The 57671-nt window shown below is 40.2% G+C and carries 58 protein-coding genes and 2 tRNA genes (2 of these 60 cut by a window edge); 28 read left to right on the plus strand and 32 right to left on the minus strand.

Annotated features, from left to right (window positions below; translation table 11 throughout):
* The 8 genes from nhaC to AN390_RS07915 all read right to left on the minus strand — a co-directional run.
* On the minus strand, nt 1-1264 hold the 5' portion of the coding sequence (nhaC, locus tag AN390_RS07880; RefSeq protein ID WP_173644030.1) for a Na+/H+ antiporter NhaC. It extends 197 nt beyond the left edge of the window; 1264 of the gene's 1461 nt are visible here — the first part of the coding sequence; its start codon is at nt 1262-1264; its stop codon lies beyond the left edge, outside the window.
* A gap of 181 nt (nt 1265-1445) precedes the next feature.
* Complete coding sequence (gene prc / locus AN390_RS07885) at nt 1446-3470, minus strand: carboxy terminal-processing peptidase (protein WP_055253727.1); 2025 nt, start codon at nt 3468-3470, stop codon at nt 1446-1448.
* 26 nt (nt 3471-3496) lie between these two features.
* Nucleotides 3497-4135 (minus strand): RNA chaperone ProQ, encoded by a 639-nt coding sequence (gene proQ / locus AN390_RS07890; protein WP_004586712.1) that lies wholly within the window; start codon nt 4133-4135, stop codon nt 3497-3499.
* A gap of 15 nt (nt 4136-4150) precedes the next feature.
* Nucleotides 4151-4429, minus strand: a complete 279-nt coding sequence (locus tag AN390_RS07895; RefSeq protein WP_004586713.1) for a hypothetical protein — start codon at nt 4427-4429, stop codon at nt 4151-4153.
* Nucleotides 4429-4887, minus strand: a complete 459-nt coding sequence (locus AN390_RS07900; RefSeq protein WP_004586714.1) for a GAF domain-containing protein — start codon at nt 4885-4887, stop codon at nt 4429-4431. Before AN390_RS07900 ends, AN390_RS07895 begins: the two co-directional genes overlap by 1 nt.
* Nucleotides 4888-5015: 128 nt before the next feature.
* Nucleotides 5016-5396, minus strand: a complete 381-nt coding sequence (locus AN390_RS07905; protein WP_004586715.1) for a hypothetical protein — start codon at nt 5394-5396, stop codon at nt 5016-5018.
* 721 nt (nt 5397-6117) lie between these two features.
* Nucleotides 6118-6208: transfer RNA gene (locus tag AN390_RS07910), tRNA-Ser, on the minus strand.
* 52 nt (nt 6209-6260) lie between these two features.
* Nucleotides 6261-6330: transfer RNA gene (locus AN390_RS07915), tRNA-OTHER, on the minus strand.
* A 251-nt stretch (nt 6331-6581) separates the two neighbouring features.
* On the opposite strand from AN390_RS07915, the gene AN390_RS07920 reads away from it, so the two are divergent.
* Genes AN390_RS07920 through AN390_RS07950 form a run of 7 tightly spaced genes read left to right on the plus strand, consistent with a single transcriptional unit; the run spans nt 6582 to nt 9727 of the window.
* Nucleotides 6582-7247, plus strand: a complete 666-nt coding sequence (locus tag AN390_RS07920) for a Bax inhibitor-1/YccA family protein (RefSeq protein ID WP_004586716.1) — start codon at nt 6582-6584, stop codon at nt 7245-7247.
* Nucleotides 7248-7302: 55 nt separating this feature from the next.
* Complete coding sequence (gene tusD, locus AN390_RS07925) at nt 7303-7656, plus strand: sulfurtransferase complex subunit TusD (RefSeq protein WP_004586717.1); 354 nt, start codon at nt 7303-7305, stop codon at nt 7654-7656.
* Nucleotides 7653-8009: a sulfurtransferase complex subunit TusC gene (gene tusC / locus AN390_RS07930; protein ID WP_055253730.1), complete on the plus strand. Its 357-nt coding sequence runs from the start codon at nt 7653-7655 to the stop codon at nt 8007-8009. The genes tusD and tusC overlap by 4 nt, the downstream gene beginning before the upstream one ends.
* Complete coding sequence (locus AN390_RS07935; RefSeq protein WP_055253732.1) at nt 8006-8272, plus strand: DsrH/TusB family sulfur metabolism protein; 267 nt, start codon at nt 8006-8008, stop codon at nt 8270-8272. The genes tusC and AN390_RS07935 overlap by 4 nt, the downstream gene beginning before the upstream one ends.
* A gap of 3 nt (nt 8273-8275) precedes the next feature.
* Entirely contained in the window at nt 8276-8605 is a 330-nt protein-coding gene (locus AN390_RS07940; protein WP_004586720.1) for a TusE/DsrC/DsvC family sulfur relay protein, read from the plus strand.
* Entirely contained in the window at nt 8605-9291 is a 687-nt protein-coding gene (locus AN390_RS07945; protein ID WP_055253734.1) for a pseudouridine synthase, read from the plus strand. The genes AN390_RS07940 and AN390_RS07945 overlap by 1 nt, the downstream gene beginning before the upstream one ends.
* Nucleotides 9284-9727, plus strand: a complete 444-nt coding sequence (locus AN390_RS07950; RefSeq protein WP_055253736.1) for an NUDIX domain-containing protein — start codon at nt 9284-9286, stop codon at nt 9725-9727. The genes AN390_RS07945 and AN390_RS07950 overlap by 8 nt, the downstream gene beginning before the upstream one ends.
* Nucleotides 9728-9781: 54 nt before the next feature.
* On the opposite strand, the gene AN390_RS07955 is transcribed toward AN390_RS07950, so the two are convergent.
* Nucleotides 9782-11050 carry a sensor domain-containing diguanylate cyclase gene (locus AN390_RS07955; RefSeq protein ID WP_055253737.1) on the minus strand — a complete coding sequence of 423 codons (1269 nt, stop codon included), beginning with the start codon at nt 11048-11050 and terminating at the stop codon, nt 9782-9784.
* Between the two features lie 339 nt (nt 11051-11389).
* Here AN390_RS07955 and mnmA point away from each other — a divergent pair, with 339 nt between their 5' ends.
* The 5 genes from mnmA to AN390_RS07980 all read left to right on the plus strand — a co-directional run bounded on the left by mnmA (nt 11390) and on the right by AN390_RS07980 (nt 16186).
* Nucleotides 11390-12490 carry a tRNA 2-thiouridine(34) synthase MnmA gene (gene mnmA, locus AN390_RS07960; protein WP_055253739.1) on the plus strand — a complete coding sequence of 367 codons (1101 nt, stop codon included), beginning with the start codon at nt 11390-11392 and terminating at the stop codon, nt 12488-12490.
* A complete protein-coding gene (hflD, locus tag AN390_RS07965; protein ID WP_055253741.1) occupies nt 12490-13092 on the plus strand; it encodes a high frequency lysogenization protein HflD in 603 nt (200 codons plus the stop codon). Before mnmA ends, hflD begins: the two co-directional genes overlap by 1 nt.
* Nucleotides 13093-13124: 32 nt before the next feature.
* The gene (gene purB / locus AN390_RS07970; RefSeq protein ID WP_024033516.1) at nt 13125-14495 is read left to right on the plus strand and encodes an adenylosuccinate lyase; all 1371 of its coding nucleotides are present in this window, start codon (nt 13125-13127) and stop codon (nt 14493-14495) included.
* A gap of 77 nt (nt 14496-14572) precedes the next feature.
* Nucleotides 14573-15718 carry a cupin domain-containing protein gene (locus tag AN390_RS07975; RefSeq protein WP_055253743.1) on the plus strand — a complete coding sequence of 382 codons (1146 nt, stop codon included), beginning with the start codon at nt 14573-14575 and terminating at the stop codon, nt 15716-15718.
* Nucleotides 15719-15727: 9 nt separating this feature from the next.
* A complete protein-coding gene (locus AN390_RS07980) occupies nt 15728-16186 on the plus strand; it encodes a GNAT family N-acetyltransferase (protein ID WP_055253747.1) in 459 nt (152 codons plus the stop codon).
* Between the two features lie 46 nt (nt 16187-16232).
* Here AN390_RS07980 and AN390_RS07985 read toward each other — a convergent pair whose 3' ends face one another.
* Both AN390_RS07985 and AN390_RS07990 read right to left on the minus strand, forming a co-directional pair.
* Complete coding sequence (locus tag AN390_RS07985) at nt 16233-16679, minus strand: DUF4826 family protein (RefSeq protein WP_029772653.1); 447 nt, start codon at nt 16677-16679, stop codon at nt 16233-16235.
* A gap of 143 nt (nt 16680-16822) precedes the next feature.
* Nucleotides 16823-18226, minus strand: a complete 1404-nt coding sequence (locus tag AN390_RS07990) for a M28 family peptidase (RefSeq protein WP_055253749.1) — start codon at nt 18224-18226, stop codon at nt 16823-16825.
* A gap of 228 nt (nt 18227-18454) precedes the next feature.
* On the opposite strand from AN390_RS07990, the gene AN390_RS07995 reads away from it, so the two are divergent.
* A complete protein-coding gene (locus AN390_RS07995) occupies nt 18455-19252 on the plus strand; it encodes a hypothetical protein (protein ID WP_055253751.1) in 798 nt (265 codons plus the stop codon).
* 1 nt (nt 19253) lies between these two features.
* On the opposite strand, the gene AN390_RS08000 is transcribed toward AN390_RS07995, so the two are convergent.
* Nucleotides 19254-19658, minus strand: a complete 405-nt coding sequence (locus tag AN390_RS08000) for a GFA family protein (RefSeq protein WP_055253754.1) — start codon at nt 19656-19658, stop codon at nt 19254-19256.
* A gap of 204 nt (nt 19659-19862) precedes the next feature.
* On the opposite strand from AN390_RS08000, the gene AN390_RS08005 reads away from it, so the two are divergent.
* Both AN390_RS08005 and AN390_RS08010 read left to right on the plus strand, forming a co-directional pair.
* On the plus strand, nt 19863-20702 hold the full coding sequence (locus AN390_RS08005; protein WP_055253756.1) for a hypothetical protein: 840 nt from the start codon (nt 19863-19865) through the stop codon (nt 20700-20702).
* Nucleotides 20703-20793: 91 nt separating this feature from the next.
* Nucleotides 20794-22641: an ABC transporter ATP-binding protein gene (locus tag AN390_RS08010; protein WP_055253758.1), complete on the plus strand. Its 1848-nt coding sequence runs from the start codon at nt 20794-20796 to the stop codon at nt 22639-22641.
* 77 nt (nt 22642-22718) lie between these two features.
* On the opposite strand, the gene AN390_RS08015 is transcribed toward AN390_RS08010, so the two are convergent.
* Both AN390_RS08015 and AN390_RS08020 read right to left on the minus strand, forming a co-directional pair.
* Nucleotides 22719-23138, minus strand: a complete 420-nt coding sequence (locus AN390_RS08015) for an MAPEG family protein (RefSeq protein WP_029772660.1) — start codon at nt 23136-23138, stop codon at nt 22719-22721.
* 144 nt (nt 23139-23282) lie between these two features.
* Complete coding sequence (locus tag AN390_RS08020) at nt 23283-24377, minus strand: endonuclease/exonuclease/phosphatase family protein (RefSeq protein WP_055253760.1); 1095 nt, start codon at nt 24375-24377, stop codon at nt 23283-23285.
* Between the two features lie 239 nt (nt 24378-24616).
* Here AN390_RS08020 and AN390_RS08025 point away from each other — a divergent pair, with 239 nt between their 5' ends.
* Nucleotides 24617-25879 carry a valine--pyruvate transaminase gene (locus AN390_RS08025; RefSeq protein WP_055253823.1) on the plus strand — a complete coding sequence of 421 codons (1263 nt, stop codon included), beginning with the start codon at nt 24617-24619 and terminating at the stop codon, nt 25877-25879.
* Between the two features lie 83 nt (nt 25880-25962).
* Here AN390_RS08025 and AN390_RS08030 read toward each other — a convergent pair whose 3' ends face one another.
* Nucleotides 25963-26418 carry a hypothetical protein gene (locus tag AN390_RS08030; RefSeq protein WP_055253762.1) on the minus strand — a complete coding sequence of 152 codons (456 nt, stop codon included), beginning with the start codon at nt 26416-26418 and terminating at the stop codon, nt 25963-25965.
* Between AN390_RS08030 and AN390_RS08035 the strand changes: the two genes are divergently transcribed.
* Nucleotides 26403-27590 (plus strand): PQQ-dependent sugar dehydrogenase, encoded by a 1188-nt coding sequence (locus tag AN390_RS08035; RefSeq protein ID WP_055253763.1) that lies wholly within the window; start codon nt 26403-26405, stop codon nt 27588-27590. The genes AN390_RS08030 and AN390_RS08035 overlap by 16 nt on opposite strands.
* Before the next feature lie 58 nt (nt 27591-27648).
* On the opposite strand, the gene AN390_RS08040 is transcribed toward AN390_RS08035, so the two are convergent.
* From AN390_RS08040 to lrp, 9 genes are all read right to left on the minus strand, one after another.
* Nucleotides 27649-28077, minus strand: a complete 429-nt coding sequence (locus AN390_RS08040; protein WP_055253765.1) for a retropepsin-like aspartic protease — start codon at nt 28075-28077, stop codon at nt 27649-27651.
* Between the two features lie 414 nt (nt 28078-28491).
* The gene (locus AN390_RS08045; protein WP_055253767.1) at nt 28492-30045 is read right to left on the minus strand and encodes a hypothetical protein; all 1554 of its coding nucleotides are present in this window, start codon (nt 30043-30045) and stop codon (nt 28492-28494) included.
* A 130-nt stretch (nt 30046-30175) separates the two neighbouring features.
* Nucleotides 30176-30886, minus strand: coding sequence for a hypothetical protein (locus AN390_RS08050; RefSeq protein WP_055253768.1), 711 nt, complete (start codon nt 30884-30886; stop codon nt 30176-30178).
* A gap of 352 nt (nt 30887-31238) precedes the next feature.
* The gene (gene serS, locus AN390_RS08055) at nt 31239-32543 is read right to left on the minus strand and encodes a serine--tRNA ligase (protein WP_055018482.1); all 1305 of its coding nucleotides are present in this window, start codon (nt 32541-32543) and stop codon (nt 31239-31241) included.
* Nucleotides 32544-32552: 9 nt separating this feature from the next.
* Nucleotides 32553-32933 (minus strand): fluoride efflux transporter CrcB, encoded by a 381-nt coding sequence (gene crcB / locus AN390_RS08060; protein ID WP_004586743.1) that lies wholly within the window; start codon nt 32931-32933, stop codon nt 32553-32555.
* A complete protein-coding gene (locus tag AN390_RS08065) occupies nt 32926-34269 on the minus strand; it encodes a replication-associated recombination protein A (protein ID WP_055253770.1) in 1344 nt (447 codons plus the stop codon). The genes crcB and AN390_RS08065 overlap by 8 nt, the downstream gene beginning before the upstream one ends.
* The gene (gene lolA, locus AN390_RS08070) at nt 34262-34888 is read right to left on the minus strand and encodes an outer membrane lipoprotein chaperone LolA (protein ID WP_004586745.1); all 627 of its coding nucleotides are present in this window, start codon (nt 34886-34888) and stop codon (nt 34262-34264) included. The genes AN390_RS08065 and lolA overlap by 8 nt, the downstream gene beginning before the upstream one ends.
* The gene (locus tag AN390_RS08075) at nt 34888-37416 is read right to left on the minus strand and encodes a DNA translocase FtsK (protein ID WP_055253772.1); all 2529 of its coding nucleotides are present in this window, start codon (nt 37414-37416) and stop codon (nt 34888-34890) included. Before AN390_RS08075 ends, lolA begins: the two co-directional genes overlap by 1 nt.
* A gap of 154 nt (nt 37417-37570) precedes the next feature.
* Nucleotides 37571-38050, minus strand: coding sequence for a leucine-responsive transcriptional regulator Lrp (gene lrp / locus AN390_RS08080; protein ID WP_004586747.1), 480 nt, complete (start codon nt 38048-38050; stop codon nt 37571-37573).
* Between the two features lie 142 nt (nt 38051-38192).
* On the opposite strand from lrp, the gene ald reads away from it, so the two are divergent.
* Nucleotides 38193-39314, plus strand: a complete 1122-nt coding sequence (ald, locus tag AN390_RS08085; protein ID WP_004586748.1) for an alanine dehydrogenase — start codon at nt 38193-38195, stop codon at nt 39312-39314.
* 115 nt (nt 39315-39429) lie between these two features.
* Here the strand turns inward: ald and pssA are convergent, their stop codons facing one another.
* On the minus strand, nt 39430-40755 hold the full coding sequence (pssA, locus tag AN390_RS08090) for a CDP-diacylglycerol--serine O-phosphatidyltransferase (protein ID WP_055253774.1): 1326 nt from the start codon (nt 40753-40755) through the stop codon (nt 39430-39432).
* Nucleotides 40756-41042: 287 nt separating this feature from the next.
* On the opposite strand from pssA, the gene trxB reads away from it, so the two are divergent.
* The 4 genes from trxB (at nt 41043) to infA (ending at nt 43809) form a co-directional block, all read left to right on the plus strand.
* Nucleotides 41043-41993, plus strand: coding sequence for a thioredoxin-disulfide reductase (gene trxB / locus AN390_RS08095; protein WP_055253776.1), 951 nt, complete (start codon nt 41043-41045; stop codon nt 41991-41993).
* Between the two features lie 93 nt (nt 41994-42086).
* On the plus strand, nt 42087-42803 hold the full coding sequence (gene aat / locus AN390_RS08100) for a leucyl/phenylalanyl-tRNA--protein transferase (RefSeq protein ID WP_055253778.1): 717 nt from the start codon (nt 42087-42089) through the stop codon (nt 42801-42803).
* Nucleotides 42796-43500 (plus strand): arginyltransferase, encoded by a 705-nt coding sequence (locus AN390_RS08105; RefSeq protein ID WP_055253779.1) that lies wholly within the window; start codon nt 42796-42798, stop codon nt 43498-43500. The genes aat and AN390_RS08105 overlap by 8 nt, the downstream gene beginning before the upstream one ends.
* A gap of 90 nt (nt 43501-43590) precedes the next feature.
* Entirely contained in the window at nt 43591-43809 is a 219-nt protein-coding gene (gene infA, locus AN390_RS08110) for a translation initiation factor IF-1 (protein ID WP_002962494.1), read from the plus strand.
* A 231-nt stretch (nt 43810-44040) separates the two neighbouring features.
* Here infA and clpA read toward each other — a convergent pair whose 3' ends face one another.
* Nucleotides 44041-46302, minus strand: a complete 2262-nt coding sequence (gene clpA, locus AN390_RS08115; RefSeq protein WP_004586753.1) for an ATP-dependent Clp protease ATP-binding subunit ClpA — start codon at nt 46300-46302, stop codon at nt 44041-44043.
* 68 nt (nt 46303-46370) lie between these two features.
* The gene (gene clpS, locus AN390_RS08120) at nt 46371-46679 is read right to left on the minus strand and encodes an ATP-dependent Clp protease adapter ClpS (RefSeq protein WP_004586754.1); all 309 of its coding nucleotides are present in this window, start codon (nt 46677-46679) and stop codon (nt 46371-46373) included.
* A 209-nt stretch (nt 46680-46888) separates the two neighbouring features.
* On the opposite strand from clpS, the gene cspD reads away from it, so the two are divergent.
* Together cspD and AN390_RS08130 are read left to right on the plus strand one after the other, a co-directional pair.
* A complete protein-coding gene (cspD, locus tag AN390_RS08125; protein ID WP_004586755.1) occupies nt 46889-47107 on the plus strand; it encodes a cold shock domain-containing protein CspD in 219 nt (72 codons plus the stop codon).
* A gap of 449 nt (nt 47108-47556) precedes the next feature.
* Nucleotides 47557-49779, plus strand: coding sequence for an NADP-dependent isocitrate dehydrogenase (locus tag AN390_RS08130; protein ID WP_055253781.1), 2223 nt, complete (start codon nt 47557-47559; stop codon nt 49777-49779).
* Between the two features lie 145 nt (nt 49780-49924).
* On the opposite strand, the gene AN390_RS08135 is transcribed toward AN390_RS08130, so the two are convergent.
* The 3 genes from AN390_RS08135 to AN390_RS08145 all read right to left on the minus strand — a co-directional run bounded on the left by AN390_RS08135 (nt 49925) and on the right by AN390_RS08145 (nt 53448).
* Nucleotides 49925-51169 (minus strand): amidohydrolase family protein, encoded by a 1245-nt coding sequence (locus AN390_RS08135; protein ID WP_055253783.1) that lies wholly within the window; start codon nt 51167-51169, stop codon nt 49925-49927.
* A 10-nt stretch (nt 51170-51179) separates the two neighbouring features.
* Nucleotides 51180-52562, minus strand: coding sequence for an amidohydrolase (locus AN390_RS08140; protein ID WP_054982614.1), 1383 nt, complete (start codon nt 52560-52562; stop codon nt 51180-51182).
* 100 nt (nt 52563-52662) lie between these two features.
* On the minus strand, nt 52663-53448 hold the full coding sequence (locus AN390_RS08145; RefSeq protein WP_055253785.1) for a hypothetical protein: 786 nt from the start codon (nt 53446-53448) through the stop codon (nt 52663-52665).
* Between the two features lie 250 nt (nt 53449-53698).
* Here AN390_RS08145 and AN390_RS08150 point away from each other — a divergent pair, with 250 nt between their 5' ends.
* Nucleotides 53699-54064, plus strand: a complete 366-nt coding sequence (locus AN390_RS08150) for a DUF3718 domain-containing protein (RefSeq protein WP_054982616.1) — start codon at nt 53699-53701, stop codon at nt 54062-54064.
* A gap of 49 nt (nt 54065-54113) precedes the next feature.
* Here the strand turns inward: AN390_RS08150 and AN390_RS08155 are convergent, their stop codons facing one another.
* Nucleotides 54114-54806, minus strand: coding sequence for a hypothetical protein (locus tag AN390_RS08155; RefSeq protein ID WP_055253787.1), 693 nt, complete (start codon nt 54804-54806; stop codon nt 54114-54116).
* A gap of 109 nt (nt 54807-54915) precedes the next feature.
* Here AN390_RS08155 and AN390_RS08160 point away from each other — a divergent pair, with 109 nt between their 5' ends.
* Nucleotides 54916-55779 carry a fructosamine kinase family protein gene (locus AN390_RS08160; RefSeq protein WP_004586762.1) on the plus strand — a complete coding sequence of 288 codons (864 nt, stop codon included), beginning with the start codon at nt 54916-54918 and terminating at the stop codon, nt 55777-55779.
* Nucleotides 55780-55976: 197 nt separating this feature from the next.
* The gene (locus AN390_RS08165) at nt 55977-56180 is read left to right on the plus strand and encodes a CPXCG motif-containing cysteine-rich protein (RefSeq protein WP_004586763.1); all 204 of its coding nucleotides are present in this window, start codon (nt 55977-55979) and stop codon (nt 56178-56180) included.
* Here the strand turns inward: AN390_RS08165 and AN390_RS08170 are convergent.
* A complete protein-coding gene (locus tag AN390_RS08170) occupies nt 56177-56803 on the minus strand; it encodes a riboflavin synthase (protein ID WP_055253788.1) in 627 nt (208 codons plus the stop codon). The genes AN390_RS08165 and AN390_RS08170 overlap by 4 nt on opposite strands.
* Nucleotides 56804-56931: 128 nt before the next feature.
* Here AN390_RS08170 and AN390_RS08175 point away from each other — a divergent pair, with 128 nt between their 5' ends.
* Nucleotides 56932-57671: the 5' portion of an MATE family efflux transporter gene (locus AN390_RS08175; RefSeq protein ID WP_055253790.1), read on the plus strand. Its footprint extends 610 nt past the window's final position; only the first 740 of its 1350 coding nucleotides appear in the window; its start codon is at nt 56932-56934; its stop codon lies off the right edge, out of view.

Raw genomic sequence — 57671 nt, forward strand, 5'->3', positions numbered from 1 at the left:
AAGTACGCGATAAATTAACGGGCTTTAAGCCACGCTTTTTATATTCTTCTTTAAACATACGACCTGGCACTACAATAGCAATGTATTGATCAGCCGCTATTAAGTTTGTGCCCACACAAGTAGCAATGGTTGATGTAATAAGCGAGCCTGTGCTTTTTGCAATTTTTAAAATGCTCTTAACAAAAATATCTAATAAACCGGTTTTTTCCATAATGGCACCAAACATAAGAGCCGTCATGATCAGCCATGTTGTAGTTAACATACCTGCCATTCCGCCACCACTGAGTAGTGAATCCATTTTGTCATCACCTGTATCGATGCTAAAACCATCGAAAAAAGTCGTCCAAATAATTTTAAAATAACCAACCAACTCACCCTGAGAAAGGTCGATTTGTGTCGCAATTAAATCAGACTGAAACAACATTGCCCACACAGCACCAATTACAGCGCCAATTGAAATTGCCGGAAACGCTGGCATTTTTTTAATAGCTAAAACTAGCAGCACAATTAATGGAATTAACATTTCAAAGCCAATATTAAAGTTTTGCTCTAAAATCGCTGTTATTTCGTCAATCCTGCCGGCTTCATTCGAGGCAGTTGCATTAAAGCCCATAAATATAAAAATGATTAATGCAATGACAAAGCTAGGAACAGTAGTCCATAACATGTGGTGAATATGTTCAAATAAATCAGCTCCTACAACAGCCGGTGCTAAGTTAGTAGTTTCAGAAAGCGGACTGAGTTTGTCACCAAAGTAAGCACCCGAAATAACCGCCCCTGCCGTCACAGTTTGATCAAGCCCTAACCCGGTGGCCACCCCTAAAAGCGCCACACCTATGGTGGCAGCTGTGGTCCAAGAGCTACCTATACTCATTGCAACAATGCCACAAATTAAGCAGCTTGCGGCGTAAAACCAGCTTGGGTTAATAACCTGTAAGCCATAATAAATGAGCGTTGGCACGGTGCCCGACAACAGCCAAGTACCAATTAAGGCACCCACCATTAATAAAATTAAAATAGCCCCCAATGATAAGGTAATACCTTCAATCATGGCTTCTTCAAGCTTTTTCCACGTGTAGCCATTTTTTAGCCCTATTAGTGCCGCAGCAAAGGTGGCAAATAATAACGCTATTTGGTTAGGACCTGATGACGAATTATCGCCAAATAAATATACCGCTGCGCCTAAAAGGCAAATTAAAACAGAGATAGGAACAAGTGCATCAAAAAACGAGGCGGGTTTAATCGGTTTTTCTAAAGGCTTCAAAATAGTGACTCCTGCACACCACATATCGTGGCGTGGTTATTTATTATTTTTAGCGTATCAATGCTTTTTTTAAGCCACAGTAATGTAACTCAATTTAGTAATTCGCGATTATAGCAATTTAGCGAAATTTAGGTAACAAAAAAGGCGCAAAAAGCGCCTTTTAAACGGGGTAAACACGTGTTTATTTTTTAGCGATACGGCCAAAGTTAATGTAATCTTGAGTGATCAGTGCTGCCTCTTCTAAGAAAGGGTCAAGCTCTTCAATTACCTCAGGTACATCATCTAGGTTTTCTATTGGCTCTTTACCTAAACGCTTTAAACGCTCATTAGTGCGCGCTAGAGTACGTGCTTCATTTTCATCTTTTTCTTTAATACGGTCTGCTTCAACTAAAGAAATAGTTTTGCGGTCTTTCTCTTCATTGTAACGGGCAATATCATCAAATACGTAACCAAACTCTGGCTCTGACTTAATACGTACTTCGTGCTGTTTTTCAAGATAAGTGATTACAGGCGTTAAATTACCCTGCCTATTATACTTAGCTCGTACTATGCTATCCCACGGCAATGCATTATCTTGCTTGCTCTCGCCCCACTCTGCTGGGTCTATCGCAGAAGGAAATGAAATATCAGGAATAACCCCTTTATGTTGAGTACTGCCGCCGTTTATACGGTAAAACTTAGCAATAGTGTATTGTACGCTACCTAAGTCGTTGTCGTATAAATCGTACGCACGACCTAAGCCTTTGTGCTGCTGAACCGTTCCCTTACCAAAGGTTTGCTCGCCTATAATTACTGCGCGGCCATAGTCTTGCATTGCGGCGGCAAAAATTTCAGAGGCTGAAGCACTGTAACGGTCAACTAAAACAGTTAATGGGCCGTCGTAGTAGGTAATTCCGTCACGGTCTTTTTGCTCTTCGATACGGTTATTTAATGTATGAATTTGTACAACCGGACCTTGGTCAAAAAACAAGCCTGATAGCTGTGTAGCTTCATATAATGATCCACCGCCATTTTGGCGCAAATCAATAATAATACCGTCTACGTTTTCTTCTTTAAGTTTAGCTAATTCAACTTTAACGTCTTTTGAAAGATTGTTGTAAAAGCCTGGGATCTCAATAACACCAATTTTTGAAGTTAAATTTGAATAACTGGCTTCAAATACTTCAGATTTAGCTGCCCTATCTTCTAAGCGAATTTTATCACGGGTGATTTCAACTACTTTAGGCGTGCCATGTGCATCAGAGCCTTTAAGATACTGTAAACGTACCTTAGTGCCTTTAGGGCCTTTGATTAAATCAACTACATCATCTAAACGCCAGCCAATAACATCAACAAACTCTTTCTGATCTTGGGCAACACCAATAATTTTATCGTCAGCTTTAAGCTGCTCTGTTTTATCGGCAGGACCACCTGGAACTAAGCTACGAATAACGGTGTAATCTTCATCTGGGCTTAAAACGGCGCCAATGCCTTCAAGCTCTAAGTCCATATCCATTTTAAATTGTTCTGCGCGGCGCGGCGATAAGTACGACGTATGCGCTTCAATGCTTCGCGCTAGCGAGTTCATTACAATTTGAAATGCATCTTCTGAATTTGTTTGAACTAAACGTTTTTGTGCATTTTTATAACGCTTGGTAAGGACCTCTTTGATCCCTTCCCAATCTTTGCCTGTCATTTTTAAACGCAAGGCATCGTATTTAACGCGTTCACGCCAAATTTCATCAAGCTCAGCTTGCGATGCAGGCCATGCTGAATCTTCACGGTCAAAAAAGTATTCATCGTCTTTATCAAACGTCATTTTTTTATCTAGTAGTGATAAAGAATAATCATAACGTTCAAAACGGCGCTTTAAGCTTAAGTTAAAGATATCAAACGTAAAGCCAAGCTTACCGGTGGTAATCGCATTATCAAAATCGTTGCGGTATTTTTCAAACGCAGCAATGTCGCTTGCTAAAAACACACTTTTATTAAAATCAAGGGATTCGATATAACGATCGTACACTTTGCTAGAAAGCGCATCGTTAAATCGAACCGGTGTATAGTGTGAACGAGCAAATAAGTTAGCCACTCGTTTGCTGGCAGTGCCATGTTGACTTTCTTGTTTAAGTACAGGCAAGTCTTCAAGTTTTGCCGCTTCTACTGAAGCGAATAAAGAACCCGAAAACAGGGCAGCAACTAACGGAATGAGCGTAAACTTTTTACTCATACACAACTCCTTAATTTATTTACAACTTAAATAATGTATAAGCTGTCAGCTTTGGTTTTAACTTGCATGCCTGTTACTAATTCAACATGAACTTCGTCTTTGTTTACTTCAGTAATTACCGCATTTACAAGTGCTTGGCCAAGTTTAACCTTAACCTTGTTATTAACCTTGACCTCACTTGCAGGTAAAGGTTCAACTTTTCCTGAACGTTTAGCAGGGGCTGCTTTAGCTGGTTTGTTAGCTTGTGCATTGTTTTTGCTAGCGTGGGCTGGTTTTTTCTTGAAAGATTTAGAATCTGAATCTTGCCGTGGACGCTGTTGTTTTTTGCGTTTTGCCATTTTAGCACGGCTTTCTTCTAGTGCTTTTTGAGCGTGGTCAATGTGCTCTTGCTCAACTTTTTCACCTTGATTGCCATCAAGATCAATACGAAACTCTGACTTAGTCACAGCTTCTAAATAACGCCAGTTAGACGTGTATTTTCTAAGCGCTTGACGTACTTGAGTCTTACTTACTTTTTCAGACCCTTCGATACGCTCGGCAATATCTTTAAAAATACCGACTTTAAGCGGTTTAATACCGTCTTTTTGTTTAAAACATTGTGGAAATTCTTGATAAAGAAATTCCAGCACTTCATTAATATCTTTTAGCTTGTTTGTGGTTTCCATTTTAGAACCTATTTTTCACATCTTTTCATCAAGGGACGAGTCAACGTAGTGTATTACCCAGTCGATTAACTCTTCGAAGTCGGCTTCAAGTACAGCCAAATCACCTCGAAGGTGTTCCCAAATACCATTTATTATTTCATCGATTGATTCACAATCTAAATCATCTGGAAGTTTATCCCAGGCTATGTGAATCAAATCATTGAGCGTTTCCGCTACATGTTCTTCTTCCCCTTCCCAATCGCCTACATCTTGTACTGCGAATAGGTAGTCTTGAACATTTAGCAAGTCTTTCATTATAAGCTTGCCTCTAAGCATTTAACTAATGCTTCAAGACCTGCTTGGTCATCAGTATCAAATCGACCAATAGTTGGGCTATCGATATCAAGAACAGCAACTATTTTATCATTTTTCATGATAGGTACAACAATCTCAGAGTTAGACGCTGCATCACAGGCTATATGGCCATCAAACGCATGCACATCTTCAATTAGTTGAGTTTCTAACGTTGCTGCAGCCGTACCACACACCCCTTTACCAACAGGGATACGAATACACGCTGGATTACCTTGAAAAGGCCCAAGCACTAATTCACTTGGCGAATCCATAAAGTAAAAGCCCGCCCAATTTACATCTTCTAATGAGGTAAATAATAGCGCACTTACGTTAGCCATATTAGCAATGACATTAGATTCACCAGCAATTAGTGATTCAGTTTGCTTAACTAATGACTGGTAAAAATCGTGCTTTTGCATACCAAACTACTTCTTATTAAACAGACAGTAGCTAAAGGTACTCTTTGTCGTGAAAAATTGAAACCTTTTACAGGCAAAAAAACAGAAATAGCGCCGTTTTTCAGCACGCTTGATTAATATTTCTGCAATTATTTTTTTGATGTTTTACGCAGGCCAAATAAAAATAGTCCTGCGGCAAAAGCGGCCATTACACTATTAATTAAAAATATCTCGCCTGTTGTAGCACTGAGTAAATAACTAAATATTGCGCCACCGAGCAGCCCAAGAGTCAGTACACCTGAATAATTCACTTTTGCATACTTAAACATAAGCAAATAACCCGGTACGACAAAAGCGGCCATAGTCAGTCCAACAATATGTGCGTTCGCGATTGCACTCATCAGTAGTTGTAAGAAAATGGTAGCCGCATCGCCATTCATAGTGAGCCCATAATAAAGGCCAAGTAAACTACCAACAATCACAGGGGATAATAAAGAAAGCGCGACACTTTTGGCTAGTTGATGTTTCATATAAGTTCCTAAATACACACTACAAACATTATCTTAAGCATGCACCAAGTTCTTAAGGTTAGAAACAGAGACTATGGTCGTAATTTATGATGGGAAAACAAGCACTCTTTAAACTGCTGTAACTAGGCATTTTAATTTTATAAAAATATACCTTAGCGTTTATAGCAAAGGTATTTAACCCCCTTTGAAAGGTGTGATAATTTGAAGATTTAATTTATGTTGGGCTGTTTAGTGAATGGTTTAATAAATGGTTTTGCTAACAAAAAACAAACACGCATTGTGCTGCCAGCCCACACTTACTTTGCGCTGCTTAGTCGCCTATAAGACTAAGTTCACTACCTTATAGGCGCTATCGTCAATAAAACCTAACCTTTAGATTGCAATATTAAATACGTCGTAGGTATACAGCACAGCAAAGCTGCAAAAGTGATGATGTATCGTTAATTGTGCCAAAAGGTTGGAATACAAATAAAACAAACAACGTTATCAATGAGAATCATTGCACGATAAACAATAAGTTTTCTTGAAGGTAAATTAGCCTTGAGCCACAACATACTATTTTAATTACCAATTTTAAAATCTAAAAAATAAAAGTAGTACATCGATATGTTAATAGCGGTTAATAGCAAACCGAAATGGGCAAATAAGCGAGGAAGCCTAAGGTGGCCTGATAATAAAGCGTAAAAACAAAAAAGCCCGCTAAAAGCGGGCTTTAATATAATGGTGGAGAGATAGGGATTTGAACCCTAGATGGGCTACAAACCCATGCCGGTTTTCAAGACCGGTGCATTCGACCACTCTGCCATCTCTCCGAAAGTGCTATAAATTACAAGTAAGAGTGTACTCATAATTATTGTAATAAGGTGGTGGAGAGATAGGGATTTGAACCCTAGATAGGCTACAAACCTATGTTCGACCACTCTGCCATCTCTCCGCACGGCCTGCATAATAGGGAAACCCATTGGCTTTGTGAAGCTTTTTTTTAAAATAATTGTTTAAGTGCTTAAAAAACAATTAATTTGTTTAAAGATGAAACAAATAATTTCTTTTTGATGCTTTAATGAACTTTAATTAAAAAATAACACTCTATTGATCTACAAAGGTTTGCCCAAACATATAAGAGTTGGTAATCTAATTTTAGTTAAATTATCGAAACAAACATGTTTCACTTAAAGGAGCTCTACAATGGCATTTAATCATTCGTACAATACCGCTAAACCGGTAATGTCGACCATTGAAACAAACAAGGTACTTAAAAACACCTATTTCTTACTGGCCATGACATTAGCATTTAGTGCTGTTACGGCGGGTATTTCAATGGCATTACAATTACCTTACTTTATGGGAATTGTGTTCACACTGGTTTCGTTTGGTTTATTATTTGTTGTAAACAAAAAAGCAGACTCAGCCTCAGGCGTGTTTTGGGTGTTTGCTTTTACAGGCTGTATGGGCGCAGGCCTTGGCCCACTACTTAACTATTATGCAGCTATGCCTAATGGCCCTATGCTTATTATGCAGGCGCTTGGTTCTACTGCATTAATATTTTTTGGTCTATCGGCTTATGCATTAAACACTAAAAAAGACTTCTCATTTATGGGTGGTTTTTTAACAGTAGGCTTACTAGTGGTTATTGTTGCAAGCATAGTTAACATCTTCATTGGCAGCTCGCTAATGTTTATGGTGCTTAACGCTGCTGTTGTGTTAATTATGTCTGGCTTAATCTTATTTGATACAAGCCGTATTATTAATGGCGGCGAAACTAACTACATTCGCGCGACGGTCGCTCTATACTTAAACGTATATAACCTATTTACCTCTTTACTGCACCTTCTTGGCGCAAGTGATGACTAATTAAATAGTTCTGTTAAAATAGCCCCTTTATTGGGGCTTTTTTATTGGAATTGTTTTGGCGCGATTTGTTCTTTCTTTACATACTCCTCCTTCAGATCATGACTCAACGCAACGTATTATAAAGTTTGCGAATGCATGTTTAGCACAAGGCCACACCATAGATGCGATATTTTTGTATCAAAATGGGATTTATCACGCATCAGCTCACTTTGAGCTAGCCTCTGACGAACTGCAAATTCCTACGCAATGGCAACAACTTGCAGATAAAAACGTTAACTTAATGCTATGTATTACCGCAGCAGAAAAACGCGGCTTAAACACAAGCCAAACAGGTGTTTTTACTGTAGCCGGGCTTGCAGAATTTGCCATGCTAGCGAGTGATGCAGATAAATGGATACAGTTTAAATGAAAAACGTTTTAGTAATGAGCCAATCCAGCCCCTTTGATGAGCTTAATACCCGCGATGCCCTAGACATGGCACTAATATTTGCCGCAGTTGATCAAAATATTAGCTGGCTATTTAGCGGCCCTGCAGTGCTTGCTTTAAAACATAATCAATCAACACAGCAACTTGGTGTAAAAGATTTTTTTAAAAACATCAAAACGCTTGAAATCTATGAAGTAGAAAACATATATGTATGTGAAAAATCGTTACTCGATTATAACTTAAGCAAATCTCAATTAATTATTGATTCAACCAGCCTCAATTACACTGAGCAACAGCAGCTGATCGGCCAGCAAGACTTTGTGGTGAACCTATGAGTACATTACATATTTTTTCAAAGCCACTGGCTTATTACGACTCTACTCAGCTTGAAAACTTAATTAAAGGCACCGATAAAGTACTCCTTGTTGGTGATGCCTGTTATGCCGCTAAGCAGTATTTTCAATTAAACGATTCGCTATTGTTGCTTTTAGAGGATGCGCAGGCACGCGCAGTTAAACTAAGCCCAGCCCAAACACTTATTAATTACGATGAGTTTGTTGCCCTTACTCTATCTACTAACCAATCTATTACCTGGTAATCCATGCTTGAATTTAATAATCAACAAATCGACACTGATAAACAAGGCTACTTGCTAGATTACACCTTGTGGACAAAAGAGTTAGCCCCCATTATCGCCGAGCAAGAAAACATTATCTTGAGTGAACAACACTGGGAAGTGATTAATTTTGTGCGCAATTTTTACTTAGAATATAACACCAGCCCAGCAATAAGAATGCTTGTTAAAGCTATGGCTAAAGCGCTTGGCGAGGACAAAGGCAATAGTATTTATTTGTATAAATTATTTCCCAAGGGGCCTGCAAAACAAGCCACAAAAATTGCCGGCTTACCCAAGCCCGCTAGGTGTATTTAATGGCGAACAAACCAATGCATAATCGCGCAAGTAAAAGTACCACTAAACGCACTACGGGTAGAACTTACTCACGCAGCGCGCTCACTAAAAAAAGCACAACTTCGCGTGAAATTAAACCCGCTATAGCGCCTAAAGATAGAAAAATTGTTTTATTTAACAAGCCTTACGATGTGCTTTGCCAATTTACAGACGATGCCAATAGAAAAACCTTGGCTGAATTTATTCCCATTAAAGATGTATACGCTGCAGGCAGACTCGACCGAGACAGTGAAGGCTTGTTACTTTTAACAAACTGCGGAAAGCTTCAAAATACCCTTACCGCACCGAATAAAAAAACCAATAAAACCTATTGGGTGCAAGTTGAAGGCGAGCCTAGTGAAGAGGCCATTAATGCCCTGTGTAAAGGTGTTGAACTAAAAGATGGGATGACCTTACCCGCAAACGTAAAAATTATTGACGAGCCAAAACTTTGGCCTCGCGTACCGCCGGTAAGAGAGCGAAAGTCGATTCCTACAACGTGGTTAAGTATTACAATTAATGAAGGGCGTAATAGGCAAGTTCGCCGTATGACCGCCCACGTTGGGCACCCTACATTAAGGCTTATTCGCTACAGTATTGGCAATTACACGCTAGATGGCATAAACAGCGCACAGTACAGTGTTATAAAAGGTAAGGTAAATGCATAAACCCCATGTAACGGTGGCTGCTGTAGTAAAAAAAGGAGAGCGTTTTTTACTGGTAAAAGAGCGAGATAAATTTACTTCTAATATTTGTTATAACCAACCTGCTGGCCATTTAGAAGTAAACGAAACACTGGCTCAAGCAGCCAGCAGAGAGCTTTTTGAAGAAACAGGTTTGTCCCTAACGCCCACGGGCTTAATCGGTGTTTATAACTTACATGCGGCTAATGGGGTGCATTACTTACGCTTTTGTTTTATGTTTGATGGCACTCAAGTCACCACTGAGCCCTGCCCAAAAGATGCAGATATAATTAGTGCCAACTGGCACAGTTTAGAAGACATAAAAGCACTGCCTCTAAGAAGCCATTTAGTTTTAAAATGTATTGAAGACAGCCTAAACCGCCCTATTCAACACGTAGACTTTATTTACGAGGATAATTAAACATCTACGCTTTATATAATTCTCAAAGCTATATAAATAGTCCAAGGCTATAAATTAACTTAATGCTAAACAATTTCGTCCTTGCCTTTTTGAATAATAAAGTGCGCTGTCGGCGGCCTTAATAAACTCTTTTTGATCGCAACTATCCTCCTTATTAATTGCGTGAATACCCATGCTAAGGGTTAAGTAGCCGGTAAAGCTGTCTTCATGAGGGATGTGCAGCTCTTCAATTGCCTTTTGAATATGCTCAGCAATAAATAAGGCCCCTTGTTTATCGGTTTGAGGCAGCAATACAACAAATTCTTCTCCGCCATAACGCGCCACAAAGTCCTCGGTGCGGCTTACCGTACACGCTATTGCTTGCGCCACGTTATACAAACATAAATCACCTTCAACATGCCCGTAGCGGTCGTTAAAGAGTTTAAAGTGATCAATATCGATTAATATAATCGCCAAATCGTCACCACACTCAACGGCTTTTTCAAACTCTTTACTTAGCTTTTCATCAAAACGACGTCTATTTGCTATTTGTGTTAGCGAATCTAAAAATGCCATGTCGCGTAAAATATTTTGATCTTCTAAACGCTTGGTCGCATCATTAAATACAGCAATATATTCATCACCCAAATTGATTCCAGATACTTCCATGGTAATTGTATTACCGTTTTTACAAGTAACATGGTAATCATGCGCGGGGATGTCTTGCCCTGTTTCATTGCCAATTTCTAACGCCGATTGCCACGTTTTTTTCACGGACTCTCGATAGTGAGGATCTGAGTATGCATTAACCCACCACTGCTCTAAGTTAGGTAAGTCATCAACGGTATAACCAAATACATCTATAAAGCGCTGATTAACTCTAATAATATCACCGGTTTTAGCACACACATTAGAGATAGGCATAGGCAAAATAGTAAATAAATGGGCGTAGTGGCTCATCTCGTGGCGCTTCATAGGATGATGCATTTTTTTAGAAAGGAAACTGTATGGCGCATCTTCTTTTTCATTAGAAAGCGAATTATCCATACTTAATGCAAAATACCATTCATCCCACCAGCGTTTCATAATCTCAAACAAGGCAGTTTCTGACTCGTCAACTAATTCAAAAGAACTTGAGACAGCATTGAAAATCTCATCAATAGGACTGTTTTGCTTGGCATCTGAGGGTAAAGTGTGCTCAAAAACTTCATGAAAAAGCGTATACGTATCACGTTTTAAGTCGCTTGTAGGCATTATGAGCAACTCATTTAGTTCATCGCGTGAGTTTGCAGCATAATATTGTATTAACGTTGAAAGCTTTTTTACCTGGAAGGCGTAATTCATATATTCATTCCGTTGAAAATATTTTTATAATAAAAAGTGAGTCTAATAAGCTAAATCTTACTGGCAGCTGAATTTACAAGCAAGAACAAGGTAATAAAAGCATTATTATCATTTAATAGAGTAAGAATGGCACCGAAAAATCTTTTTACAATGACTTATTTAAATTTTTCATCATTTTTTATGTTAAATGCGATTCAGTCTTATTTGCTATTTATTATATGAATAAAATAACTACAAAATCGTGTGTTTGCGCCACTCCTCCCTTTAAGCAAAAACAAAATGCGTGCTATAATCGCGGCCTTTCCAAGTTAACAGCAATCTGTATAAGCGAAATTATTCATGAGCGAAAATAGTCACATTAAAGTCATCGTTGGTATGTCCGGCGGTGTTGATTCTTCTGTATCTGCATATTTATTACAACAACAGGGCTACCAAGTAGAAGGCCTGTTTATGAAAAACTGGGAAGAAGACGACAATGACGAATACTGTGCAGCCGCTGAAGATTTAAAAGATGCACAAGCAGTGTGTGACAAATTAGGCATCGAGCTTCATACCGTTAACTTTGCAGCCGAATACTGGGATAACGTTTTTGAGTACTTTTTAGAAGAGTACAAAGCGGGCCGTACGCCAAACCCAGATATTATGTGTAACAAAGAAATTAAATTTAAAGCTTTTTTAGAATTTGCAGCACAAGCACTTGGCGCCGATTATATTGCAACAGGCCATTATGTTCGTCGTGAACTACGAGACGACAAATACGTTATGTGCCGAGGCTTAGACGATAACAAAGATCAAAGCTATTTCTTATATACCTTAAGCCATGAACACATAGGCCAAACGCTTTTCCCAGTAGGCGATATAGCTAAACCAGACGTACGCCGTATTGCAGAAGAGCAAGACTTAATCACCCACGATAAAAAAGACAGCACCGGTATTTGTTTTATTGGGGAGCGTAAATTTAAAGACTTTTTACAAAAGTTTTTACCTGCTCAACCTGGTGTGATTGAAGATACTGACGGCAACAACGTAGGTGAGCACGAAGGGCTTATGTATCATACACTTGGCCAGCGTAAAGGCTTGTTAATTGGTGGCATGAAAGAAGGCTCTGGCGAGCCATGGTACGTTGTAGATAAAGACGTTGAGCGCAATGTGCTCGTTGTCGGACAAGGTAAAGACCACCCTCAGCTCTACAGTAATGGCTTAAACGCCAATCAATTACATTGGGTAGACCGTGTTGGTCCTCAAGGTACAACGCGCTGCACCGTTAAAACCCGTTACCGCCAAGAAGATATTAATTGTACTCTTCTCGTTGGGGAAGATGGTATGGCACGTGTATTGTTTGATGAACCACAAAAAGCCGTTACACCAGGTCAATCAGCTGTTTTTTATGCCGATGATGTGTGTTTAGGTGGCGGTATTATAGATTCGGTGATTAAGTAATGAATCAACACCAAGTCATGGCGCTTGCCGCCATGTGCCAAGTGGCTAAACAAGTACAAAAAATTGCGCAATACGGCAGCGCAAACGATTCAGACTTAGACGTGCTATTTACAAGTATTGTACAAACATCACCCGCATCGCCGGTTGATGTTTATCAAGGTACGCATAACTTGCGCGACGGCTATAAAACATTAATGGCGCAGCTTACTGCTGGCGCTCAAAAAGATGTTGAAATAGTTAAGTACGTAGGTGGTTTAATGCAGCTTGAACGTATTTTAAATAACCAGCCAAAAAGCTTAGCTGAACTTGGCCGTCGTATCGACGACATTCATCGTCGCTTAGATCACTTTGCCATAACCGATGACACCGTAGTTGCCGGTTTAGCAGATATATACTCGTCGGTGCTGAGCCCCCTTGGGCACCGAATTCAGGTTTATGGTAAACCCGAGTTATTAAAACAGCAGCAAACGCAAAATAAAATTCGTGCCCTTTTATTAGCAGGAATTCGCAGTGCTGTATTATGGCGACAAATGGGCGGTAAACGCCGTCACTTTTTCTTTGCAAAAAGAAAAATTCTCGCTACTGCAAAAACAAACATTTAATTATCGTTCAAAACTAAAATTTAGGAGTTATTATGGAGCTTTCAGCGTTAACCGCTATCTCTCCAGTGGATGGTCGCTACGGCAGCAAAACCACTGAACTACGCAGTATTTTCAGCGAATTTGGCTTAATCAAATACCGCGTAACCGTTGAAGTGCGTTGGTTGCAAGCCTTAGCTGCAGCAAGCGATATTAAAGAAGTACCTGCATTTAGCGAACAAGCCAATGCACTTTTAAATGCCATTGTTGATAACTTCAGCGAAGCAGACGCACAGCGTGTTAAAGACATTGAACGCACCACTAACCACGATGTTAAAGCGGTAGAATATTTACTAAAAGAAAAAGTAGCCGATAACAGCGAAATTAACGCTATTAACGAGTTCATCCATTTTGCCTGTACATCAGAAGATATTAATAACCTATCTCATGGTTTAATGCTAAGCGAAGCTCGTGATAATGTGCTCCTTCCATACTGCGACCAACTACTTAACGCTATAAAAGAAAAAGCCATTGAGTACAAAGCAGTACCTATGATGACGCGTACCCACGGCCAACCAGCTACGCCTTCAACAATGGGTAAAGAGTTTGCTAACGTATACATGCGTTTAAAACGCCAACGCGACCAAATCGCACAGGTAGAAATGCTAGGTAAAATTAACGGTGCTGTAGGTAACTACAATGCTCATCTGAGTGCTTACCCAGATTACGATTGGCATACCCACGCAAGCAACTTTGTAACTAGCCTTGGTTTAACCTTTAACCCGTTCACTACACAAATAGAGCCGCATGACTACATTGCCGAGCTATTTGATGCTATTGCTCGCTTTAACACTATTTTACTTGATTTTGATCGTGACGTTTGGGGTTACATTGCCCTTAACCACTTTAAGCAAAAAACCATTGCTGGCGAAATCGGTTCTTCAACAATGCCGCATAAAGTAAACCCTATCGACTTTGAAAACTCAGAAGGTAACCTAGGTTTAGCAAATGCTATATTTGCTCACCTTGCACAAAAACTGCCTGTTTCTCGTTGGCAGCGTGACCTTACCGACTCAACCGTTTTACGTAACTTAGGTGTGGGTATGGGCTACACGCTTATTGCGTATCAATCTACACTTAAAGGCGTAAGCAAGCTTGAAGTAAATGAGCAACGTTTACTTGATGAGCTTGATCAAAACTGGGAATTACTTGCTGAGCCAATTCAAACGGTTATGCGTAAATACGGTATTGAAAAACCATACGAAAAACTTAAAGATTTAACGCGTGGTAAACGTGTAAATCAAGAGATTATGGCCGACTTTATCGATGGTTTAGACCTGCCAGAGCACGCTAAAGTAGAAATGAAAAAACTAACACCAGCCAACTACATTGGCCGCGCTGTTGAGTTTATTGACGATTTAGTTTAAATACTAAATTGCGCATATAAAAAGCGAAAGGATAATCCCTTTCGCTTTTTTTGTACTAAAAATTATAGGCCAACTCTATGTACCAATTAAAAATAAACAACCTCTGTGAGCAAGAATTTTTAAACCAATACTGGCAAAAAAAACCGCTATTAATTAAACAAGGCTTTACAGCCTTTCAAGACCCAATAGAGGCAGAAGAGCTTGCCGGTCTTGCTATGGAAGAAAGTATAGAGTCGCGAATTGTTACCAACCACAATAACGATTGGCAAGCATACCAAGGCCCATTTGAAGACTTTGAAAAATTAACTGAGCAACACGCTACTTTATTGGTACAAGCGGTTGATCATTGGCATAGCGATGCAGCACAACTGCTTCAACCATTTAGGTTTATACCTAACTGGCGAATAGATGATTTAATGATCAGCTACTCAACCCCTAAAGGTGGCGTTGGTCCGCACCTAGATCAGTACGATGTATTTATTATTCAAGGCCAGGGTAAGCGTCATTGGCGTGTTGGCCTGCCTGATCCAACACTTAAACAATTTGCGCAAAATAAAAAACTACTACAAGTTGAGCAATTTGAAGCCGTTATAGATTGTATTTTAGAGCCCGGCGATATTTTATATATACCACCTGGGTGCCCTCACGAAGGTTATGCAATAGAAAACGCCCTTAACTACTCGGTTGGATTTAGAGCACCTAATCAACAAGACTTATTTTCTAGTTTTGCCGATCATGTTATTGATACCGACAGCGGCCAAAAACGCTATACCGATCACACTTTAGCCCTTAGGGACTCTAAAGGTGAGCTTTTACAGAGCGAAACCGATAAAGTTAAAACCCTTATGCAAGCGCTACTTAATAACGATGAGCTATTTAAGCATTGGCTTGGTAATACCTTAAGCCAAGCCAAGCACGAAATGGACTTAGCACCGCTTGAAGAGCCTATAACCTGCGAGCAAATGAGTGATTTTATAGCAAACAATGCAGAAGAATTTGAGCGTTTAGGCGGCGTACGTGCTATCTATCAGCAGCTAGAAGACACCCTATTATTAAGTATTAATGGCGAAAACTACCCGTTACCACTTTGCGACTTAAATGCCGTTAAACTATTAACAGATCATGATTATGTTAATACCGATGATTTAAACACAGCGCAGCCCAGCCTAGTTTTTATTCAAACCTTTACTACACTAGTTAATGAGGGGTTGTGGTTTAATTAGAGGTGCGCTATGGGCTATCAAATTAATAAGGTCGAGTGGGATAGGCAAAAAGACCAGCTACAACAAATACGTGAAAAAGTATTTGTGTATGAGTTACACATACCCAAACGAATAGAATTTGATAGCCAAGACAAACTAGCACACCATGTGCTAGTTACTCACAACAGTAACGCCCCCGTAGCCACAGGTAGGCTGTGTACAGATGGTTTAATAGGCCGAATAGCCGTTTTACCCGCACACCGTAATCGCCAGGTTTATACTTCATTACTTACTTTTATTGTTAATCTTGCCGCTAACGATGGGCACCAAGTTATTAGTATTAATTGTATTTTAAACGAAGTTGAACGCTTTAAACGAAACGGCTTTATACAACAAGGCGGTGTTTTTATGGAAGCAGGTATACCTAGGCAGCGAATGCAATGCCAAGTGTCTGAGTTTGTCACTAAACCATTTACATTAGTACATTAAAAAAGGGCCATTAATAGCCCTTTTTTACGTTTATACAAGCGATACCTTATTTTGGTTCATTAGCCCAAAGTTGCTCGTTTTCATGCATTTCGTATAAGCCGTGAGCACGGTTTATAAGTAAGTTAGCAAAGTCGACCTGGGTTTTATCACGCGCGCCAACACTCATTATTTGATCTGCTTTTAACTGCCATTGTAATGAAAAATAACGCATAGCATCGCGCGCATCTTTTGCTGCACTTACTTCTGCATGATCAGTGGGTAAGCGCCCTGTTATTACCCAGTAACTCTTGCCGTTTTGCGCTTTAAATTTCCACATAGCACACAATGGCGCTAAAAAGCGGCTATCTTTGTCTATTACTGATTTAGGCATAATGCCTTTTTCTGCTAAGTATTTTTGGGCGTTTTGAAAACACTCGCGTTGCCAAGCAACCCGTTGTTGCTCTATTTGTGCTTGCTCTTGCGCTGTTAATGGTTTTTTTTCTTCTTGCTGCATTTTATTAACCTTTACTGCTTTTTTTTCTACACTCTAAGTGCATAACAAATAAGGTGCAAGCATAAAACACCTGCTTTGCACCTTAAATACACCATTTGATTTGTTTTTAATCACAATTGCACTTAAGCAATAATAAATCGCTGTTATTTTATATTGTGATCAAACGAGCCTACATCACCTGGGAACACCACTGGCGATTCAATCCCGTCTTTGCTTATCGCTGCAACACCAAAATAGTAATTATCTATAACAACGTTTTTAAGTGTAGCTTTACTTACATTGCCCACATCTTGACTAAATTGCCATTGTGGCTCACTGGTATAGCGCCAATAAATACGATAACCGGCTATATTATCATCATCTGAACTTTGCCACGACAGCGTAGTATCGGCCTTAACTGCGCCTTCAATTTTTACCTGCTTAGGGGGAGCTGGCGCCCAAGCCATTGAAGCCATTGTTACTGCGTTCAGTGATGTAAGCTTTGCTGTGTAGTCAAAATCAACGCCATCTATGGTATCGCCATAAACCACCCCATTTTCTGTACGTAAATCTTGATGTTGTCGGTCGTAATGCTCATTAGTTTCCATAATTCTGACTGCTGCAAAACCTGCATCGTTAAACGGTCTATGGTGCCCGCCCCGGCCAAATCTATCTAACCTGTAAACTAACATCGTATCTAAATTTGGAATATACCTATCGGCAATTGTATCTATATAGCGCGCTAAATTACGGCTCGCCGAATCGACTTCGCCACCTGTAAAACGGCGCGTTCTTGCTTGTTGTTTCGTTTCTACTACACGCGTGCCTTCTGAGAAAATACGCGCCGTTGTATTGTCGGTAACGCCATTAATACCGGTAATATTGCCAATCATGTCGTTATTTAAAACGCCATGTACTTGCCAATTGTGCTCTTGTGCATACGCTGTGAGTATTTTACCGCCAAATAAACCCTGCTCTTCGCCAGACAACGCTGCATATACAACTGAGCCATTAAATTTATGCTTGCTTAGTACACGTGCAGCTTCAATAACCCCTGCCACGCCTGAAGCGTTATCATTAGCACCCGGTGAATCACTGGTAAAGTCCATTACATCGCTCACCCGCGAATCAATATCGCCCGACATAATAACCATTCGGTTTGGCTCAGTACTACCACGCTGAATGGCCACTATATTTACCACTTCAACAGGATTAGGAATTCGTTTTTCACCTGATATAGTGTCTTTAACTTCAATAACTTCTAGGCAACCACCACATTGCGCTGATATTTTTTCAAACTCTTTTTTGATCCAACGCCGTGCAGCACCTATGCCCCGTGTATCTGACTTAATTTCAGAAAGCGTATGGCGGGTACCAAAATCCACCAGCGTTTGTATGTCGCTCCCAATACGCTTAGCTGATACCTGCGCTGCAATATCATGTAGCTTTTGTTGTTCTTCATATTTTATGCTGGCATGAGCGTGTGCTGATAATCCTGCCGTACAAGCAAAGGCTAACGTACTCAATTTAATAAGTTTAGTTGTAATAGAAAAAGGGGTTTTGCGCATTATAAGCTCCTTATTTTTTACCTTACCATTACTCAACAACCTATTTAGTGCAACTATTTTGAGTTAAAGCTTTATACAAGTAAGCTCAACTGTAAAATTTAGCCACACATAAGTACTCCCCTCTTTTAAGTAACCAAGCGTATTACAAACCTTGTTACATAAATACGCTATATACATAGCGTGTTTTCGTGGCAAACTAATGGGGTGTTTTATTTGTATTTGTAACCTATGCGCCAGCTTAAAGCCGACACTGTCTCTGCTAATTTAATTGCCACTAGTAACAACCAATATGGGCCTATTTGTGTTTATCAAAATACGGCCTATCGCTGGTTAACACTTGCCCAAAATGCACAAAGCGATATCACTATTCAAGGGGTGATGAGCCTTAATAAGAATGAGCAATTACTGATTGCGGTTAATCAATGTATGCTGTTATTTTTACTTAAAACAGCTGAGCCACTACGGGTTTTAAATTTAGGCTTAGGTACTGCGGGCATTGAGCGAGCCATTCATTATTTACATAACAAAACGGCTTATATAAATAACTTAGCTGTGTTTGACAGTGTAGAAATAAACCCCGCGATGATAAGCGTTGCTAAGCACCATTTTAACTTGCCCGCTAATCATACAGTGCACTTACAAAATGCAGAGCTGTTTGTTGCAACGTGCACGCGCACATACAATGTCATTACAATTGATATTTTTAGTGGCGATGTACATCAAGACTTTTTATCTAACAGCGTATTTTGGCAAAACATACGTTGCTGCAGCGGGCTAAATGCGCAAATTATTATAAATTTAAACCCTAAAACAGGAAAAGAGCTCCAAGCTTTACTCGTCCTGTTTAGGCAACATTTTAGCTGTATTGCCCTTATAGAGTTTAACGAATACAAAAATATTGTCGTGATGCTTTCTCAGCAAAGCTTAGTGCACATTAATAAAGAAGAAATAGCCCATTCGCCATTATTTAAAACGTGGGCGCCCACCCTTCACAGCGACATAAACAGCATTTATCACATAGAGTAATTTAGCGACCTGGTTCGTGTTTTTCATAGCACGGCAAATGTGTTTCCAATTGCTCCCAATTGGCTTTAGAGGTAACAAAATTATGCGATATTACCTGTTCAGTAATATCGTCATCTATCAACCCTAGGCGTATTCGCAAGCGAGATTTATCCTCTGCATTAGCACTGTAAATAGGTGAGCCACATGTTTTACAAAAAAAGCGCGCACGCCCAGGTTTGAAATTAAATTCAGTTAAATTATCTTCACCTTTGGTAAGTGTAAATTCGTGAGTGTTTACAAAACCATTCGTGGCAAAAGCAGTTCCGCTGTTTTTTCTGCATAGTGAGCAGTGACAATGAATAATTTGAGAAATAGCCCCTTTAATTTCAACACTTACCGCTTTACATAAGCACGTTCCAGTATACATATAATCCCTTTTATTATTTTTAATTGCGTGTTGTTAGGTATTTTACGCGTTTAAAATATAAACGTCAGTAGAATAGATAAAACACAATATTGGTTGACTAATTTACATCAAATTGGTTATATAAATTTTAAGTTTGAAAAATTAAAAGTCATATATTGGTTTACCAATTTATATACTTATACTTACATTAGTAAAAGAGGGATTATGCGCGTTAAATACAGCTTACTGTTAGTGGCCTGCTCAGGATTATTAGCCTGTAGCCAAAACAATCAAAATGCCCCCTCTGCAAAATGGCTATTAGTAGATAACTTTGAACAGCCGCTAAAAGGCTGGACAAAGGTTGACACAGACAATCAAACTCAACCTTATGTCGCTAACCCACAAGTAACTAAAATAGAAGCTGAAGACACAGCCAAAGGGATTAACCATTTTTTAATTAAAAAGCCTGCCGAAAATGGTATTGTCGGCAATCGCAAGGCCCTCAGCTATAAAAAGCTTCCAAAAACAGTGCCCGTTGGCGAAACCTACACTTTTTTTACCCGTATTAACGTCGCCTCTTTTCCAAATAACCATGCTTTTGGATTAAGTAACTTAGAGCCAGAGCAAATAAACGTTCATGGCTACGACGCCTTTGAAGCCACTTTACGAGTCACCGATAAAACCGAATCAAATGGGTTAGTTAATACCGGGGCGCTAATGGTCAAAACTGATAAGGGCTATAGTAATATCCAAAACTATGCACAAGCGCAATCGGCTAAACCACTTGATACAAACAGTTGGTACAACATTTGGTACGTTGTTAATAATGCATCGGTAAAAATGCAAGGCCAGCAATATAATGTATATGTACAAGGCGGCGAATTTAAAAACCAAACCTTAGTGTATAAAAATGCCACCTTTAGAATGAAACGCGAACGCCCACTTAGCTATTTTTTAGCTAACTGTAATACGGGCCCACATAAAAAGCCCTACGGAAATGGCGGTTTACGCTATGACGACATTTACATGATTAAAGGCGTAAACCTCACAAACCCTATTCGATAAAAGTAGCAGTGTAAATTAGTCGCTAAAAATCTACAGCGCGCCACTTAAATGGTATGATCCTTTTCTATTATTTGTCATTTAAGTTTATAAAATGTATCGATTATTCGAAAAAATGACCAACGCATTTCCTGAGCAAAAGCCAATGCAGCCGCCCTCTACCTTATTTGCGTTTTGTCGTCATTACACTAAAGGTATGGAGCTGTCGTTAGTTTTAATGTCTGTTAGTGCTGCCCTGCTTGCCATTTTAGAAGTATCGTTATTTAGCTATATGGGCCAACTGGTTGATTGGTTGGGCACCTACACACCGCAAACCCTATTTCAAGAGCAAAAAGCCGAACTTATAAAAATGGCGATAGTGCTTTTAGTGATATTGCCTATAGTGGTGTTTTTTCACTCGGCTATTTTGCACCAAGCATTACTGGGTAATTACCCTATGTCGATTCGTTGGTCGGCGCATAGATACTTACTACGCCAAAGTGTTAGCTTTTATCAAAACGAGTTTGCAGGGCGTATTGCCACAAAAGTAATGCAAACATCACTGGCCGTACGAGAAGCCGTAATGAAACTGCTCGATGTACTAATGTATATTGTGGTTTATTTTGGCGCTATGGTGTTTTTAGTTGCAGAAGCTGACTGGCGTTTAATGCTACCGCTTTTAGTGTGGGTAATTATTTATGCCGCTATTCAAATGTACTTTGTGCCAAAACTTAAAAAAATTGCCAGCTCGCAGGCCGATGCGCGCTCTGAAATGACCGGCCGTATAGTTGACAGCTATACAAATATATCGACCATTAAGCTTTTTTCTTACACACAACGTGAAGAGCAATACGCTAAACAAAGTATGGATGTATTTTTACAGCCTGTTTATAAGCAAATGCGCTTAGTAACCAGCCTTAACTTTGCCATTAATAGCCTAAATTACTTATTAGTATTTAGTGTGGCCGCACTATCCCTTTATTTATGGTCGTTAAGTGCAATTAGCGCAGGCGCCATTGCTGTTGCGGTTAGTTTATCGCTTAGATTAAATGGCATGGCGCAGTGGATCATGTGGGAAATAAGCAGCTTGTTTGAAAACATTGGTACCGCAACCGATGGCATGAAAACCTTATCTACGCCCATTAAAGTAGATGACAAACCCGATGCAAAAACGCTTGCCGTTTCTAAGGGCGATATAGCGTTTTCAAATGTTCACTTTAACTACGGCAAAGCCGCTAACGAAACCAATCGCGGACCGGTAATGAACGGCCTAAACCTACATATCAAACCCGGTGAAAAAATTGGCTTAGTGGGTCGCTCTGGCGCTGGTAAATCAACATTAGTTAATTTACTCCTGCGCTTTTACGATACCGATTCGGGGACGATTAAAATTGATGGCCAAAACATTACCGATGTAAGCCAAGAAAGCCTTCGCCGCTATATAGCCATGGTTACGCAAGACACTTCCCTGCTTCACCGCTCTGTAAAAGATAATATTTTATACGGCCGGCCCGATGCCTCAGAAGCCGAAATGCTCAGCGCTGCCAAGCAAGCTAAAGCACTCGAGTTTATAAGCGATTTAGAAGATAGCAAAGGCAATAAAGGGTTTGATGCTCAAGTAGGCGAGCGCGGTGTAACCCTCTCTGGTGGGCAACGCCAGCGTATCGCTATAGCGCGGGTATTACTGAAAAATGCACCTATTTTAATACTCGATGAAGCCACCAGCGCGCTCGACTCAGAAGTAGAAGCCGCAATACAAGCAAGCCTAGATGATTTAATGACAGGTAAAACTGTAATTGCCATTGCTCACAGGCTATCGACCATTGCACAAATGGACAGACTTATTGTACTTGATGAAGGACGCGTTGTAGAGCAAGGCAGCCACGAAGCGCTCATTGCACTAAATGGTATTTATGCTGGCCTTTGGGCGCATCAAACCGGTGGGTTTATTGGTGTAGATTAAACTAAAAAGCAAAAGGGCTAATTACAGCCCTTTCGCTTTTTTATACTAACGGTTTAATAGCCTTTAACCGCATGATATTAAGCCATTAATCTTAAACCAATTAAAATTAGCATGACAATATTGGCTATAAAACTGATTAAAAAGAAGTACGTGCGTGGGCTTGGGTTTTTCTCTGTGGCTATAACGTAATACAGCGCCATATGAATTAATCGCGCTATTACATACACCCAAACGCACATGGCAAATATAGGGCTTTGGTAATTTATAACAAATGCAAACAACACAGTACCAATAAACAACGCGCTGTTTTCTAGTGTGTTATGAAAAGTACGGTGGGCTCTAAATATAAAACTGTCGTGCGATAAATCATCGCTAATTTTACCCGGTACAGCATTAGGTTGTTTAGCTTTGCTAAAGGTAGCTACCGACCACTGTACCACTAACATTATTAAATAAACGTAAAACGCCATATAGGCAGAAAGCGCAACTTCAGTCATTTTTATGTCCTTAAAATTGTTTTAACTCAGTAGTTACAACAAGTTTTAAGCCTAAAATAAGTTCATTATAATTAATGACTTGTAATTTATAAGTTCAATAATAATGTAAAAGCTGCAAAGCTATTTATAAATGTTACCCACTTATTAACTCCTTAACGTTAGGGTAATTGATACCACTGCGTGATCGGTTGTTAAATCGTCTCGTTCGTATTCTGGGTTTATTAAATGCCTGTCGTATGTATGATAATCACTCACTTCATAAAAGCTATCATCGTAACTTGGGTCAAATTCACACGAGAGTAAAATATAATCAAGTACCGTACTACTCGTTCCATAGTAATGGGTAGGGCTGCGATTTAATAACGGCGCCGAGGGGCCATTACTTTGTTGAGCATCTGCATGGCTGCCAGCGTTTTGCTGTGTGTTGTGCGCCGTAAATTGGCTCATTTTTAGTGTTTTAAATAACTGCCATGCGTCATTTAAGCAATATTTAGCAAGGTATGTTTTAACATCAAACGCTGGGGCAAATCGCAATGTATTCGTTAGTAAATGGCTCAACACGCCATCGGCTAGGTCGTTATTAAAATCGCCCATTAACACCATAGGCTGTTGTGTAGCTTCGCGTCGGGCAATCATTTCTATCATTAGTAAAGTGGCTTCACTTCCGCGCTGAATGGTTGAGCCCCACGAGCCGGCCACATTTGCTTTGAGAGTGTCTATTATGTTTTTTTCGCTTGAGAGCGGCTCGGTTTTGGCTGAGCTAGTAGTACTTTCATCACTTTCAATCATGGCTCGTTTTGACTTAAAATGCACTACATAACAGTCGGTATTACCTACATGGGGTAATTTAATGGTGGCTCTTAACACCTTACGGCTAAACGTAAAATTACTATTAAGGCCAAGCATTTCAACAAGCTCGGTATTGTGCTTAACCGCAGCCACATCAACAATCTCAAATTTAGACGCTATTGCCACGACCGGGCGTTTAAAAATAAAATCATCAATCACCTCTGGTGTATCAACCACAGCAAAATATGTATAGCCTTTCTGCGCCATTAACGCCTTTAGCGATTCAATACTAAATACTTCTTGAAAACCTACTACATCAGGCGCGTACTCATTTAAATAATCTACAATCCAACGCTGTTTGCGCGCCCATTGCTCTGCGGTATAAATTTTTTCAAAATCGTAATACGCATTAGGCGGCTCAAGGTAGTTAAATAAATTAAACGTGGCTATTTTAAATTGCGTGTCTTTGACTACAGGCGCGTTTAAATCAGCGGCAGGTTCAGTCTCAAGCGTAATGTGATGTAAAGTCGATTCAAAATTACTGATAACAATAGCCTAGCGAATAAAAGTGCGTTAATTATACCCTAAAGGGTTTAAAGTTCTAAACCGTGAATTATTCTCAACATGCAAATAAAGCCCTTTATTTACGCTATACTGCCCTCCTCGTTATTAGCGCACACATAGGTATTATGAACTACTCAAATTTTGGTACTAAATTTACACAACCCAACGGAATAACGCAGCTTATGGAAGATTTAGGCAGCGCTAACGCAAGCAATAATCCAAATATTGTTATGCTAGGTGGCGGTAACCCTGCACACGTACCACAGGTTAATGCTGTATTTTTAGATGAATTACAAAAGCTAGTAGCCAGTAATAAAGTATCGCAAGTATTTGGTTTGTACGACGGGCCAACTGGCAATGACGAATTTAGAGCGGCTCTTGCTAAACAGCTCAATAGCGAGTTTGACTGGGGCTTAACACCACAAAACATAGCACTGGGTAACGGCAGCCAAGCTAACTTTTTTGTATTGTTTAATATGCTTGCGGGCAAAATGAGCGATGGCACTAATAAGCGTATATTGTTTCCGCTTGCGCCTGAATACGTAGGTTACGCCGACCAAGGTTTATCTGATGATATGTTTGTGGCAATAAAGCCCGACATCGAAATTTTAAATACACCCAGTGGCTCTAAGCAGTTTAAATATGTCATTGATTTTGACGCGGTAGAAAACGTATTAGCCAACGATACCAGTATTAGTGCACTGTGCGTATCGCGCCCTACCAACCCAACTGGTAATGTCATTACCGATGAGGAAGTACGCCACCTAGATGCCCTTGCACACAAGTACAATATTCCCCTAATTATTGATAACGCCTACGGCGACCCTTTCCCGGGCTGTATTTACACCGATGCAAACCTTACGTGGAACTCAAACATTATATTGTGTATGTCGCTTTCAAAATTGGGCTTGCCAGGCCTGCGCACTGGTATTGTGGTTGCCAATAACGAAATAATTAAAGCCATTGGCCGTGTTAACGGCTCTATGGTGTTATCGCCTAACGCTATTGGCCCAAGCTTAGTAACCCGCTTAATTAACGAAGGCGAATTACTGCCTTTGTGTAAAAATACGGTATTGCCTTTTTATAAAAATAAAGCAGAGATAGCCATAAACCTGTTTGATGAAATTTTTGCAGACTTACCTGTCTATTTACATAAACTCGAAGGCGCGTTTTTTATGTGGCTATGGTTTAAAGACTCAAAAATAACCAGCGAAATGCTTTATCAAAAACTAAAAGAGCAAGATGTATATATAATTCCTGGGCATAACTTTTTTATTGGCATTGAAGATAGCTGGGAGCACAAACACCAGTGCGTACGCATTAACTACGCTAACGATGAAGCTACTCTCAGAAAAGGCTTAGAGGCTATTAAGGCGCTTATTATGTAGCGCTTATTGTGTAGCGCTTTAATTAACGTTTTACATCGTATTTTAACGTGGTGGTTAACGCTTAGCATTAGCCACTGATTTTTTTATTTAATGTACTGTTTAGGGGCTAACGCCTTGGTTAACAAGGCAAACAACAAGCCACCAAAAGCACCTGCTAGTAATTGCAAATAAAATCCCCATCCACGTGCGCCCGCTATAATATGAATATTCATAATCGACTCAATGGCCACTAACACCACGGCAAAAGCAGTGATACCCGATGCCACAAATAACACCATGCTGTATTTTTCAAACTTTTTAACAAGTAACACAACAGCAAAAAAAGCGATAGCTAAAGCAATGGCAATAATAGCGCCATAGGTAGGTAATAGCCCTAACCAATCATCTAGCGTTAAATTAATACGGTCGCTTAAGCTGAGCATCACGCCCACATCAACTAATTGATTGACAACGTATTGGCTATGAAACAAGCTAGCAAGCGTAAAGGTAAATAACCAAGAAACTAAAAATATAGGGAGTAAACGTGTTAAAAATGGCATGGTTATCTCAACTTAAAATAAAGCTTTTTTCTTACAGTAGCAAAGGCTTGCAATGTAAACAACGACTCTCTCAATTAGCGCTATGGCTGTTTGTAGGGCTTTTTGCGTCTACCGCCAGTGCAGCTACATTACCTAAAGAGCAGTACAGTACCCACACAGTTGCTACAAAATTAAATTCGCCGTGGAGCATGGTTAAACTGCCAAACGGGTCATGGCTAATTACAGAGCGCGACGGCCACGTTGTTATTGTAAAAAACAATCAGCAAACTAGAGTAAATTTAAACCTTGAAGGTTTATACGTTGCAGGCCAAGGCGGCTTACTCGATATAGTGCTCTCGCCTAATTTTAACACCAGCAAAGAAGTTATATTTACCTACGCACAAGGCACAGCTGAGGCTAATCGCCTAGTAATTGCAAAAGCTACCTTTAATGGCATCGGCTTTTCAACGCCTGTTATTATTTACACAGTACCGACTGATAAAAATACCCCACAACACTACGCTGGCCGCGCCCTCTTTTTACCCGACAACACTCTACTGTTTTCAACTGGTGATGGCTTTGATTTTAGAGAGCAAGCACAAGTTGTAACCAGCCAACTCGGCAAACTATTACGCATAAACCTAGATGGCACTATTCCAAAAGATAACCCATTTATTAATCACAAAAACCCCAATGCACACGCTGTTTACTCGCTCGGTCACCGAAACCCACAGGGCTTAGTGTATGATTACGATACCGAGCAAATTATTAGCCACGAGCACGGCCCCGCAGGCGGCGATGAGCTAAATTACTTATCGCCAGCTACCAACTACGGCTGGCCGGTGATCACCTACGGTGACGATTACTCGCAAGCGCGCATATCTCCTTTTAGAGATTACCCCGGCATGCAAAAGCCAAGCGTAGATTGGACGCCATCAATTGCCCCGTCAGGCATGGCGTATTACGGCTCTAAACACGCCGCATTCCCTTCACTTGCACAACATGTGCTCATCACGACGCTTGTAGATAAAAAGCTCTACAGCGTTAATCTGGCTAATGGCGAATTCACCCAGTCACACATATTTCCAGAAGCAACAGGCCGATTAAGGGATGTGTATGTCACCACTGAGGGTAATGTAGCGATATTAATGGATGGGAAATATGCTGAGCTGATGTTGGTAAAGCCAGAGTAGTTCACAAAGGGGATTAGAGGCGCTTCGCTATAATAGCGGCTTAAGGGGGCCGCTTTAATCACTCACAATCAGACAATGGTTCACTAATTGTCAGTGTATTAGTACCAAAATCTAATATAGCTTGGTATTTTCTAAAAAATGGAGAGCCTAATAACCCATGTATTGTATCGCCACCACCAGCGGCCTGAACAGGGTCTAGGTTGAGTGATACAAACTCTGTACTTTCATACAATTGGCCTGCCAATTCAAATTTTAAAACGTCTATTAAGCCCATTTCGTGTTTGGCTGTACCTAAACCTGCGGCATTTTCCTCGCTTAGTTCTTCTTGTATTCCAAGCTTGTTAATACATGCTCTATCTAAAACAGATGCACCCGCCGCTGTATCTAAAATTAAATTTACTTTATGTCCGTTTATTTTAGCTTGTATTATTTGATGACCTGTTTCTGTTACATCAAATTTCAAACTTGTGGTTTTGACTAATTCCATGAATGTTCCTTATTCTATATTTAGGTTGATTAATAGACACTATATTACAAACACTTATGAAAACAACCCACCTTATAAATAAGTAAACAAGTGGCGTTTCACTAACGCCTATATCGTAATTAAATATGCTGCAAATAACTCCCCCCAAACGCACAAAACTTATGTTAACAAAGCAAAATTAATTCACAAAGAGGATAACAGGCGCTGCGCTTTTAGAGGGAAATAGCGGCTTGAATTAAGCCACTTTGAGGAATTTAAGTTCTGATGTCTGAAGTCAAGATTTGACCCCTTTTGGTTCTAATGGGTGGCCCCTTTATCTGACCCCTTTATCTGACCCCTTTATCTAGACCCCTTTATCGAGCACTAATACTGCCATCAACTGCGTGACAGGTTGCATAGCCTTGTTATGCCTATTCACCTCTTAGTATGCCTTTTTACCGCAATTATTATTTGCCATATTAAGCTAGCGAAAACTAGATAGAAAAATAAACTTACAAACTCCATACCTTCATTTAAAAACCTTTTAAATGGAAGAATGTTGGAAGCAATCTTATTTAATGCCTGCATAACAAAAGAGATATATGCATTAGCTGGCGGGTATATTTTATATAATGTGTTGCTTTCATACCCAAGAACTAACAAGGAATATATGAAAGATGCAAGGATTGCCCAATATAAAGGTTTCAAGAAACTTTCACCAAAATTTGAGACTATAGAGTTAACGTGAAATATAAACTTTTCTTGGCTCAATGGCTTATTTGACAACTCTTCTTTGTACTTCTTCATTTCAAAAACAAAGAATTTATTTGCCTCAATATGATTTCCGATACTATCGAATGAATCTTTAATTATTCTATATGTTTCTCTGTTAGTTGAACTGAAATCGATTGATACATCCAAAAAGTTTGGAGATTCTTTGAGGTTTGTATTTTTAAGATCCAAGCCAGATCTAAACTTCGTGTTCCTGAAGTTGGTAAAGTTTAAAAAAGTTACATAAGTGAATTTCGACAAGAACTTTTTATCAGAGACACCATTCGATCCAAACTCGCATCTCTCAAATCCCACGAAATCATCAAAGATACTTTTAAATATTGAAAATTCAACAAACTTTGTTCTATATGCATCAAAGAGTCCTTTGAAGTTTGAATTGTTTATTTCGAATTCTGAAACAATATTTTCTTTAAACTCAAATTTTTCATTAATTTCTGTATCTAGAATTAATACCTTACTTAAAACTGTATTATTTAGTGAAAACTTCTCTTCAACTATACAGTCTATTAATTCCAGTATATGACAGCTTAAGTTAGCCCTTTTCGTATTATTAAAGATTTTTGAATTTAAAGTCGACTTTGTAAATGTTAGCTTTTTTGCGAATTGACAATCATTGAAAAGATTGATGGATAGTGTCGCAGTCCCATTGTCATCAGTGTAGGAACTGACATCGTCATGAAATGTGCACATTTGGTATAAAACATCATTCACGTTAGGAAGTAAATTTGATTTTGTAATGTTCCACCACTGGTAAAATTCACAATCCTGATAAAATAGCTCGCTCTTATTAATTTCTAAACTATGAGCTGTAAATTTACAGAAATTAAAATGTATTTTGCCTAATTTATTTAATACTTTTAAATAATCGAAACTATCTCTACTATCCCTACATGGAAAATAAACATTTGAAAATACAACAGTCTGCTCTTTCATTGCCTTCTTGAAGATTGAACTCTCGGTATCTTCTCTTAGATACGCCTCAATTTTTTCTTTTGATAGAAAACCTAAATCATCAGATGATTTATATTTAATGATAAAATCACTGATATAATTTATAACTTCATTATAAAAATCGAACAATATTCCATTGTTGTTAAAATCTTCTGAATAATCACCCTTTTTACAATGCAAAACACATTCATCGTGTTCAGGGAATATCTTCAAGGTGCATTCGTTTGAATTACATTTTGTAGTCAATTTAATATTCCATTTCTACTTCAAGGCATAACGCCCCACTAACGGGCATAAAATGGTTGGCTATAATAGCGACGAAGGAGCAAAAGCCAACTGTTTTTTGTCCCTGTTTAATGGCTTGTTAAGGTACTAATTACTCTACTACCTGACCTTTAATAACTTTAACTGCATTATCTGACTCATAAAGTGATACGGGAATTTTCTGTCCTGTATTTGTCGCCATATATGGTTCTGAAGCAGCCATTAATATAGGGAATACGCGCCTAAGATCACCACTTGATCCAGTACTACTAATAGTAGTTTTCCATATTTGAACTTCTTTTTTTGAATCCTTAAATGCAGTGTAATCGTAACCAGTAATTAATGCGTATCTAAAAAACGTAGTTCGAGTACCTGTATGAGTCGTAGATCCTGTAACACCGTATGTGGGAGTATAAGTTGTTGTGGCATTAACTGAAGTTCTATTTCCATATGTTGTTGCTGTGCCATATGTATTAGCGGAAGAAACGCCTGTTTGTCCCCATGTTGGTAAAGAATAGGAGTACTGATGAGTTTGTGGATCACCTATACCATAAGATAAAACTATTGCTACATCAGCTTCATCTCGTGAGCTAGCAGCAATATAACCTTTACCGTTAAGTACGCGCTTGAGGTAGTTTTCATACTCTTGAAACTGCAAGTCGTTTCGGGAAACACCTTCGTTACCAGGAATTAATAAATATGTTTTTTTAGTTGACGCAACAGATGCAGCTAGTGAATCAACGGATACATAAAAAGTTGGCTGCCCTGTAGCTGCACAACCAGCTAACAAAGTGATAAAAATAATTACGATGAGATTGTGCATAAACTTTCCTTAGTGCTTTAACAACTTTGTATCCGACATTTGTCGCTTTACAAACCGACAAATGTCCAAATATTACGAAGCATATAACTTAACCAACGAATAGACTCATGTAAACAACTAGTTAGCTAAAATCTAAATATACTAGACGCAGAAAACACCAAAATGGTAGAGATTAGTAATATTGGACAAACCAGTAATGAGCTATAAAAATAGGTGTGAGCGATATTATTAAAAAAGATAACTTAAATTTTTGTTTTAAGTTTTTACCTCAACTTAAGACAAAAAAGCCGCTGTTCGTTTAAAACAGCGGCTTTTCTACTTATAGCTTATAGCTAAAAACTAATAGCTAACCCTAAACTTTCCCAATCACTTCAAGTCCACCCATGTACGGGCGTAATACTTCTGGTACAACTACTGAACCATCGGCTTGTTGGTAGTTTTCTAGTATGGCTACGAGTGTACGGCCAACGGCTAAACCTGAGCCATTTAGTGTATGTAGTAACTCTGGCTTTTTAGCACCTTCACGGCGAAAACGTGCTTGCATACGGCGCGCTTGGAAATCGACCATATTTGAACAAGACGAAATTTCGCGGTAGGTATCTTGTGCCGGTAACCATACTTCTAAGTCGTATGTTTTAGCAGCGCCAAAGCCCATGTCGCCCATACATAAAATTACTTTACGGTATGGTAGTTCTAGCGCTTGTAAAATTTGCTCTGCGTGGCCTGTTAGCTCTTCAAGCGCTTGCATTGAATCTTCTGGTTTTACTAGTTGAACTAGTTCAACTTTATCAAACTGATGCTGGCGAATTAAGCCGCGTGTATCACGACCGTAGCTGCCCGCTTCACTTCTAAAACACGGCGTGTGCGCAGTTAAGCGAATCGGTAAATCGCTTTCTTCGTAAATCTCATCGCGTGCGCTATTAGTAAGCGGTACTTCTGCTGTTGGGATTAAGCTAAAGCCAGCTTGTTGTTCACCGTCGTCGTTTACTAGGCCTAATGTATGGAATAAATCGCCTGCAAACTTAGGTAATTGGCTTGTACCGTAAAGGCTTGCGCTATTTACTAAGTACGGTACATACATTTCTGTATAGCCGTTTTTATCTGTGTGGGTATCTAGCATGTATTGCGTAAGTGCACGGTGCATACGCGCTACTTGGCCGCGCATTACTGTAAAACGTGCGCCACTAATTTTAACGCCCATTTCAAAGTCTAGGCCGTTTAGGTCTTGGCCAACGTCTACGTGATCTTTTACTTCAAAGTCGTACTTTTTAGGCGTGCCCCAGGTAAGTATTTCAACGTTGTCGTCTTCATCAGCGCCTTCTGGTACTGATTCGTCTGGCAAGTTTGGTATTGCTAAAGCAATGTCGTTAATGGCGTTGAGTACTTCATCTTGCGCTTTTTTAGTTGCGTCTAATTCGCTTCCTAAATTTGCCACTGCGTCTAGTAGTGGTTGTGCGTCTTCGCCTTTTGCTTTTGCTTGGCCAATGGCTTTAGCACTGGCGTTACGTTGACTTTGAAGCTCTTGCGTTTTTACTTGTAATGTTTTGCGTTGTTCTTCAAGTTCTGTCACTTTTGCAACATCAAGCTCGTAGCCACGAGCCGCTAAGCGTGCTGCAGTTTGCTCAACGTCTTGTCGTAAATATTTAGAATCTAACATGTTAGTTTTTTAACCTTTTTGCATTACCAGCTGAAGGCCCAGCCAAGCCATAAAAATACAGATCATCACATTTAAGATGATATTGAGGGCCATTTTAATAAAGTGACCTTGTTGTAATAACAACAACGAGTCCATTGAGAATGTTGAAAAGGTGGTTAACGCACCTAAAAAGCCAATACCAATAAGGGTTTTAGCGGGGCTTGTGGCGATAATTTCTTTCTCTATCAAACCGTACAAAATGCCCATTAACAATGAACCCAGAATATTAACCGTCAACGTGCCAAAAGGGAATCCCCTACCAAGGAGTTTTAGCATGGTTTCGCTAATAAAAAAACGTAAACAGGCTCCTGAGGCGCCGCCAAGGGCGATCATCATATAAAGTTTAATCATTTTCGTATCGTTTAAGTGGGCTTTGCGCGTCGCGATCTTTTAAGTAATCAAGCTTTTGCTTAATTTTTTGCTCAAGGCCGCGATCGCTCGGTAAATAATAGTGTTTGTCTTGAATTTCTGGCGGTAAATATTTTTCACCGGCGGCAAAGGCGCCCTCTTCGTTATGTGCGTAGCGATACTCGGCGCCATAGCCTAAATCTTTCATTAGGTTTGTGGGCGCGTTTCGTAAGTGCTCTGGCACTGGGTAGCTTGGCTCGTTTTTGGCATCAGCTTTTGCTTGGTTAAATGCCATATAAACCGCATTACTTTTGGGTGCGCTGGCTAAGTATAAAGTGGCTTGTGCAATGGCGCGTTCGCCCTCGCTTGGGCCTACACGCTGAAATATATCCCATGCGTTTAACGCCACTTCCATTGCCCGTGGGTCGGCGTTACCTATGTCTTCTGTGGCAATGGCAAGTAAACGCCTTGCTACATAAAGTGGGTCGCCGCCACCGGCTAAAATACGGCAATACCAATACAGCGCGCCATCGGGTGAGCTGCCTCGTACTGATTTATGAAAAGCCGAGATTAAATCGTAAAATTCATCGCCGCCTTTATCGTATTTAGCTAAATGGGTTGGCAGTACTTGGCTTAATACGTGCTCGTCTACGTTGTATGTGCCGTTTTGCTCACTCGTTAAATCAACCGCTTGCTCAAGCAAGTTTAATACTTTGCGGGCATCGCCGCCGCTTGCTTGGCAAAGCGCCTGTTTGGCGTTATCGGCAATAACAATGTTTTTTTGGTTTAGTTGCTCATCTTGCTTAAGTGCGCGCTCTATCACTGTGTATAGGTCGCTCTCTTGTAACGACTTTAAAACATACACGCGTGCGCGTGATAAAATCGCATTATTAAGTGCAAATGAGGGGTTTTCGGTTGTCGCGCCTACAAATATAAAAGTGCCGTCTTCTATATGTGGTAAAAATGCATCTTGCTGCGATTTATTAAAACGGTGTACTTCATCCACAAACATTAAGGTGCGCTGCCCGCTGCTTTGTAGGTTATCTTGCGCTTGCGTTACGCTGTCGCGAATATCTTTTACGCCTGCGGTCACAGCCGACATTTGTATAAGTTCGGCATCGGCGTGGTTTGCAATAATTTGCGCAAGGGTGGTTTTACCTACCCCAGGCGGCCCCCACAAAATTAAGCTGTGGCAACGCCCTGCAACAATGGCTTGGTGCAAGGGTTTGTCGCTACTTAGTAAATGCTGCTGACCTATGTATTCGTCAAGCGTTGTTGGGCGCATACGCGCCGCAAGTGGGCGTACATCGGGCCCAAAGTTAAAGCCTAAATTATTCACCGTTACTCTGATCGTCTATTTCTACACCCTCTGGTGGGGTAAATTCAAAGGTGCTTGTATCAAGCGCGGTATTTACTTGTGCATTGTTAAAACTAAACGATGAAAGCTGACCAGAATTATCCGTCACAACTAACTTAGCAAGGCCTTGCTCGTTACCTGCAAAGGTAATATCAAGTTGCTCTACTTGGCTTTCTACGCCTTTATTTGGCGTTACACTAAAGCCAGAGTCTGTAGCTTGTACGCTGTATTTTTCCCACTGTGCGGGATCTTTTGAAGTAAGCAGTACAAACGGTGTTGAATCTATAAGGCTATGGGTATCCATAATAGTTACTTGCTCAGCAAAGCTGTCGAAGTAATAGGTTTTGTCACCATTTGATACAAATAAGGTATCGTCTGGGTTTGTTTGCTGCCAGCGGATCATCATAGGTTGTTTAAGGGCAATTGTACCCTCGCCTTGCATAACCGCTTGGCCTTGCGGATCGGTTACGTTTTGAGAAAACTGCGCTTTAAAACTTTTAAGGGTTGCGAGTTTGTCTTGCAGTGCTTGGCTGTCATCAGCAAAGCTAGGCGTGGCAATTAAACTGCCAAGCACTAATAATAAACTGTTTAATTTTTTCATTAATTTGCTCCATTAGGTACTAATACATCGCGAGCGCCGTTATGGCCTGGTGAACTCACGATACCCGATGTTTCCATTTGTTCTACTAGTCGTGCTGCGCGGTTATAGCCAACACGTAATTTACGTTGTACTGATGATACCGATACTTTGCCGGTTTCGATTACAAACGCAACGGCTTCGTCGTATAAAGGGTCTGACTCTTCATCTGCATTTTCACTGGTTTCACCTGGTAATAAAACATCTTCTGTTGCATCACCATTTAAAATTTCATCAATGTAATTAGGTTTACCGCGTGCTTTCCAATCGTTTACTACCGCATGTACTTCATGGTCGTCTACAAATGCGCCATGTACACGCTCTGGTACGCTTGTGCCTGGCGGTAAGTAAAGCATATCACCCATACCTAATAGATTTTCGGCGCCTTGTTGATCCAATATGGTACGCGAGTCTATTTTGCTCGACACCTGAAACGCCATACGCGTAGGTATATTGGCTTTAATTAAGCCGGTAATTACATCTACCGATGGGCGCTGTGTTGCAAGTACTAAATGTATACCTGCGGCACGCGCTTTTTGCGCAATACGGGCAATAAGCTCTTCAACTTTTTTACCTACAATCATCATCATGTCGGCAAATTCGTCTATTACTACCACTATGCTCGGTAGTTTATCTAACTCGTCTGGGCCTTCTTTCATGCCGTCGGTGTCTTTAAATAATGGGTCAAGAATCGGGTAGCCCGCTTCTTTGGCCTCAAGTACTTTTTGGTTGTAACCTTTTAAGTTACGTACACCCAACGCCGACATTAATTTATAACGGCGTTCCATTTCGCCTACACACCAACGCAGCGCGTTAGCGGCTTCTTTCATGTCGGTAACAACTTCACACAATAGGTGCGGAATACCTTCGTAAACCGAAAGCTCAAGCATTTTCGGGTCAATCATGATCATACGAACATCATCAGGGCCCGATTTGTACAGTAAGCTTAATATCATTACATTAACGCCCACTGACTTACCTGAACCTGTGGTACCCGCTACCAGTAAATGGGGCATTTTACCTAAATCGGCACACACAGGTTGCCCAGCAATATCTTTACCTAACACCATGGTTAGTGGCGATGGATTTTGCTCAAATTTAGGGGCGTTAATTACCTCAGATAAACGTACAATTTCGCGGTACTTATTAGGCAGCTCTATCCCTATGTAAGTTTTACCTGGGATCACCTCAACCACACGTACGCTAATTGCCGATAACGAACGGGCTAAATCTTTTGATAAACCAGTAATTTTAGACACCTTTATACCCGGCGCTAAATCAAGCTCAAAACGTGTTACAACTGGGCCTGGGTATACGCCAACCACTTTTGCTTGTACGTTAAAGTCGAGTAATTTTGTTTCAACAAGGCGCGACACGCTTTCAAGCTCTTCTTCCGATATCGGGTTTTTTGCTTTATCCGGTCTGTCGAGTAAATCAAGCGACGGTAATGGCCCTGGCGGTGGCTCTTTATCAAGTAGCTCTTCAAACTTTTCTTTTGCTGTTGGCGGTGGCTGATATGCAGGTTTTGGCTTAGGCATAGGCCTTGCTGGCGATATCACCGTGGTAACCGGTTTTTCAGGCTCAACAACTTGGCTTTGATCAAGCGCATTAAGTGCAGCCGCTGTATCCATTGGCTCATCGTCTATGGCGCTAAAGCCAATTTCTTGGTCGAGTATATCGTCTAGCTCATCAAATGGGCTGTAGTCATCACTAATTTGCGGCTCGCTAAAGGTAGGCTGCTCTTTAGTAATGGCTTTTTGTTTAGCCGGTTTTTTACTTTTTGCAGGCTCTTGTTCAAATTCTGGTGATTGCTCGAGTGTGGTATCGCTTTTTTCATAATCGTCAGGCTCATCATTAAATTGCGCATCGGCTTGCACCGGATTTGCCGCAATACGCTCTCGTTGCATCCAACCTTGGGCGTAATTAGCAATGTAACGGTAGCCTCTAACCACTAAATCGCCGAGGTAGTCTACAAATTCAACCCACGACACACCGGTTAATAAAGTAAGCCCAGCAAAAAAGAAGCACAATAATAGTATAGAGGTACCGGTAAAGTTAAATGCCGGCATCATGGCCGATGCAATCACATCGCCCACTACCCCACCGGATGAAAAGTTATAAATATCATCAAAGTTAATGCTGCTGATTGCCGTTGCTGATGTAATAAATAAAGCAAAGCCAATAACACGCAAGGCAAGTGTGGTGTAGTCGAGCTGTAAAATACGATGAGGTTGTTTAAATAATAAATAGCCAAACAGCTGAATAGCAGCCGGCACTAAATAAGCAAGCCAACCAAATGACAGTAATAATATATCGGCTACCCAAGCACCGGCAGTGCCTGTAATATTTTTTACGTTTCTAAATTCACCCGTTTGCGACCACGCAGGGTCAGCGGGATCAAAGCTGATTAAAGCACATAAAATGAATATTGCCGCAAAGGTACTGATGATCAGCCCTGTTTCTAATAGTCTTTGCACACCGTTTAGGCGCATAACTTCCTATCCCTCTTTATTGTTCTATTGGCACTTGCTTGCAATCAAATACCTTAGCAGGAAATGCAATTTGATGCACTTTATCTTAATGTGTATGGCCTGATTATGAACAAGTTTTTATAAATTAGAGTGTGTTTATCTTTTGCGGTTAAATTTACGCAATGTAAGGGCGAATTATTACGCCGTCTTCACCTTTTACTTCTTCCATTACTACATAGGTGCGGCTTTCACTCACGTTTGGCAGCTTTAAAAGAATGTCGCCTAGTACACCGCGGTATTCTGACATATCGTTTACGCGTGTTTTTAATAAAAAATCAAAATTACCCGATACCAAGTGACACTCTATTATCTCTTCGTGCTGTTTAACCGCCGCACTAAACTCATCAAATACGTCGGGCGATGTTTTGGTAATGGTTACCTCAACATACACAGATAAGCCTTGGCCAAGCTTTGCTGGATCAACCACCGCTTTATAGCCAAGTATATAACCTTCACGTTCTAACTTTTTTACGCGCTCTAGACAGGGCGTGGCGCTCAGGCCGACTCGTCGGGCCAGTTCTACATTAGAAAGGCGTCCATCGTGCTGTAATTCCATTAAAATTTTACGGTCAATTCTATCTAATAACTGATGCATACACCCAACTAGTTTAATATTCTGTTTATTTTTATTATTTAGATAATAACACTACCTAGCCTTTTAAAAAAGGTGAGACACACTGCCTTATGATGAATATAATAGTGAAAAATGTTAATCCGTTCTTAATAAGGCAAATTTTATGATTATTGGTGTACCTAAAGAAATTAAAAACCATGAATACCGTGTAGGTATGGTTCCTGCGAGTGTTCGTGAATTAGTAAATCACGGCCACCAAGTGATTGTTGAAACAGATGCAGGTATGGGCATTGGTTTTACTAACGAAGATTACACACAAGCTGGCGCTGAAATTTTAGCCACTGCAGCTGATGTTTTTGCAAAAGCAGACATGATCGTAAAAGTAAAAGAGCCACAAGCTGTTGAGCGTGCAATGCTACGCGAAGACCAAATTTTATTTACTTACCTTCACCTTGCACCTGATCTTCCACAAACTGAAGACCTTGTTAAAAGCAAAGCGATTTGTATTGCTTACGAAACAGTGACTGATGCACGTGGCGGCTTACCGCTTCTTGCACCAATGAGTGAAGTAGCAGGTCGTATGTCTATTCAGGCCGGTGCACAAGCGCTTGAAAAGTCTAACCACGGCCGTGGCATGTTACTAGGTGGCGTACCGGGCGTTGAAGCAGCTAAAGTAGTTGTTATTGGCGGCGGCATGGTGGGTCGTAGCGCAGCGCAAATGGCTGTTGGCATGGGCGCAGACGTTGTAGTACTTGACCGCAACATCGATGTACTTCGTGCACTAGACGCGCAATTTGGTAACAAAGTTAAAGCGATTTACTCAACAGCTGACGCACTAGAAAAACACGTACTAGAAGCTGACTTAGTAATTGGTGGCGTACTAATTCCAGGTGCTGCAGCACCTAAACTAGTAACAGCCGATCACATTAAAGCAATGAAGCCAGGCTCTGCAATTGTTGATGTTGCTATTGACCAAGGTGGTTGTATTGCAACTTCTAAAGCAACAACACACGCTGATCCTACATACATTGTTGATGAAGTTGTTCACTACTGTGTTGCTAACATGCCAGGTGCAGTACCGCGTACTTCTACCTTTGCACTTAACAATGCAACATTGCCGTTTATTATTAACCTTGCAAACAAAGGTTACAAAAAGGCACTACTAGATGACGCGCACTTCTTAAAAGGCTTAAACGTAATTAAAGGCCAAGTAACTTACAAAGAAGTAGCTGAAGCGTTCAACATGGAATATGTTGACCCTCGTACTGCAGTAGAAAACGCGTAATTTTGCGTTTAGTCGTTAGGTGTTATTGAATAAAATAGTTACCTAACTACAAACAATAAAAAAGCAGCTAATTAGCTGCTTTTTTTGTATCTAAATTTTGACTATATAAATTAATTTATATAAAACGCTTAATTATAAAATCTACTTTTACGCGCTTAGCCTGACCAAGCAGCTTTTTAACCGGTTGCGGGTAATTTTCTACTGTTTCTAAATCATTTGGCCCAGTTAAACGGCGGCAGTGTTTTAAAATTTCCTGCTTTTCGTTATCTATGGCTTGCATAATACTTTGCTGTGGGTCTTCAATTAAAATACCGTTTTCGATATCAAGGCCCCACGCTCGCGGATTAAGGTTATGCCCGCTTAATAAGTGACGTTGTCGGTCGGCGCAAATACCTTTTAAGTGAAACGAGTTACTCTCGTGCTTCCATAAATACACGTTTAAATTGCCGTTATCTATATGGCGCTTTTGCGATTTTACAAATTTATGCAAAATAGTTTCGTATAAATACGGGAGTGCACCAATTTTACTAAACGGCTCACTTGGCGGCAGATAAAAATCGTTTGCGGTTTTATCACCTACTACAATGGTTACTTGCTTACCTTGTTTTAATAATCGACGTAGTGAGCGCATAAGCGGCGCCGGAAAATTAAAATACGGTGTGTAAAGTACAAGCTCTTGCTCTGTGGTATCAAACAAGTTTTTAATTAATCGGTTAAGGCTATTATTACGACGCCCTAAACCTAAAAACAAACGCACACCGAGTGGGTCGGTATTGGCCGTAGTTGGGTTTGCATAACTGGCCGACTTTAGCTCGCGCATTAATTGCTTTTGTTCAAATTTAAAGTCTATTAAGCGCTTAAGCGGGCGTGTATCAATACGTGGCACGGCTTGCGAGCCAATTAGCTTAGACTCAATAAAATCAACCACAGAGTCACACAGTGCTGCTTGGTCAACTAAAAAGTAACGGTCGAGCCTGTAGCGTTCGTTGTATTGTAAGTACACGTTATTTAAGCTGGCGCCGCTGTATAATAAAGTATCATCTACAACAAAACCTTTAAGGTGTAACACACCAAACAACTCTTTGGCTTTAACTGGCACACCGTAAACTTGTACGTTTGATTTAAATTTTTCTAAATAGTCACAATATAAACTTGCGTTACCGTCTGATTTTTTTGCACCAATAAGACCACGTTGAGCACGATGAAAATCAACCAACACTTTTATTTCAAGGTTGGGGTTTGCCAACGACACACGATGCAGCGCTTCCAGTATTTCGCGCCCTGCTTCGTCATCTTGTAAGTAAAGTGCCGTAATGTAGATTCTTTTTTTTGCATTGCTAATTAAACGTAGCAATTGCGTACGGTACTCTTGTGCGTTGGTTAAGACGTTAACGTCTTTTGAAGTCAACCCAAATGCGGGTTTTTCCTGCCAAAATAACATAGTTGCCTATTCACTAAGGTCACATAATCTATCAGTGACAAATAAAATTAGGTAAAACATATCAAAAAAATACTAACGGGTCATGAATTAACGAAGCTTTGTTGCTCATCTGTTTGTTTTTTAGCCTTTACACGGGCTTTTTTATCGTTCCAGGCAAAGTCAGTACATAATATTGCACAGCTTTTAATTTTGTCAGAAAAAAATATTCACATAATTTGTTTACTTGTGCCTTGTTTTTCTTAGAATCGAAGCCATTAAGTTCAGTATTAAACGTTTAGGAAAAGATCATGACTGAAGCAAAACACTCTAAGTTACTAATTTTAGGCTCTGGCCCTGCGGGTTACACTGCCGCAGTATACGCCGCACGCGCAAATTTAAACCCCGTTTTAATTACCGGCATTCAACAAGGTGGCCAATTAACGACCACAACTGAAGTTGAAAACTGGCCAGGCGATGCGCACGGTTTAACAGGCCCTGCATTAATGGACCGTATGAAAGAGCACGCTGAGCGCTTTGAAACGGAAATTGTGTTTGACCACATTAATAAAGTAGATGTGTCTAAGCGCCCTTTCACGCTTACTGGCGACCAAGGTACTTACACATGTGATGCATTAATTATTGCCACTGGAGCATCGGCTAAATACTTAGGCTTAGAGTCTGAAACTAATTTTCAAGGTCGTGGTGTATCTGCATGTGCTACATGTGATGGTTTTTTCTATAAAGGGCGTAAAGTTGCAGTTGTAGGTGGTGGTAACACTGCTGTAGAAGAAGCGCTTTACTTATCTAACATTGCGGATGAAGTACACGTTATTCACCGTCGTGATAGCTTCCGCAGTGAAAAAATTCTTGCTGATCGCCTTAACGAAAAAGCGCAAAATGGTAACGTAGTAATGCACTACAACCGTACGCTAGACGAAGTACTTGGCGATGAGATGGGTGTAACTGGTGTACGCATTAAAGATACACAATCTGATGCTACCGAAGAGCTTGATTTAGCGGGTGTGTTTATTGCTATCGGCCATAAGCCGAACACTGACATGTTTGAAGGCCAACTAGAAATGAAAGACGGCTATTTAGTGGTTGAGTCTGGTCTTAACGGTAACGCTACACAAACAAGCGTACCTGGCGTATTTGCCGCAGGTGATGTCTCTGATCATATTTACCGTCAAGCAATTACGTCTGCAGGTACAGGCTGTATGGCAGCCCTAGATGCAGAGCGTTTCTTAGATAACCTATAAACGATACAAAATTAATAAAGGCTGTTAGTTCAGCCTTTTTTTATGCCTAAAATATAGTTACACTTTTATGATAATTAATAAGTTAAGCCCTCTATGAGAAACCAGCTATACCAACTAAGTGAAACCGATATAGCATTTCCAAACCCCGAATATGCACTTACCTCCCCCGATGGACTGCTTGCCATAGGCGGCGATTTATCTGTAAAGCGCTTAAGTAATGCCTATAAAATGGGTATTTTCCCGTGGTTTAGCGAAGGTGAGCCCATTATGTGGTGGTCGCCAAGTGAACGCGGCATTGTAGAGCTAAATGACTTTCATATAAGTAAAAGCTTGCGTAAACATTTAAAAAAATACCCTGTTAAAGTAACTATTAACAATGCCTTTGCTGAGGTGATAGAAGCGTGCTGTGAGCAACGTATAGACACCGAAGGCACATGGATAACAAACGATATGTTAAGCGCTTATATTGCTGCACATGACGCTAATATTGCGCATAGTGTTGAGGTATGGCAAGACGGCGAACTTGCCGGTGGGCTGTATGGCATTATGCAAAATGGCGTTTTTTGTGGCGAATCGATGTTTCATCATCAAACTAATTGCTCAAAACTGGCCATGTGGGCGTTAGTTAATTGGTTAAAACGCCATAACGCACATTTTATTGACTGCCAACTAGAAAACCCATATTTAACCTCTTTAGGCGCAAAAGTGATCCCTCGCTCAGAATTTTTGACTAAACTTAAACGAGCAAATGCTTACACCCCCAACTCAACCATGTGGCAACCACAGGAGTTAACAGCAATTTATGAGTGAACATATTCCTGCACGCGTTGGCCTTAGCCAAGAGTTTGCTTGTAGCTATTTACCTGACAGGCAAGAGCAATTATTGGTAATACTTGACCCAACCTGTTACAGCACGCATAAATTTGAGATGCTTTTATCGCTCGGTTTTAGGCGCAGTGGTAACCAAATTTATCGACCGCACTGCCCTTCGTGTAGCGCCTGTAGCTCGGTGCGCGTGTTAGCCCAAGAGTTTACCCCTTCAAAGTCACAAAAAAGAAAACTAAATAAAGTAAAAGCAATCTTTGAAGTTAAATACACACACGCTAAGCGCGAAGAATATTACCCACTTTATAGTAAATACATTTCAATGCGCCACAGCGATGGCACTATGTTTCCGCCTAATTTAGAACAGTTTCAAAGCTTTTTATTTTGTAGCTGGTTAGAAATAACGTTTATTGAGCTTTGGCACCAAGACACTTTAGTTGCAGTGGCCGTAACAGATTGCATGGATAACGCTGTCTCGGCTATTTATACGTTTTTCGATCCCGACTTTGAGCACTACAGTTTAGGGACTGTGATGATTTTACAGCAGCTCGAATTTGCCAAACAGCAAAATAAAGAATTTGTGTATTTGGGCTACCAAATCGATGAATGCACCAAAATGAAATACAAAACTCAGTTTTTACCCGCGCAAAAACACGTTAATGACCAGTGGTTGGCTATTTAATTTGCAAAAATGCCCGCTGCGCCTTTACTTATTGGCGTATTTTGGGCAAAATCTGCAGCGTTTAACTATTAAAGAGGTGTTACGCTAAACATGGCGAAAGAAGACGTAATCGAAATGCAAGGGACAGTCCTTGATACTTTACCAAATACAATGTTCCGAGTTGAGCTAGAAAATGGTCACGTAGTTGTGGCTCATATTTCAGGTAAAATGCGCAAAAACTATATCCGTATTTTAACCGGCGATAAAGTAACGGTAGAAATGACTCCTTACGATTTATCGAAAGGACGTATCGTATTCCGTGCTCGCTAAGTGCGTAAACGAGATTTAGTTTTTGGCTAGTGAATAACTAGCTTAAAGCGTTTATTAAATGTAATTGATGGTACTGACTAGCAATTACATTTAATAAACAAAAAACCCAGCTTTTGCTGGGTTTTTTGTTGCCTATAAAAAAGCACAAAAAAGCCCACGCATATCGCGCAGGCTAGTTTTTATACCCATTCGCTTAATTTGCGGATTGGTATGATAAGTGAATACACTTATTTAAGCGGGTGTTAAATTACTTTCATAGTCAAAGTTAATTTTCTTATCTTTAACTGATACTTTAACTGTACCGCCATCAACCAGTTCACCAAAGAGTATTTCGTTAGCCAATGGCTTTTTAAGCTCATCTTGAATAACACGTGCCATTGGACGTGCACCCATTGCTTTATCGTAGCCTTTATCTGCTAACCACTCTCGGGCCTTAGAGGTCAGCTCAAGGTTAACTGACTTCTTATCTAATTGTGCTTGCAGCTCAACTACAAATTTATCGACCACTTGCAAGATAACGTCTTTTTCAAGGTGGTTAAACCAAATAATATTATCTAAGCGGTTTCTAAATTCAGGTGAAAATACCTTGTTAATTTCACTCATTGCATCGTGTGTATGATCTTGCTCGGTAAAGCCAATCGATTTACGTGTGGTTTCTTGCACGCCGGCATTGGTTGTCATAACCACCACTACGTTTCTAAAGTCAGCTTTACGACCATTGTTATCGGTTAACGTACCGTGATCCATTACTTGCAGTAGTATGTTGTAAATATCTGGATGGGCTTTTTCAATTTCATCCAATAATACAACAGCATGCGGGTTTTTAATAACGGCTTCGGTAAGTAAACCACCTTGTTCAAAACCAACATACCCAGGAGGCGCACCAATTAAACGGCTTACTGCATGGCGCTCAACATACTCTGACATATCAAAGCGAATAAACTCAACACCCATACATTTAGCAAGCTGTTTAGTAACCTCGGTTTTACCTACACCCGTTGGCCCCGCAAATAAGAACGAGCCCACTGGCTTATCTTCGTTTGCAAGCCCAGAGCGAGATAAACGAATCGCAGATGTTAGCGCGTCGATAGACTGATCTTGCCCAAACACTAACATTTTAAGATTACGATCAAGATTTTTAAGCGTTTCTTTATCAGTCGAAGACACGCTTTGAGCTGGGATACGCGCCATTTTAGCAATAATCGATTCAATATCTGATACACCAATGGTTTTTTTGCGTTTAGAGCTTGGCTGCAAACGTTGGTTGGCACCGGCTTCATCTATTACATCAATGGCTTTATCAGGTAAATGACGCTCATTAATGTATTTAGCACTTAGCTCAGCAGCTGCTTTTAATGCTTTTTGCGTGTAACGAATACCATGGTGTTCTTCGTAACGCTCTTTTAAACCATTTAAAATTTTAGTGGTATCGGCCACACTTGGTTCAAGTACATCAATTTTTTGGAAACGACGCACTAACGCACGGTCTTTTTCAAAAATATTTTTATACTCATTGTAAGTGGTTGAGCCCATACAACGTAACTGCCCGCTTGAAAGCAGCGGTTTAAGTAAGTTAGAGGCATCCATAACACCACCCGATGCAGCGCCTGCACCAATAATAGTGTGTATTTCATCAATAAATAAAATTGAGTTAGGTTTTGCTTGTAACTCTTTTAATAAGCTCTTAAAGCGTTTTTCAAAGTCGCCGCGGTACTTAGTACCGGCAAGCAATGCGCCCATATCAAGCGAATATACAACAGCATCGGCAATTACTTCAGGCACTTGTTCATTAACAATGCGGTATGCAAGGCCCTCTGCAATGGCTGTTTTACCTACCCCAGCTTCACCAACAAGCAGTGGGTTATTCTTTTTACGACGACATAAAACCTGTACGGTGCGCTCTACTTCGCTGTCGCGCCCTACTAATGGGTCAATGTTACCGTCTTTGGCTTGGGCATTTAAATTAGTGGTAAAGCTATCTAACTTACTTGCCTCTTCGTTTTGAACCTCTTGTACTTCTTCATGAATATCGTCAGTGTCATCTCCTAACTCATCATCCGTTTTAGAAATACCATGAGAAATAAAATTCACTATATCTAAGCGAGAAATATCGCTTTTCTTAAGTAAATAAACCGCTTGGCTTTCTTGTTCAGAAAAAATGGCAACGAGCACGTTAACGCCTGTGACTTCGTTTTTACCAGATGATTGAACATGAAAAACCGCACGTTGAAGCACGCGTTGAAAGCCCAGTGTTGGTTGGGTTTCGCGTTCTTCTTCTAAATCGGGAATAACCGGTGTGGTTTCGTCTATGAATTCTAATAGTTCGGTTTTTAAACCAGAAATATCAACACCGCAGGCGTTTAGCGCTTCGCCTGCTGAAGGGTTATCTAAAAGCGCAAGTAAAAGGTGTTCTACCGTCATAAACTCATGGCGGCGTGTACGCGCTTCACGAAACGCGGCATTTAACGTTAGTTCTAAGTCTTTGTTTAGCATTGGCAACCCCTTACTGAGATAATTATTTTATACCACAACAATGAGATGATTGATCACCTAATTGGTATTTATTCCTGCTCACAACTACAAAGCAGTGGATGCTCGTTATCCCGTGCATAACGGTTAACTTGTTCCGCTTTGGTATGGGCTACATCGGCGCTAAATACACCGCATATCCCTTTACCTTTTTCGTGAACTTGTAGCATCACATCAGTTGCTCTATCGCTATCCATATTGAAAAACGTCATTAGAACTTCTATTACAAAGTCCATTGGCGTGTAGTCGTCGTTATTTAAAACAACTTTGTATTTTCGCGGTGGCTGCAGCTTTTGCTTTTCACTATCGCGAACTGTGTCGATGACACCTGAATCTTTCATACCACTCATAATTAAATATAGTCTTGTCTTTAGAACTCAAGCAAACTTGAATAAAAAATAAATTAAATGTTAAAAAAATACCACAAAACACTTGACTGACTGGCCAAATAAACTACAGTCAGAAGTAGATTGATTAATCCTTAGTCAGTCTAGCAAATTATACGGTTTAGAATAACTAAATTAGTCAACTTATAGAAGGATGTAGAAGTATGGCTTGTGGTAAAGTCAAATGGTTCAACAACGCCAAAGGTTTTGGTTTCATCGTAGAAGACGGCTGCGAGAATGATATTTTCGCTCATTACTCAACGATTGTAATGGACGGTTATAAGACACTTAAAGCTGGTCAGGATGTAACATTCGAGCTAGAACAAGGCCCTAAGGGCTTACACGCTAAAAACATTGCGCCTAACGGCGACATTTTAGAGTGATCAAAAATTTGTTCGACTAAAGCGAGCGACCTAATTTAGATCCTCGCTTAATTCCCCACTTACCATTCAACTCTCTTCTTATTACTAAATTGCTCCTGTACACGCTAAATTCAACCCTTTTCCTTGATTTTATTTTATATACCCCAATGTTCTAACAGTTACCTGCTAATTAAGGCTGTTCAAAAGCGCAAGCGCTAGCCCTTTTTAAACAAGCTTGTTACACTCTTGTTGCTAAATTACGCGGTTACATTTTAGCTTATGCTTTTACGCGGCTAAAATACGTGTACTTTGCAACCTATAAAAATCAGTTAGTCAGGTGTGACTATTCTGCCTTTTGGCATATTAAGAGTACCGACACCTAACAAACTGCTTGTTAACGCAACCATGCGCTAATGAGTTTCTTTGCATTGTTGAATACGGCCACTGCGGCCTACTATCTAGGAATGATGATGACATCAAAAATTATCTACACTAAAACGGACGAAGCTCCGGCGCTAGCAACCTACTCGTTGCTACCAATTATCCAAGCCTATACAAATGCGGCAGGTGTTGAAGTTGAAACTCGCGATATCTCATTAGCAGGTCGTGTAATTGCAAACTTCGCTGATTACCTTACTGAAGAGCAACGCATCGGCGATGCGCTTGCAGAGCTTGGCGAACTTGCAAAAACACCAGAAGCAAACATCATCAAATTACCAAATATCAGTGCGTCTGTACCGCAATTACGCGCTGTCATTAAAGAGCTTCAAGAAAAAGGCTACGCACTCCCAGAGTACCCGGCTGAGCCTAAAAATGATGAAGAAGCTAAAATTAAAGCCACTTACGACAAAATTAAAGGCAGTGCTGTAAACCCAGTATTGCGTGAAGGTAATTCAGATCGTCGTGCACCAGGTTCTGTTAAAGAGTATGCACGCAATAACCCTCATTCAATGGGTGCGTGGAGCAAAGACTCACAATCATACGTTGCAAGCATGAGCGAAGGTGACTTCTTTGGTTCTGAGCAATCTGTAACTGTTGATGCAGCAACTGATGTACGTATTGAGCACGTAGCGACTAATGGCGATGTGACTGTACTTAAACAAAGCACGCCGCTAATTGCTGGCGAAGTAATTGATGCATCGCGCATTAGCGCAGCTAAACTACAAGCGTTTTTAGCAGCAGAAATTGATGCAGCTAAAGAAAAAGGCGTATTATTTTCGCTTCACATGAAAGCGACAATGATGAAAGTATCTGACCCAATTATTTTTGGTCACGCGGTAAAAGTTTTCTACAAAGACGTATTTGCTAAACACGGCGAGCTTTTTGAAGAGCTAGGTGTTGATGTAAATAACGGTTTAGGCGACGTTTATTCTAAAATTCAAACATTAGATGATGCTAAGCGCGAAGAAATTGAAGCAGACATTCAAGCGGTTTACGCTGAGCGTCCTGCTATTGCAATGGTTGATTCTGACCGTGGTATTACTAACTTACACGTTCCAAGCGATGTGATCATTGATGCGTCTATGCCTGCTGCCATTCGTTCAAGCGGTCAAATGTGGAACAACGACGGTAAACTACAAGACACTAGCTTTGTGATCCCAGATCGTAGCTACTCAAGCGTTTACCAAGCTACAATTGATTTTTGTAAAGAAAACGGCGCGTTCGATCCTACCACTATGGGTAGCGTACCAAACGTAGGCCTAATGGCTCAAAAAGCAGAAGAATACGGTTCTCACGACAAAACGTTTGAAGCAAAAGCGGATGGTTCTATTCGTGTTGTTGATGCAAATGGCACAACATTACTTGAGCACACTGTTGAGCAAGGCGATATTTGGAGAATGTGTCAGGTTAAAGACGCACCAATCCAAGATTGGGTTAAGCTTGCTGTAAACCGCGCACGTGCGACGGGCGTACCTGCTATTTTCTGGTTAGATGAAAACCGTGCTCACGATGCAGAGCTTATTAAAAAGGTAAACAAATACTTACCAGATCACGATACTGATGGCCTAGACATTCAAATTTTAGCACCGCTTGAAGCAACTTTATTCTCATTAGCGCGTATTAAAGAAGGTAAAGACACTATCTCTGTAACGGGTAACGTATTACGTGACTACCTAACAGATTTATTCCCAATTTTAGAGCTGGGTACCAGTGCTAAAATGCTTTCTATTGTGCCACTAATGAACGGTGGTGGCTTATTTGAAACTGGCGCAGGTGGTTCAGCACCTAAGCATGTTCAACAGTTCGAAAAAGAAAACCACTTACGTTGGGATTCGTTAGGCGAGTTTTTAGCACTAGCGGCTTCGCTTGAGCACCTAAGCGTGAATACAGGCAACAAAAAAGCACAAGTACTTGCTGACACACTAGATAAAGCAACAGGTACGTTCTTAGCTGAAAACAAGTCGCCTTCACGTAAAGTAAAAGAAATTGATAACCGTGGTTCTCACTTCTTCTTATCTTTATTCTGGGCACAAGAGCTGGCTAAGCAAGACGAAGACAGCGAGCTTAAAGCGCAATTTACACAAATTGCGAGCGATTTAGAAACGCAAAAAGAGCAAATCGTAAGCGAGCTTAACGATGCACAAGGTCCTTCAATGGATATTGGTGGTTACTTCCAACCAAATGATGATGCAGCGTTTAAAGCAATGCGCCCAAGTGCAACGTTTAACGAAATTTTATCTAAATTAGTATAATTTTAGATTAAATAAAAAAACCGCTTAAGTTTAAAGTAAGCGGTTTTTTTGTGTCTTTATTTTATATAAAAAGGCCGCTACTTTAACTTTAAAGTAGCGGCCTTTAATAATTAACCTGAATTTTGGATAATTAAAGCTATATTAATTATTTTGTATAAGCTCGCGGCATAGATGACTCAGTGGTATAGCGCTCACGCAGTTTATCTTGGCGCGACTGCGTAGATATTTCTTCGCCGTTAATAATCATTTTACTAACGTGCGAGCTTAGCTCAAACGGGTCGTTGCTCCACATCACTACATCAGCGGCTTTACCAACTTCAATGCTGCCGGCATTAATATTAAACACACTCGCCACATTAGATGTAACGGCCTCTAATGCACCTTGTTGGCTCATTCCATAGGATACGGCATTGCCTGCATCAAATCGAAGTTGATAAATATTATGACTGGCATCGCCGCCCACTGTTAAAATAACTTTTACCCCAGCTTTTTCAAGCGCGGCTGCGTTATCTAAACTGGCATGTAAAGAGTCAAAGCTTGAAGGTAAGCTATCCATAGCACTCATAATTACTGGTACTTGCGCTTTAGCAATCTGCTCTTTAACAACAACAGCATCTTGTGCACCATTGAGCACTAAATTAATACCAAATTGCTCTTTAACTTTAAGTAGCTCAATAATATCAGCCGCACGAGATACACCCACTACAAGTGGCATATCGCCGCTAAGTACTTTAACCATTACTTTATCTTCAGTACTTGGGGTGCTGTCGTCGTCTTTTTTAGGCTTTTTAGCTGCTTTTGTTTGGTGCTCTTCAAGCTTATTAATTAGCGTTTGCAATGTAAATGCGCGCGAGCCCTTACTGCGCTCACCTAAATAAACCACTAATGCAGCTTGTTTTTGTATGTCGCCTTGTAAATCACCGCTTAAATCAACCACACTTGCTAAGCCCGAAAAAATACTATCGCCACCGTGCGGGGTAATTACATCGCGGGTTACACCACCTTTACGTGCATACGGGATAAGGCTTGAGTGAGCGTTATAAGCAAGGCTTACATCAAAATCAATACCTGCTTTTTCTTCGCCAGCATCGCGTGAGCCTGCAACTGCACTTACTTCCACTAAGCCAAGTTGATTAATGCTAGCAATAAAACCTGGGGTTACAATCTTCCCATTTGCATCAATAACTTTATCTGCTTGTACTTGCTGTGGATTAATAGCAGTAATTTTACCGTTATCCATAACAATGCTGGCGTTTTCTAAAACGCCTTGCTCGGTTGCCGTATGCAGCGTGGCATTAATAATAGCAAGCGATTGTGCATTGGCTGCACCTGAGGCTAATAGTCCTGCAGCAACCAGAGATAGCGAAAACGAACGTGATAAATTTTTCATTCTGGGCTCCTTATTGTTGGCCTAACATAAAATCACTTTGTGCTTGAAATGCGCTATCGTTTCTATCGTAAACTTTTGCGCCATCAATAAATACTTGTTCAGCTTTTGCGTAAACGCTAAATGGGTTTTGGTTCCAAATAACCACATCGCCTTGCTTACCTGCTTCAAGCGAACCAGTTTTATCTTCAATACCTAATGATTTAGCCGCGTTTGACGTGATCCACTTAATCGCGTGCTGCTCCGAAATATCAAACCCATTTTCGTTTGCACGGTACATTACTTTACCCGCTTCTTGGTTTAAGCGCTGAATAGTGGTGTCTGAGTCAGAATGCACAATGGCGCACGAATTTTTTACCGCATCAACAATAGCTACGTTTTCTTGAACCATGTCGTAGGCTTCCATTTTAAAGCCCCACCAATCTGGCCAAAGTGCAGCACACGAGCCATTTTCAGCCAATAAATCTGCAATTTTATAAGCTTCTACACCGTGATGGAACGTACCTGCGTGATAGCCAAATTCTTTTGAAAGGTCGATCATCATCGCCATTTCTTCAGCTTTATAACAGTGGTTATGAATTAACACTTCACCTTCAATGACCGCGCGAAGAGTATCGTGCTTAATGTCGCGAACTGGTGCTTCTGGGTTTAAACCTGCTTCGTAATCGGCGTCGTACTTATCCCATGCACGTTTGTACTCTTGTGCTTCTGCCCATGCCATACGGTAACCGGCCATGTTACCCATACGGGTTGAAGGCAAAGTACCTTGGCGACCATATACGCGTTTTGGGTTTTCACCACAGGCCATTTTTAAACCATTAGGCGCATCAGGGAATTTCATTGCTTGCATGGTATGCGCAGGAATGTTTTTAAGTGTTACGCCACGGCCACCAAATAAGTTAGCTGAGCCAGGTAAAATTTGTAGTGAAGTAATACCGCCTTCGCGCGCGCGGTTAAAGCCAGGATCTTGAGGCCATACAGAATGCTCTACCCACACCTCAGCAGTATTTGGGCTGGTCATTTCGTTTCCATCTTGATGAGACTCAACCGATGGGCTTGGGTAAGCACCTAAGTGAGAATGTACGTCAATAATACCTGGGGTAACCCATTTGCCCTGTGCATCAATGGTTGCATCTGCATTGGCAGATAAGTCTTTACCTACTTGTTGTACTTTACCATCAACAAGTAACACATCGGCGTCATCTAAGCGCTCGCCAGTGCCAGTAAGTACTGTTGCATTGATAATTAATGTGCTTTTACTTGCAAGCGGTGTGTAGGTACTTGGGTATGGGTTTTTATTAATGGTGATTTTTGCATCTTGTGGGCCGTTTTCTTGGCAGCCAACAAGGGCAGCAGCTAAACCAACTGCTAACAATGAGGGAGCAAATTTTTGCATGTTGTTAGGTTCTCCTGTTTTTTTGCTACTTTAGCTAAAGCGGCGTAATAAAGCTAAAAAAACAGGTAAAAAAGCGATTAAATGAGTTAAACGGCTGTAATTATTTTTTTATATAATTGTTATACAGCTTTTCAAGTGCGCCTTCGGTTGTAAGCGATGGGTCTTTGTTTATAAAGTGTTTTACGGTGCGAGTTACAAAGTCTGAGTTTTGCTTATGTTGCTTAGCAAAATCCTTAATTAATGTATTGCCATCGCTTGCTGCTGTTACTTTATCATGGCGATGACGATACTGGCTAAGTGCTCTATTAAAGTCGCCGTTATAATCCTCTACCAATATTTTATAAAAGTCACTTTTTTGAACTTTAAGTACGTTAATACAGTAATTTAATGCCTCTTTAAAGTCGGTAAAAACGGTGCCTTCTACATCAAACTCTTTGGTTTTTTCGCGTACGGTCACGCGGGCTTCTTCGGTGGCATATGTAAAGCCTGTAAACGCTAAACGCTCAGATGCCTCTTTACCTAATTTCATACCCGCTTGAATGCTGTGCGCAAATTCGTCACTCATTTCGCTTAATTCGTTTTCTTCCCACATGTTATAAACACGCAGCGCCTTAGCGTACTTATTAGAGAGCTTTTTTTTAAGTTTTGTAAAACGCTCATCTATCGTCATTAGCCTTTCATTATGTAATAAGGCATGGCACTCATAACACGCTGCAATAGAGACAAAGTCGGCCTCTTCGCCTAAATCAATAATGCTCTGTAGCATATGTAACGGCGGGCAATGATCGCGCTCTGTGGCTTCGCATCCACAATAAAAACATTGGTTAAAATGCTTGTGTTCGCAGGCATACGCTTGCTGGTAATAGCTGGCTAACGTTTTGCTCACTGGTTCTCCTAAAAATTAAGCGCGTAAATAATGGGGGCGATAATAGCAGGCTGAGAAAATATGTCAGTAGCTATAAAATAATTTTGCCTAAGTGTGTCAAAAAACACATTTATTAGGGCTTAAATTCAGTCACCTAGCTTAAGTGTGTATTTTTAAACATACCTGCTTACACCTTGTTGCGTTTGGTTAACAGCTTTTTAGTTTGAATCGCTCAATAATAAAGCTGAACCACAAACAATGAGGACTAATTATGAACACGTTAAAAGCTACTTTATGCACAACTATGGTACTAGGCGCAACTTTACTAATTGCAAAACCAGCATTAGCCACCCAATTTGTCGCGGCCGATTCATCGCCAGGCACACAGGCTTGTATGGCTGTTGCAGCAAATAAATCGTACGTAGTACGTAAAGCGTCACGCGATTTAAATATAAGCAAAGCGGTAATGAGCAAAAAGCTGCACTGTAATAACTTATCAATGGGCGATTTTGTTACTTTGTATAACCTTGATAAAAGCGCAAATTATTTAAATATTGATACCAGTACTCGCACATCAATTAAAGACTTAGCTAAATCGTACAACCCAGAAAAAGTAATCATCACAGGGCCAAAATAGTATGGCGTTAACACAAAATTAAGCCTGCTTTATAAGCAGGCTTAATTTATTAAATAATGGCCGCAATTAATCCAAATAAACCGCCAAACACACCGCCCCATACTACTAGCCAACCTAAATGCTCACGTATCATAGTTTGCATAATGTCTTTAACCATTTTAGGGGTGAGTTCATTTAAGCGCTCATCAACTAATTTAAGTACCGTAGCATGTAAGCTTTGTGCGCTATTCCCTTGCGATAACGTATCGTTTACTAGCGCTTTAAAATCGTCTGTTTGGCTAATTTGCGCAAGTGATAGCTGCATTTTTTCAATAAACTTTTCTCGCATTGGCTCTATAGCCGCTGTGCCACCAAACATACCTAACATACTGCCAAACTGTGATTGCTCTATTACTTGAAGTAGGTTGTCGAATGCAGGGTTTAAATCAACTTTAGTAATAATGCCCTCAAAATCGATATTAGGTTGCGCTTTGCTAAGTAGGTTATTAATTTTTTGCTCAGAGAAAAACTCAGTCAAAATTAAATTACGAATAGCCACTTTAAAACTTTCAAATTTTAGAGCAATAACACCCGAGCCATATAACAAAGGTACTTTTTCAAATAACATATGAACAGCCAATAAGTTTGTGACAGCACCAGATAGCGCAAATAACCCCACCGATAACACAATAGCGTGGTTAAAAAAGTAGCCTATAACTACGCACAAGACAGCGAGCAAATTGGTGATAAAACTTTTGTTCATTGTTACTCCATTAGCATTTTTTATATCGTTAATTTTACAACGATTAGTTTGTTAAATTAATACTTTTTTGCCATAGTTTAAGTATCTGTTTAAAAGGCGAGCAATTGATATGTGGAAAACAGTAAACGAGCACATTAGCCAAGCCATTCATTATGACTTTAAACATACTTACAAACGTCAGCTGCAAAGTACAAATACCGATAAACTCTATCAACTCACCGATGGAAAACACAATTACCTGGTTAAAATTGCTCTTAAAAGCGAACTAGATCGTCTAGAAAGCGAAGCGATAGGACTTAAGCAGCTCACCCAAAATAGTGTTTTTATGGTGCCCGACTGCATTGTAACAGGTGCTAATATTGAATTTTCGTTTATTGTACTTGAATGGTTAGTACTTGATAAACAGCCCCATACGCATTGGCACGATATGGGTAAACAACTGGCTATGCTGCACCAAAAGCACGACCAAGCAATGTTTGGCTTTGATGTAGATAATTACCTAGCCACCACCGTGCAACCAAACCAGTGGCATAAAAAATGGGACTTATTTTACGCAGAAGAGCGCATAGGCTGGCAACTGCAACTATTAGCCGAAAAAGGCATTCAGCTTGTAGAGCCTGAGCTATTAATTAATTTGGTAAAAGAGCAATTGCACAGCCATATTGTGGAGCCTTCTTTAGTACATGGCGACTTTTGGCGAGGAAATATGGGCTTTATTAAAAATGTACCGACCTTATTTAATCCCGCATGTTATTACGGAGACCGCGAGGTAGACATTGCAATGAGCGAGCTATTTGCCCCCTTACCTGATGATTTTTATAACGCCTATAACGCGCAATACCCATTAAGCGAAAACTATAAAAAGCGCAAAGCAATATACCAACTTTACCCTATTTTAAATCACGCAAATATATTTGCAGGGCACTACCTTACTCAGGCTAAGCAGCATATTGATGAGCTGCTATCGCTTTAAATAATAACGCCTCATAAGGCGTAAAATAACTGTCATAATCGTTGCTTCAGCACTATATTTAAAAAGGATGTTATTTAGGCTCAATACCTTGTTGTTTAGTTCAGTTTTGAGCCATCAAGTTGTTGCTAGTATAACTGCACAACTTAATTAATGTGTATCAATAAGTTAATTCTTACCTTGGTACTATTGGAGTGATTATGAAAGATTTTTTATCACAACGTATCACGTGTCCACACTGTGGCAACCACATACACCTAGACATTGACGCAAGTATGGGGGATCAAGACTACGTAGAAGAATGCAGTGCCTGTTGTAACCCTATTCATTTAAACATGCACATAGACCATGCTCATAAAAAATTAGAGTTACACATAGACAGCGACGATGAACAAATTTTTTAGCCTTGATGGCGTAAGTAATTTTCTGCCGTGTTAATAATGGTATAAGTTTGCTGATCGACTTCTATATTTAGTTCATCACCCACTTGAGCGTTACCTAAATTTGTAATGGCCAGCGTTTCGGGGATCAGGTGTAACCAAAACCCCTGCTCGTCAATTTCGCCCACGGTTAGGCTTGCGCCATTTATTGCTACAAAGCCTTTGTACAAAACATACTTTTGCCATTTAGTAGGTAAGCTTAACTGAATTTTACAGTTATTTTGTTGCTTAACTATTTGCCCGATTTGGGCAGTGCAGTGAATATGCCCCGACACAATATGCCCACCTAATTCAGTACCAAAGGTTACTGAGCGCTCATAATTAACTAAACTACCTAGTGCAAGCTTGCCTAAATTAGTTAGTAATAGTGTTTCATCAATTACATCAAAATGTACTTGCGCCACTACATCGTGGTTACTTAATTCAACTTTAACCACCGTTAAACAGCAGCCATTAATTGCAATGCTCGCACCTAAATCTAAATGTTTAACGTATTCATCACCTACCGATACAACCAAACGTAAAACCCCTTCGGTATGCGTGGTAGATACAACAGTAGCTTGAGTTTGAACGATTCCTGTAAACATAAAATCACTTAAAATTATTACAAAGTGCTAGTTTAACGTATCAACTCGTAAAATCATTCACTACAGTGATTTTTATTTGAAACACAATCGATTACAATTGCGCCCTGTTTTATCAAATAGCTGTTTTTATGACCTTTAGTAGCTGGGAAGCCAAACGTTTAATCACCCTTGCCGTACCTGTATTTTTAGCACAAGTAACACTCGTTTTAATGTCGGTGGTCGACACCATTATGGCAGGCCAAGTAAGCCCAACAGATTTAGCTGCGCTGTCGATTGCAACCGGTATATGGAACCCTTTATTACTGGCGCTGCAAGGTATTTTGCTCGCGTTAACCGGTATTATTGCCCAATTTGCGGGCGCTAATGATAAAAAAGGCATTAGCCATTATTTTCAGCAAGCTCTGTATTTAACCGCTATTTTAAGCGCAATTGGTTTTGGTATAGCCAACCTAGCCGATATAGTGATTTTAAAACTCGATACAACCCCCGCTATCGCAAGCCTTGCTTATGACTATATCCATTTTGTGAAATGGGGAGCCTTTGGATTTTTAATTTTTACCGTTTATCGAAATATGACCGAAGGCATGGGGATGACAAAACCCGCTTTTTATATCAGCTTACTGGGCCTTGGCGTTAATATTCCGGCTAACTATATTTTTATAAATGGTTTATTTGGCTTACCAGCCTACGGCGGCGCTGGTTGTGGCATTGCTACGGCATTGGTACTAACTGTAATGGCTGTTGCACAAGTAACGTATTGCCAGTTTAGTAAAAAAATCGATGCAAAAGCCCTGCTGGCAAATTTTGAAAAGCCCAATATTAAAACCATTGGGATAATTACTAAATTAGGTATACCCATTTCGTTGGC

The organism is Pseudoalteromonas sp. P1-11, assembly GCF_001399995.1.
Taxonomy (GTDB): Bacteria; Pseudomonadota; Gammaproteobacteria; order Enterobacterales; family Alteromonadaceae; genus Pseudoalteromonas; species Pseudoalteromonas atlantica.

What these genes read in the sequence shown, in the direction of transcription:
- AN390_RS08135 (WP_055253783.1), bottom strand. Translation starts at nt 51,169, where the DNA reads ATGAAAAATTTATCACGTTCGTTTTCGCTATCTCTGGTTGCTGCAGGA.
- AN390_RS08140 (WP_054982614.1), bottom strand. Translation starts at nt 52,562, where the DNA reads ATGCAAAAATTTGCTCCCTCATTGTTAGCAGTTGGTTTAGCTGCTGCC.
- AN390_RS08075 (WP_055253772.1), bottom strand. Translation starts at nt 37,416, where the DNA reads ATGCGCCTAAACGGTGTGCAAAGACTATTAGAAACAGGGCTGATCATC.
- AN390_RS07985 (WP_029772653.1), bottom strand. Translation starts at nt 16,679, where the DNA reads ATGCAGCAAGAAGAAAAAAAACCATTAACAGCGCAAGAGCAAGCACAA.
- mnmA (WP_055253739.1), top strand. Translation starts at nt 11,390, where the DNA reads ATGAGCGAAAATAGTCACATTAAAGTCATCGTTGGTATGTCCGGCGGT.
- prc (WP_055253727.1), bottom strand. Translation starts at nt 3,470, where the DNA reads ATGAGTAAAAAGTTTACGCTCATTCCGTTAGTTGCTGCCCTGTTTTCG.
- AN390_RS07995 (WP_055253751.1), top strand. Translation starts at nt 18,455, where the DNA reads ATGCGCCAGCTTAAAGCCGACACTGTCTCTGCTAATTTAATTGCCACT.
- AN390_RS08040 (WP_055253765.1), bottom strand. Translation starts at nt 28,077, where the DNA reads ATGGAATTAGTCAAAACCACAAGTTTGAAATTTGATGTAACAGAAACA.
- AN390_RS07935 (WP_055253732.1), top strand. Translation starts at nt 8,006, where the DNA reads ATGAGTACATTACATATTTTTTCAAAGCCACTGGCTTATTACGACTCT.
- AN390_RS07895 (WP_004586713.1), bottom strand. Translation starts at nt 4,429, where the DNA reads ATGAAAGACTTGCTAAATGTTCAAGACTACCTATTCGCAGTACAAGAT.
- AN390_RS08105 (WP_055253779.1), top strand. Translation starts at nt 42,796, where the DNA reads ATGAGTGAACATATTCCTGCACGCGTTGGCCTTAGCCAAGAGTTTGCT.
- AN390_RS08165 (WP_004586763.1), top strand. Translation starts at nt 55,977, where the DNA reads ATGAAAGATTTTTTATCACAACGTATCACGTGTCCACACTGTGGCAAC.
- proQ (WP_004586712.1), bottom strand. Translation starts at nt 4,135, where the DNA reads ATGGAAACCACAAACAAGCTAAAAGATATTAATGAAGTGCTGGAATTT.
- AN390_RS08005 (WP_055253756.1), top strand. Translation starts at nt 19,863, where the DNA reads ATGCGCGTTAAATACAGCTTACTGTTAGTGGCCTGCTCAGGATTATTA.
- trxB (WP_055253776.1), top strand. Translation starts at nt 41,043, where the DNA reads ATGACTGAAGCAAAACACTCTAAGTTACTAATTTTAGGCTCTGGCCCT.
- aat (WP_055253778.1), top strand. Translation starts at nt 42,087, where the DNA reads ATGAGAAACCAGCTATACCAACTAAGTGAAACCGATATAGCATTTCCA.
- AN390_RS08155 (WP_055253787.1), bottom strand. Translation starts at nt 54,806, where the DNA reads ATGAACAAAAGTTTTATCACCAATTTGCTCGCTGTCTTGTGCGTAGTT.
- serS (WP_055018482.1), bottom strand. Translation starts at nt 32,543, where the DNA reads ATGTTAGATTCTAAATATTTACGACAAGACGTTGAGCAAACTGCAGCA.
- AN390_RS08050 (WP_055253768.1), bottom strand. Translation starts at nt 30,886, where the DNA reads ATGCACAATCTCATCGTAATTATTTTTATCACTTTGTTAGCTGGTTGT.
- AN390_RS08030 (WP_055253762.1), bottom strand. Translation starts at nt 26,418, where the DNA reads ATGCCATTTTTAACACGTTTACTCCCTATATTTTTAGTTTCTTGGTTA.
- AN390_RS07900 (WP_004586714.1), bottom strand. Translation starts at nt 4,887, where the DNA reads ATGCAAAAGCACGATTTTTACCAGTCATTAGTTAAGCAAACTGAATCA.
- hflD (WP_055253741.1), top strand. Translation starts at nt 12,490, where the DNA reads ATGAATCAACACCAAGTCATGGCGCTTGCCGCCATGTGCCAAGTGGCT.
- cspD (WP_004586755.1), top strand. Translation starts at nt 46,889, where the DNA reads ATGGCTTGTGGTAAAGTCAAATGGTTCAACAACGCCAAAGGTTTTGGT.
- AN390_RS07905 (WP_004586715.1), bottom strand. Translation starts at nt 5,396, where the DNA reads ATGAAACATCAACTAGCCAAAAGTGTCGCGCTTTCTTTATTATCCCCT.
- lolA (WP_004586745.1), bottom strand. Translation starts at nt 34,888, where the DNA reads ATGAAAAAATTAAACAGTTTATTATTAGTGCTTGGCAGTTTAATTGCC.
- clpS (WP_004586754.1), bottom strand. Translation starts at nt 46,679, where the DNA reads ATGAAAGATTCAGGTGTCATCGACACAGTTCGCGATAGTGAAAAGCAA.
- AN390_RS08170 (WP_055253788.1), bottom strand. Translation starts at nt 56,803, where the DNA reads ATGTTTACAGGAATCGTTCAAACTCAAGCTACTGTTGTATCTACCACG.
- AN390_RS08130 (WP_055253781.1), top strand. Translation starts at nt 47,557, where the DNA reads ATGACATCAAAAATTATCTACACTAAAACGGACGAAGCTCCGGCGCTA.
- lrp (WP_004586747.1), bottom strand. Translation starts at nt 38,050, where the DNA reads ATGCATCAGTTATTAGATAGAATTGACCGTAAAATTTTAATGGAATTA.
- pssA (WP_055253774.1), bottom strand. Translation starts at nt 40,755, where the DNA reads ATGTTATTTTGGCAGGAAAAACCCGCATTTGGGTTGACTTCAAAAGAC.
- AN390_RS08015 (WP_029772660.1), bottom strand. Translation starts at nt 23,138, where the DNA reads ATGACTGAAGTTGCGCTTTCTGCCTATATGGCGTTTTACGTTTATTTA.
- AN390_RS07920 (WP_004586716.1), top strand. Translation starts at nt 6,582, where the DNA reads ATGGCATTTAATCATTCGTACAATACCGCTAAACCGGTAATGTCGACC.
- AN390_RS07975 (WP_055253743.1), top strand. Translation starts at nt 14,573, where the DNA reads ATGTACCAATTAAAAATAAACAACCTCTGTGAGCAAGAATTTTTAAAC.
- crcB (WP_004586743.1), bottom strand. Translation starts at nt 32,933, where the DNA reads ATGATTAAACTTTATATGATGATCGCCCTTGGCGGCGCCTCAGGAGCC.
- AN390_RS08000 (WP_055253754.1), bottom strand. Translation starts at nt 19,658, where the DNA reads ATGTATACTGGAACGTGCTTATGTAAAGCGGTAAGTGTTGAAATTAAA.
- AN390_RS07950 (WP_055253736.1), top strand. Translation starts at nt 9,284, where the DNA reads ATGCATAAACCCCATGTAACGGTGGCTGCTGTAGTAAAAAAAGGAGAG.
- AN390_RS08025 (WP_055253823.1), top strand. Translation starts at nt 24,617, where the DNA reads ATGAACTACTCAAATTTTGGTACTAAATTTACACAACCCAACGGAATA.
- ald (WP_004586748.1), top strand. Translation starts at nt 38,193, where the DNA reads ATGATTATTGGTGTACCTAAAGAAATTAAAAACCATGAATACCGTGTA.
- AN390_RS08010 (WP_055253758.1), top strand. Translation starts at nt 20,794, where the DNA reads ATGTATCGATTATTCGAAAAAATGACCAACGCATTTCCTGAGCAAAAG.
- AN390_RS07990 (WP_055253749.1), bottom strand. Translation starts at nt 18,226, where the DNA reads ATGCGCAAAACCCCTTTTTCTATTACAACTAAACTTATTAAATTGAGT.
- clpA (WP_004586753.1), bottom strand. Translation starts at nt 46,302, where the DNA reads ATGCTAAACAAAGACTTAGAACTAACGTTAAATGCCGCGTTTCGTGAA.
- purB (WP_024033516.1), top strand. Translation starts at nt 13,125, where the DNA reads ATGGAGCTTTCAGCGTTAACCGCTATCTCTCCAGTGGATGGTCGCTAC.
- AN390_RS07945 (WP_055253734.1), top strand. Translation starts at nt 8,605, where the DNA reads ATGGCGAACAAACCAATGCATAATCGCGCAAGTAAAAGTACCACTAAA.
- infA (WP_002962494.1), top strand. Translation starts at nt 43,591, where the DNA reads ATGGCGAAAGAAGACGTAATCGAAATGCAAGGGACAGTCCTTGATACT.
- AN390_RS08150 (WP_054982616.1), top strand. Translation starts at nt 53,699, where the DNA reads ATGAACACGTTAAAAGCTACTTTATGCACAACTATGGTACTAGGCGCA.
- AN390_RS07940 (WP_004586720.1), top strand. Translation starts at nt 8,276, where the DNA reads ATGCTTGAATTTAATAATCAACAAATCGACACTGATAAACAAGGCTAC.
- AN390_RS08160 (WP_004586762.1), top strand. Translation starts at nt 54,916, where the DNA reads ATGTGGAAAACAGTAAACGAGCACATTAGCCAAGCCATTCATTATGAC.
- AN390_RS07980 (WP_055253747.1), top strand. Translation starts at nt 15,728, where the DNA reads ATGGGCTATCAAATTAATAAGGTCGAGTGGGATAGGCAAAAAGACCAG.
- AN390_RS07955 (WP_055253737.1), bottom strand. Translation starts at nt 11,050, where the DNA reads ATGAATTACGCCTTCCAGGTAAAAAAGCTTTCAACGTTAATACAATAT.
- tusC (WP_055253730.1), top strand. Translation starts at nt 7,653, where the DNA reads ATGAAAAACGTTTTAGTAATGAGCCAATCCAGCCCCTTTGATGAGCTT.